The sequence below is a fragment of the Aerococcus viridans genome, assembly GCF_002871935.1.
Lineage (GTDB): Bacteria > Bacillota > Bacilli > Lactobacillales > Aerococcaceae > Aerococcus > Aerococcus viridans_B.
Genome location: NZ_PNHQ01000013.1, coordinates 1 through 57671, shown reverse-complemented (window position 1 = coordinate 57671; position 57671 = coordinate 1). Strand labels below are relative to the sequence as shown.

50 protein-coding genes and 1 pseudogene (1 of these 51 running past the window's edge) are annotated in these 57671 nt (G+C 36.7%); 8 read left to right on the top strand and 43 right to left on the bottom strand.

What is annotated here, in order from left to right:
* On the bottom strand, positions 1 to 585 hold the beginning of the coding sequence (gene parE / locus CJ191_RS06285) for a DNA topoisomerase IV subunit B (RefSeq protein WP_102199305.1). 1533 nt of this gene lie to the left of the window's left edge; the window shows 585 of its 2118 coding nt (coding positions 1-585); its start codon is at positions 583 to 585; the stop codon falls past the left edge of the window.
* Between the two features lie 96 nt (positions 586 to 681).
* Here parE and plsY point away from each other — a divergent pair, with 96 nt between their 5' ends.
* Positions 682 to 1284 (top strand): glycerol-3-phosphate 1-O-acyltransferase PlsY, encoded by a 603-nt coding sequence (gene plsY, locus CJ191_RS06280; protein WP_070467714.1) that lies wholly within the window; start codon positions 682 to 684, stop codon positions 1282 to 1284.
* Positions 1285 to 1367: 83 nt separating this feature from the next.
* On the opposite strand, the gene xerC is transcribed toward plsY, so the two are convergent.
* From xerC to CJ191_RS06220, 12 genes are all read right to left on the bottom strand, one after another.
* The gene (gene xerC / locus CJ191_RS06275; protein ID WP_070467715.1) at positions 1368 to 2303 is read right to left on the bottom strand and encodes a tyrosine recombinase XerC; all 936 of its coding nucleotides are present in this window, start codon (positions 2301 to 2303) and stop codon (positions 1368 to 1370) included.
* A 93-nt stretch (positions 2304 to 2396) separates the two neighbouring features.
* Entirely contained in the window at positions 2397 to 4475 is a 2079-nt protein-coding gene (gene topA / locus CJ191_RS06270) for a type I DNA topoisomerase (RefSeq protein ID WP_070467716.1), read from the bottom strand.
* A gap of 183 nt (positions 4476 to 4658) precedes the next feature.
* On the bottom strand, positions 4659 to 5579 hold the full coding sequence (dprA, locus tag CJ191_RS06265; protein ID WP_102199304.1) for a DNA-processing protein DprA: 921 nt from the start codon (positions 5577 to 5579) through the stop codon (positions 4659 to 4661).
* A gap of 55 nt (positions 5580 to 5634) precedes the next feature.
* Positions 5635 to 6444 carry a ribonuclease HII gene (locus CJ191_RS06260; RefSeq protein WP_102199303.1) on the bottom strand — a complete coding sequence of 270 codons (810 nt, stop codon included), beginning with the start codon at positions 6442 to 6444 and terminating at the stop codon, positions 5635 to 5637.
* Entirely contained in the window at positions 6445 to 7320 is an 876-nt protein-coding gene (ylqF, locus tag CJ191_RS06255; protein WP_102199302.1) for a ribosome biogenesis GTPase YlqF, read from the bottom strand. It lies immediately after the preceding gene.
* A 62-nt stretch (positions 7321 to 7382) separates the two neighbouring features.
* Positions 7383 to 7943: a signal peptidase I gene (gene lepB / locus CJ191_RS06250; RefSeq protein ID WP_102199301.1), complete on the bottom strand. Its 561-nt coding sequence runs from the start codon at positions 7941 to 7943 to the stop codon at positions 7383 to 7385.
* Positions 7944 to 8035: 92 nt separating this feature from the next.
* Entirely contained in the window at positions 8036 to 9607 is a 1572-nt protein-coding gene (locus tag CJ191_RS06245; RefSeq protein ID WP_083272739.1) for a S41 family peptidase, read from the bottom strand.
* Between the two features lie 58 nt (positions 9608 to 9665).
* Positions 9666 to 9899 carry a YozE family protein gene (locus tag CJ191_RS06240; protein WP_083272740.1) on the bottom strand — a complete coding sequence of 78 codons (234 nt, stop codon included), beginning with the start codon at positions 9897 to 9899 and terminating at the stop codon, positions 9666 to 9668.
* A 26-nt stretch (positions 9900 to 9925) separates the two neighbouring features.
* Positions 9926 to 10576, bottom strand: a complete 651-nt coding sequence (locus tag CJ191_RS06235) for a DUF2140 family protein (protein ID WP_102199309.1) — start codon at positions 10574 to 10576, stop codon at positions 9926 to 9928.
* An 8-nt stretch (positions 10577 to 10584) separates the two neighbouring features.
* Positions 10585 to 11088, bottom strand: coding sequence for a dihydrofolate reductase (locus CJ191_RS06230; RefSeq protein ID WP_070467720.1), 504 nt, complete (start codon positions 11086 to 11088; stop codon positions 10585 to 10587).
* Positions 11089 to 11143: 55 nt separating this feature from the next.
* Positions 11144 to 12094, bottom strand: a complete 951-nt coding sequence (locus CJ191_RS06225; protein ID WP_083272741.1) for a thymidylate synthase — start codon at positions 12092 to 12094, stop codon at positions 11144 to 11146.
* 31 nt (positions 12095 to 12125) lie between these two features.
* Positions 12126 to 14033, bottom strand: coding sequence for an ABC-F family ATP-binding cassette domain-containing protein (locus CJ191_RS06220; protein WP_070467722.1), 1908 nt, complete (start codon positions 14031 to 14033; stop codon positions 12126 to 12128).
* Positions 14034 to 14204: 171 nt separating this feature from the next.
* Here CJ191_RS06220 and CJ191_RS06215 point away from each other — a divergent pair, with 171 nt between their 5' ends.
* Positions 14205 to 14564, top strand: coding sequence for a hypothetical protein (locus CJ191_RS06215; protein ID WP_070467723.1), 360 nt, complete (start codon positions 14205 to 14207; stop codon positions 14562 to 14564).
* Between the two features lie 48 nt (positions 14565 to 14612).
* Here CJ191_RS06215 and ftsH read toward each other — a convergent pair whose 3' ends face one another.
* The 6 genes and pseudogenes from ftsH to lepA form a co-directional block, all read right to left on the bottom strand.
* The gene (gene ftsH, locus CJ191_RS06210) at positions 14613 to 16499 is read right to left on the bottom strand and encodes an ATP-dependent zinc metalloprotease FtsH (protein ID WP_083272742.1); all 1887 of its coding nucleotides are present in this window, start codon (positions 16497 to 16499) and stop codon (positions 14613 to 14615) included.
* A gap of 194 nt (positions 16500 to 16693) precedes the next feature.
* Positions 16694 to 17215, bottom strand: coding sequence for a dCTP deaminase (dcd, locus tag CJ191_RS06205; RefSeq protein WP_070467724.1), 522 nt, complete (start codon positions 17213 to 17215; stop codon positions 16694 to 16696).
* Between the two features lie 209 nt (positions 17216 to 17424).
* On the bottom strand, positions 17425 to 18564 hold the full coding sequence (locus tag CJ191_RS06200) for an ArgE/DapE family deacylase (RefSeq protein ID WP_102199300.1): 1140 nt from the start codon (positions 18562 to 18564) through the stop codon (positions 17425 to 17427).
* Positions 18565 to 18686: 122 nt separating this feature from the next.
* Positions 18687 to 19721 carry an alcohol dehydrogenase catalytic domain-containing protein gene (locus tag CJ191_RS06195; RefSeq protein ID WP_102199299.1) on the bottom strand — a complete coding sequence of 345 codons (1035 nt, stop codon included), beginning with the start codon at positions 19719 to 19721 and terminating at the stop codon, positions 18687 to 18689.
* A gap of 27 nt (positions 19722 to 19748) precedes the next feature.
* Positions 19749 to 20558 (bottom strand): annotated as a pseudogene (locus CJ191_RS06190) (SDR family oxidoreductase).
* A gap of 327 nt (positions 20559 to 20885) precedes the next feature.
* A complete protein-coding gene (gene lepA / locus CJ191_RS06185; RefSeq protein WP_070468774.1) occupies positions 20886 to 22709 on the bottom strand; it encodes a translation elongation factor 4 in 1824 nt (607 codons plus the stop codon).
* A gap of 200 nt (positions 22710 to 22909) precedes the next feature.
* On the opposite strand from lepA, the gene CJ191_RS06180 reads away from it, so the two are divergent.
* Entirely contained in the window at positions 22910 to 23965 is a 1056-nt protein-coding gene (locus CJ191_RS06180) for a DUF6933 domain-containing protein (RefSeq protein ID WP_070468772.1), read from the top strand.
* Between the two features lie 72 nt (positions 23966 to 24037).
* On the opposite strand, the gene dnaJ is transcribed toward CJ191_RS06180, so the two are convergent.
* The 15 genes from dnaJ to CJ191_RS06105 all read right to left on the bottom strand — a co-directional run bounded on the left by dnaJ (position 24038) and on the right by CJ191_RS06105 (position 39876).
* Complete coding sequence (dnaJ, locus tag CJ191_RS06175) at positions 24038 to 25195, bottom strand: molecular chaperone DnaJ (protein WP_102199298.1); 1158 nt, start codon at positions 25193 to 25195, stop codon at positions 24038 to 24040.
* 90 nt (positions 25196 to 25285) lie between these two features.
* Positions 25286 to 27112, bottom strand: coding sequence for a molecular chaperone DnaK (dnaK, locus tag CJ191_RS06170; protein WP_070468768.1), 1827 nt, complete (start codon positions 27110 to 27112; stop codon positions 25286 to 25288).
* A gap of 76 nt (positions 27113 to 27188) precedes the next feature.
* Positions 27189 to 27740 carry a nucleotide exchange factor GrpE gene (grpE, locus tag CJ191_RS06165; protein WP_070468782.1) on the bottom strand — a complete coding sequence of 184 codons (552 nt, stop codon included), beginning with the start codon at positions 27738 to 27740 and terminating at the stop codon, positions 27189 to 27191.
* Positions 27741 to 27761: 21 nt separating this feature from the next.
* Positions 27762 to 28814 carry a heat-inducible transcriptional repressor HrcA gene (hrcA, locus tag CJ191_RS06160; RefSeq protein WP_070468766.1) on the bottom strand — a complete coding sequence of 351 codons (1053 nt, stop codon included), beginning with the start codon at positions 28812 to 28814 and terminating at the stop codon, positions 27762 to 27764.
* A 272-nt stretch (positions 28815 to 29086) separates the two neighbouring features.
* The gene (locus CJ191_RS06155; RefSeq protein ID WP_102199297.1) at positions 29087 to 30274 is read right to left on the bottom strand and encodes a M20 metallopeptidase family protein; all 1188 of its coding nucleotides are present in this window, start codon (positions 30272 to 30274) and stop codon (positions 29087 to 29089) included.
* Positions 30275 to 30468: 194 nt separating this feature from the next.
* Positions 30469 to 31437: a riboflavin biosynthesis protein RibF gene (gene ribF / locus CJ191_RS06150; protein WP_102199296.1), complete on the bottom strand. Its 969-nt coding sequence runs from the start codon at positions 31435 to 31437 to the stop codon at positions 30469 to 30471.
* 20 nt (positions 31438 to 31457) lie between these two features.
* Positions 31458 to 32369, bottom strand: a complete 912-nt coding sequence (gene truB, locus CJ191_RS06145) for a tRNA pseudouridine(55) synthase TruB (protein ID WP_070468759.1) — start codon at positions 32367 to 32369, stop codon at positions 31458 to 31460.
* 144 nt (positions 32370 to 32513) lie between these two features.
* Positions 32514 to 32705: a DNA-directed RNA polymerase subunit beta gene (locus CJ191_RS06140; RefSeq protein WP_070468758.1), complete on the bottom strand. Its 192-nt coding sequence runs from the start codon at positions 32703 to 32705 to the stop codon at positions 32514 to 32516.
* A 15-nt stretch (positions 32706 to 32720) separates the two neighbouring features.
* Positions 32721 to 34025: a UDP-N-acetylglucosamine 1-carboxyvinyltransferase gene (gene murA, locus CJ191_RS06135; protein ID WP_070468756.1), complete on the bottom strand. Its 1305-nt coding sequence runs from the start codon at positions 34023 to 34025 to the stop codon at positions 32721 to 32723.
* Between the two features lie 94 nt (positions 34026 to 34119).
* On the bottom strand, positions 34120 to 34755 hold the full coding sequence (gene upp, locus CJ191_RS06130) for a uracil phosphoribosyltransferase (RefSeq protein ID WP_070468754.1): 636 nt from the start codon (positions 34753 to 34755) through the stop codon (positions 34120 to 34122).
* A 122-nt stretch (positions 34756 to 34877) separates the two neighbouring features.
* Positions 34878 to 36098, bottom strand: a complete 1221-nt coding sequence (gene glyA / locus CJ191_RS06125; RefSeq protein WP_102199295.1) for a serine hydroxymethyltransferase — start codon at positions 36096 to 36098, stop codon at positions 34878 to 34880.
* Positions 36099 to 36170: 72 nt separating this feature from the next.
* Positions 36171 to 37196 (bottom strand): L-threonylcarbamoyladenylate synthase, encoded by a 1026-nt coding sequence (locus CJ191_RS06120; RefSeq protein ID WP_102199294.1) that lies wholly within the window; start codon positions 37194 to 37196, stop codon positions 36171 to 36173.
* A gap of 56 nt (positions 37197 to 37252) precedes the next feature.
* On the bottom strand, positions 37253 to 38116 hold the full coding sequence (gene prmC, locus CJ191_RS06115) for a peptide chain release factor N(5)-glutamine methyltransferase (protein WP_070468749.1): 864 nt from the start codon (positions 38114 to 38116) through the stop codon (positions 37253 to 37255).
* Positions 38109 to 39182, bottom strand: coding sequence for a peptide chain release factor 1 (gene prfA / locus CJ191_RS06110; RefSeq protein WP_070468747.1), 1074 nt, complete (start codon positions 39180 to 39182; stop codon positions 38109 to 38111). Before prfA ends, prmC begins: the two co-directional genes overlap by 8 nt.
* Before the next feature lie 73 nt (positions 39183 to 39255).
* On the bottom strand, positions 39256 to 39876 hold the full coding sequence (locus CJ191_RS06105; RefSeq protein ID WP_070468746.1) for a thymidine kinase: 621 nt from the start codon (positions 39874 to 39876) through the stop codon (positions 39256 to 39258).
* Between the two features lie 225 nt (positions 39877 to 40101).
* Here CJ191_RS06105 and CJ191_RS06100 point away from each other — a divergent pair, with 225 nt between their 5' ends.
* Together CJ191_RS06100 and CJ191_RS06095 are read left to right on the top strand one after the other, a co-directional pair.
* On the top strand, positions 40102 to 41454 hold the full coding sequence (locus CJ191_RS06100) for a Mur ligase family protein (RefSeq protein ID WP_102199293.1): 1353 nt from the start codon (positions 40102 to 40104) through the stop codon (positions 41452 to 41454).
* The gene (locus CJ191_RS06095) at positions 41454 to 42128 is read left to right on the top strand and encodes a type 1 glutamine amidotransferase (protein WP_102199292.1); all 675 of its coding nucleotides are present in this window, start codon (positions 41454 to 41456) and stop codon (positions 42126 to 42128) included. The genes CJ191_RS06100 and CJ191_RS06095 overlap by 1 nt, the downstream gene beginning before the upstream one ends.
* 256 nt (positions 42129 to 42384) lie before the next feature.
* Here the strand turns inward: CJ191_RS06095 and CJ191_RS06090 are convergent, their stop codons facing one another.
* From CJ191_RS06090 to CJ191_RS06080, 3 genes are all read right to left on the bottom strand, one after another.
* Positions 42385 to 44226: an ABC transporter ATP-binding protein gene (locus CJ191_RS06090; RefSeq protein ID WP_070468740.1), complete on the bottom strand. Its 1842-nt coding sequence runs from the start codon at positions 44224 to 44226 to the stop codon at positions 42385 to 42387.
* Positions 44226 to 45941: an ABC transporter ATP-binding protein gene (locus CJ191_RS06085; RefSeq protein ID WP_070468738.1), complete on the bottom strand. Its 1716-nt coding sequence runs from the start codon at positions 45939 to 45941 to the stop codon at positions 44226 to 44228. Before CJ191_RS06085 ends, CJ191_RS06090 begins: the two co-directional genes overlap by 1 nt.
* A gap of 95 nt (positions 45942 to 46036) precedes the next feature.
* Positions 46037 to 47272 carry an AI-2E family transporter gene (locus CJ191_RS06080; protein ID WP_102199291.1) on the bottom strand — a complete coding sequence of 412 codons (1236 nt, stop codon included), beginning with the start codon at positions 47270 to 47272 and terminating at the stop codon, positions 46037 to 46039.
* Positions 47273 to 47420: 148 nt separating this feature from the next.
* On the opposite strand from CJ191_RS06080, the gene CJ191_RS06075 reads away from it, so the two are divergent.
* Together CJ191_RS06075 and CJ191_RS06070 are read left to right on the top strand one after the other, a co-directional pair.
* Positions 47421 to 48443, top strand: coding sequence for a lactonase family protein (locus CJ191_RS06075; protein WP_083272810.1), 1023 nt, complete (start codon positions 47421 to 47423; stop codon positions 48441 to 48443).
* A gap of 16 nt (positions 48444 to 48459) precedes the next feature.
* Complete coding sequence (locus CJ191_RS06070; protein WP_102199290.1) at positions 48460 to 49083, top strand: flavin reductase family protein; 624 nt, start codon at positions 48460 to 48462, stop codon at positions 49081 to 49083.
* 70 nt (positions 49084 to 49153) lie between these two features.
* Here CJ191_RS06070 and CJ191_RS06065 read toward each other — a convergent pair whose 3' ends face one another.
* The 5 genes from CJ191_RS06065 to CJ191_RS06045 all read right to left on the bottom strand — a co-directional run bounded on the left by CJ191_RS06065 (position 49154) and on the right by CJ191_RS06045 (position 54866).
* Positions 49154 to 50110 (bottom strand): ABC transporter permease, encoded by a 957-nt coding sequence (locus CJ191_RS06065; protein WP_070468734.1) that lies wholly within the window; start codon positions 50108 to 50110, stop codon positions 49154 to 49156.
* Complete coding sequence (locus tag CJ191_RS06060) at positions 50110 to 51189, bottom strand: ABC transporter permease (RefSeq protein WP_102199289.1); 1080 nt, start codon at positions 51187 to 51189, stop codon at positions 50110 to 50112. The genes CJ191_RS06065 and CJ191_RS06060 overlap by 1 nt, the downstream gene beginning before the upstream one ends.
* Positions 51176 to 52747, bottom strand: a complete 1572-nt coding sequence (locus tag CJ191_RS06055) for an ABC transporter ATP-binding protein (RefSeq protein ID WP_070468779.1) — start codon at positions 52745 to 52747, stop codon at positions 51176 to 51178. Before CJ191_RS06055 ends, CJ191_RS06060 begins: the two co-directional genes overlap by 14 nt.
* Before the next feature lie 113 nt (positions 52748 to 52860).
* Positions 52861 to 53931, bottom strand: a complete 1071-nt coding sequence (locus CJ191_RS06050; protein WP_070468730.1) for a BMP family lipoprotein — start codon at positions 53929 to 53931, stop codon at positions 52861 to 52863.
* 410 nt (positions 53932 to 54341) lie between these two features.
* Positions 54342 to 54866, bottom strand: a complete 525-nt coding sequence (locus tag CJ191_RS06045; protein WP_102199288.1) for a PTS sugar transporter subunit IIA — start codon at positions 54864 to 54866, stop codon at positions 54342 to 54344.
* Between the two features lie 205 nt (positions 54867 to 55071).
* On the opposite strand from CJ191_RS06045, the gene CJ191_RS06040 reads away from it, so the two are divergent.
* Positions 55072 to 55902: an undecaprenyl-diphosphate phosphatase gene (locus CJ191_RS06040; RefSeq protein ID WP_102199287.1), complete on the top strand. Its 831-nt coding sequence runs from the start codon at positions 55072 to 55074 to the stop codon at positions 55900 to 55902.
* A gap of 209 nt (positions 55903 to 56111) precedes the next feature.
* Here the strand turns inward: CJ191_RS06040 and CJ191_RS06035 are convergent, their stop codons facing one another.
* Positions 56112 to 57467 carry an aspartate kinase gene (locus tag CJ191_RS06035; RefSeq protein WP_070468724.1) on the bottom strand — a complete coding sequence of 452 codons (1356 nt, stop codon included), beginning with the start codon at positions 57465 to 57467 and terminating at the stop codon, positions 56112 to 56114.
* Between the last annotated feature and the right edge of the window lie 204 nt (positions 57468 to 57671).

Here is a 57671-nt window from a genome sequence, read left to right as displayed (position 1 = left end):
ACCGAAGATTTCTGCATCCGGATAAAATTGAATTTTAGTCCCCGTATTTTTTGTCTTAAAAGCTTTTGTTTTAGGTTTGCTAGGTTTACCGCCATTTGTAAATTCTTGATAGTATTCCTTTCCATCACGATGGACGGTAGCAATAAATTTGCTTGATAAGGCATTTACTACAGAAGATCCTACACCATGAAGGCCCCCTGATGTTTTATAACCTGAACCACCAAATTTACCACCAGCATGTAAAACAGTTAAGATAACTTCTACTGTTGGTTTACCACTGGTATGCTTACCAATCGGCATTCCCCGACCATTATCGGCAATTATTGCCGATCCATCCTTGGCAAGTGTCACTGTGATGTGGTCAGCATAACCACTCAGGGCTTCATCAATCGAGTTATCGACAATCTCATACACTAAATGGTGTAAACCGCGTGCATCAGTTGATCCGATATACATACCAGGACGTTTTCTAACAGCTTCCAAGCCCTCTAATACCTGGATCGAACTTTCATCATAAGTTGATTTATTATTTTGCTTTGTTGGTTTGGCCAAATTATTTACCCCACTTTCAATCTTTTTCATCATATATTAAAACTGCGGATTTGCCAAATGGTATCTTTATTCGTTCGAATTAATGATATAATATAAGAACCCTACAGATAAATTGAAAGGAATTAAAATATGTTAACGATTCTATTACTTGTTGTCGCTTATCTATTAGGATCAATTCCCTTTGGATTAGTTGTCGGCAAACTCCTTTATAAAAAAGATATTCGCCAATTTGGCTCCGGAAATATTGGAACAACAAACGCCTTCCGTGCTTTTGGTACCACTGGGGGAATATTAGTCTTTATCTGCGATATGATAAAAGGTGCAATCCCTGTATTATTAGCTAATTGGCTACAACCCGGTTTACATCCGCTATTATTTGGTGGCATGGCTATTATTGGTCACTCTTTTCCGCTATTCTTAAAATTTAAGGGAGGAAAAGCTGTCGCAACTTCCTTTGGTGTTGTATTAGCATACCATCCATTATTTGCATTGATTTCTATCGCATCATTCTTCGTATCTTTATTTGTCACAAGTATGGTAAGTTTCTCCAGTATTTTTGCAATTGCATTCGCAACCATTTTAAGTTTGCTTTATCAAGATTGGGTCTTAACCTTAGTGACTGCTTTAGTCCTAGCACTTGTTGTTATACGTCATAAAGATAATATTAAACGTATTCGTCAAGGAACAGAATCTAAAGTACCTTTTGGTTTAAACAAACATAAGAAAAAATAAGCATAACTAAAGTTATTTAAAACTACTTTTGCTTAATTTAACTTCATTTTTTAATGCTAAAGAGCGTTTCCAGATTAATCAGTCTAATCCTGGAGACGCTCTTTTGTCAACTTAGCGTGCGGATGAAATTGTAAGTAACTATCTCTTAGTTTCTCTTTTGATAAGTGCGTATAAATCTGTGTAGTTGATAGGCTTGCATGACCTAGTAGCTCTTGCACTGTTCGAATATCCGCCCCGTTATTGAGTAAGTGTGTAGCAAAAGAATGACGTAGTTTGTGAGGATGAATAGACAAAGTAGTGGCAGATTTTTTAACAATTTGATCTAAAATATAAGCAATTCCTTGACTGGTTAATTGTTCCCCTCTGTAATTAACAAATACGAACGCATGTTCTTCTTCGTTCAAATTGCCTTTAGTCATCAGCTGTTTTCTACCATTTTCTAAATATTCGACTAGGGCATCGTGACAAAAAGAACCGATGGGGACATATCTATCTTTCTGCCCTTTACCGTGTAACAACACGATATCTGCGTTTAGGTCTATTTGTCCTATGGTAAGATCTCTTACTTCACTCACACGAGCACCAGTCCCATATAGAAATTCTAGTAATGCTTTATTTCTAAGTGAAATGGGATCAGAACCTTGTACGGAGTTGAACAGCGTTTGAATTTCTGATTCATAGAAAAAATCAGGTAATTTAAGACCATGTTTAGCAGTTTTTACGTAATTAAAAGGATTTTCACTGATGTAACCGCGATCGAGTAGCAAATTATATGCTGATCGCAAACTTGATAAATGACGAGAAATAGATTTTCTGGATAAATTTGCACGTTGTAAGTTGCCTAAATAAATCCGAATATCACGGTAGGTAACTTGATCATACTCAGGGATTCCAGCCTCTTTTATAAAAGTCTCAAAGTTTTCTAAATCAGCTAAATATGCTTTTATCGTATCGACGGAATATTGTCTTTCATGCGTCAAATAGTCCCTAAATAAATCCTTAACATTTGTTGCCGGCATTAAAAAACACCCTCTCTATTAATGGTTTTAATGTACCATAATAAAAAGGATGTTTTCAAATTTTGCTTAATTTTTTTCAAGTATTCAGGTAAATTAGTCTTCTGCTGCTTCACCTTTTTGAACGTTTTCTTCATAATCGCCGTTTGGACAAACAATTTGTTTACCACCACGAATTTTCTTCTCAACCAAGTAATGATCACATTTTGGACAATTACGGGCTACAGGTTTATTCCAGTCTGTAAAATCACAGTCTGGGTAACGAGAACAGCCATAGAAGATACGGTTTTTCTTCGATTTACGTTCAACAACTTGACCTTCATGACATTTAGGACAAGTTACGCCTATTTCTTTTACGATGGCTTCTGTATGACGACATTCTGGGAAGTTTGCACAAGCATAGAATTTCCCATAACGCCCCATTTTAATCACCATTTCACCACCATCAACTGGGCATTTAAAACCAGCTGGCTCATCTTTAATTTCAATTTTTTCCATCTCAGCTTCAGCTTTTTCAAGATCTTTGTGAAATGGTTTAAAGAAGGCGTCAATCACTTCAACCCATTCTTTTTGATCTGTTTCGATGTCATCTAATTCTTTTTCTAAGTCGGCGGTAAAAGATGTATCTACGATTTTAGGGAAGAATTCAGCGATCATTTTATCGACAATTTCACCAAGCTCAGTTGGTTCAAAGCGTTTAGCTTCTAATTTAACATAATAGCGTTTGATTAATGTTTCAATTGTTGGTGAATAGGTAGATGGACGGCCAACACCGTCTTCTTCAAGTTTTTTAATTAAAGAAGCCTCTGTATAGCGAGCAGGTGGTTGTGTGAAATGTTGATTTGGTTCTAAATCTTTAGATTTCACAGTCTCACCGTTTACTAATTCAGGTAAGATATTATCTTTATTGTTCGCTTCTGTATAGACTTTTTGATAACCTTCAAACTTAATTTTTGACCCATTCGCTCTAAAAGTCGCTTGATTTTGTACTAGATCTGCAGATACTGTGTCATAGACTGCTGGTGCCATTTGGCTAGCCATGAACCGTGACCAAATGAGTGAATATAAGCGGAATTGATCACGAGACAAGTAATCTTTAATTGAATCAGGTGTACGGTCTGCTGCTGACGGACGAATGGCCTCATGGGCATCTTGAGCACCTTGAGTTTGCTTGTTTGTTGATTGATATCCTAAATATTCTTTTCCAAAAGTATCCGTAATATAAGATTTGGCACTGGCTTTAGCAGAATCAGAGATACGAGTAGAGTCTGTTCGCATATACGTAATCAATCCTACTGGGGCACCGCTACCCAACTTAATCCCTTCATACAGTTGCTGAGCAACCATCATCGTTTTACGAGTACGGAAGTTCAATTTCTTTGCAGCTTCTTGTTGCATGGATGATGTGGTAAAAGGCTTTTGTGGATTACGTTTACGTTCTTTTTCCGTCACATTCTCCACTGTAAAGTCTTGGCTCTTGATTTCGGCCATAAATGCTTTAACATCATCTTCATTTTTTAAATCTAGCTTTTTACCTTTAAATTTAGATGCATTGGCTTTAAAGGTTTTCCGATTTTTAATAAAAGAACCTTCAATTGTCCAATATTCTTCAGGCTTAAAAGCACGAATTTCATTCTCTCGGTTAATAATCATATGTAAAGCGACAGATTGTACCCGACCAGCGGATAAACCTTTCTTCACTTTCTTCCATAGCATAGGTGACAAATTATACCCTACTAATCGATCTAAGATTCTACGCGCTTGCTGTGCGTCAACTAAATCCATATTAATTGGACGCGGATTTGCAATCGCTTCTTTAACAGCTTCTTTGGTTACCTCATTGTAGGTCACACGAATTGGATCTTTAGCATTTAAACCTAAGATGTGGGCTAAATGGAAGGCAATTGCTTCCCCTTCGCGGTCCGGGTCACTTGCAAGGAAAACTTTTTCTGCTTTCTTTGCATCTTTACGTAATTCTTTAATTAAGTCGCCTTTACCACGGATGTTTATATAGTCAGGCTCATAGTTATTTTCAACATCAATACCCATACGCGATTTAGGTAAATCACGTAAGTGCCCTTTGCTGGCTACTACTTTATAATTTCTGCCTAAGTACTTATCTATAGTTTTGGCTTTCGTCGGAGATTCTACGATTACTAAATATTTATATGCCAACGACAAGCTCCTTTCTGATATCCATTTCTAAATCGATTTACATATTATGCTACTCTAATAGCATTTGTCAAATATGAAAATAAATTGCTACAAATGAATATATAACCTAAAGATAAAATAAGCAAGCGATAAATATTAGTTTTATAATAGAAGAAAATGAATTTGATTCAGAAATTTTATTTTTTATATACTATTAGATAAGTCATGAAGAATTTCTGAAGCCTGTAATGCTGGGGTTGCACCGTCATAAATTAATTGGTTACACCCTGACGATAAGGAATGATTGATAGCACCTGGAACAGCAAAAACTTGGCGATTTTCTTGTAAAGCATAATTTGCAGTGATGAGAGAGCCTGATTTTTCCGCTGCTTCAACAACAATAGTAGCCTGACTTAGACCTGCAATCACTAAATTACGATAAGGAAAATGCCAACGTTGAATTTTAGCATGATTGGGTAAAGGAGAAACTAATAAATGATGCCGTCCTATGTACTGTTGGATGTTATGGTGTTCACTAGGATAAACGGTTAGTAATCCAGTACCGATTACTGCGATTGTTTCTCCATTTTTCATAGCGACTTGGTGGCTATAGACATCTACACCTTTAGCTAGCCCAGATACAATTACTCTTGTTTCGCTTAATTCTGGTATTAGTTGTTCAATTGCTATTTTTCCATAAGTAGACATATTTCTTGATCCAACAACTGAAATGCTAGATTTTTGAAAAATGGGCAAGTTTCCTTGACAAAATAAAACCAAATTCGGTTGATAAGTTTGAAGTAATGGTTTTGGATATGAGTGTGGGTTAAGTATGGTGACCGGATGAATATTATAGCGACGATATAAGTCCCTAAAATAAGCAAGTGAATACTTTTGCTTAAACCGTTGCCAAGCTTGTATCTTTTTTTGATCTACATACTCATAAATATGTCTTTCTAACTGCTCAATTGTTGTTACTTGTGCATGGATAATAGTAGCCAATTCTTTATAAGAAAATATACCAGATTCAAAGGCATAGACTAACATTGATTCAATCATTGCTAAAATATCTTCTTCATTCTTAAGCATCAGATCAATATAAGGATTTTCAATTTCAAATAACAAAAAACCACCCCTTTATATGTATATACGTAGAGGTGGCGAAATTAATCCAAGTAAATTATAGGTAATTTTTAACAGGGGCAAATGTTTTTCGGTGAATGGGGCTTGGTCCATATTTCTCTAAACCCTCAAGATGTTGTTTTGTGCCGTATCCAGCATTGGCTTCAAACCCATAACCCGGATAGAGATCTGCATATTTTGCCATCAGCTTATCACGGTATTCTTTAGCATAAATGGATGCGGCAGCAATAGTGTATACTGTTGCATCGCCTTTTACAATCGCTTCTTGTGGCGCCTGATGGTAATCATTTAAGTATACCGCATCAATTAAAACATAGTCTGGAGATGGTGATAACTGATCTAGTGCAGATAACATCGCTTGCTTTGTTGCCATTAAAATATTAGTTTGATCAATTTCCTCAGCTGATTGAATGCCAATTGTTTTTGCTATAGCATATTTTTCAATATCCGCTATTAAGGATTGACGTTTTGCGTGCGACAATTGTTTAGAGTCATTGAAATAAACTGCCGGCATGTCAGCAGGCAAAATAACAGCACTTGCGACAACAGGACCAGCTAAAGGTCCCCTTCCTACTTCATCCACCCCAGCGATGAATTGGTAGCCTTGTTGACGGAGTTCATTTTCTCTAACTTTAAGTTTTTCAATTTGATCGAGAATTGCTTCCTGTTTTTGAAGGGCTTTATCATACCTTAATAAGGCATTTTGCACGCCTTTACGACTATCATTTCTTAGTGCTTTAACATAGTTAGGGTCAACATCACTAGAGGTTAAATAAGCTTGAATTTCACTAATTTTTAAATTGGCTAAATCAGCTAGTTCAAATAGCATCTTTTCATCATTCTTCATTTAATCCCTAACCTCTTCGTTTCTTAGGATGTTGCCTTCTTCAATTCGATCTAAAGTCATGCGCCCTAATTTACCTTCTCTAAAGTCGCGAATAATTTTGTCAGCTGCTCTATCATAATCTTCTAACATGCCCATACTTTTAGTTAGATCCATCAAAAGTTCAGGATACGGTGGGTGCACATCTTCATATTTAATTGGATAATGGCTACTGATGGCATCCGGATAATAGTGTAAGAAGAATTCTAAGGCAAATAGTGCCACATCATCTTTGTAAAAGTGGGTATCCTTGATCCCACCAGTGAGTGCTAGTTTGTTTGCGACTTCTTGATCCTCAAATTTTGGCCATAGAATACCAGGTGTATCTAATAGCTCAAAATCTTTATCTATTTTTATCCATTGTTGTCCCTTGGTTACTCCAGGTTTATTCCCTACTTGAGCCTTTTTTTGCTTCGTAAACTGGTTGATAAAGGTTGATTTACCAACATTTGGAATCCCAACCACCATTACGCGGATAGACTTATGTAAAATACCTTTATTACGCCATTTTTGTTGAATATCTTGGGTGAACTCTTTTAAAGATTGACGGAATAATTTCATATCACTCATTTTTTTTGCATCAATCGCAATAGCCATTTTATTTTCGCCACTTAAAGCTTTAACCCAATCTTTCGTTTGCAATGGGTCTGCCAAATCTTTTTTGTTTAAAACAATCATATGCCGTTTACTTTTAATAATTTCGTCTAGCATTGGGTTCATACTAGCAGTCGGTATACGTGCATCCCTAATTTCCAATACAATATCAACTGCACTTAGTTGACTCTGAACCTCTTTTTTTGCCTTAGCCATATGGCCAGGATACCATTGAATATGTGCCATAGTTAAGCTCCTTTCATGTAAAAAAGTTGGCAAATAACGCCAACTTTTTATTATTTTATCTCTTATTGAACACTACCAAAGTCAGCTAATGGCCAATATCTAAAATGCGTGGTTCCCTCTACGCTATCAGCATCAATGAAACCAAAGTAACGTGAGTCATGAGATACTTCTCGGTTGTCACCTAAAACGAAGTATTTACCCTCTGGAACAGTTGTTTCGCCAGTTATTTCTTCAAGGGTGAAGTCATTAGTGAAAGTTGTATCTTCAGGGAATCGTTCAAAATAATCTTCTTTAATAGCGTCTAAATAAGGTTCATCAATTGCTTCATCATTAATGTATAACACATCATCTTTATAGGTTACTGTGTCACCAGGAACCCCAATAATCCGTTTAACATATTCATCTCCAGAGCCATCTGGTGCCGGAAAGACAACGATATCAGATTGGTCAATCTCATCGGTTAAACTAAGAACAAACCGGTCCCCATCGATCATTGTATTTGCCATAGAATCACCATCAACTCTAAATGGATAAAATAAATATGTTCTGACTACCCAGAAAATAACCAGTGCAATAACGACAGAAATTACAATCGAAAATACTTCATCAAAAAACTTTTTCATAAGGTCAATCCTTTACTCTAGGCCTATTTGCCTGTTCTTTTACCACATATACTACCATTTTGTAGTACCTTATTATTTTAGCGCTTCTAGACCTATTTTTCCAGAACTTCTACTGCTTTGCCTAATTGGGTATCATTACTTTGAATTAATGCTTGGATTGCTGAAATCATTGCGCTTGCGGTTTCTTTATCAATCACACCAGTTTCTGATAAGCCTTGATCAGCTTGGAAGGCAACAACAGCATTGCTTGTATCTTCAGAAAAAACACCATCTGCTTCATGCTCTTGATAGCCCAAGGCAACTAAAATAGCTTCAATATTTTTGATAGCTTCCGATGAATCGCCTTCTTGATAGGTTTGACTGGTATCAATTAGTGTTAATGACGCATAGTCAGGTAAGCTAGCTTCGATATCGGGTGTAATACCTGTTTCATTGATCCAATTCCCCTTAGGCGTTAGCCATTTAGCAATTGTGATTTTTAATTCTGAATCTGACTCCAGAGAAAAGACATTTTGCACAGTTCCTTTTCCGAAAGTTTGGCTACCAATAACAGGTATCCCTGCTGATTCTTGTAAAGCTGCAGCCAGTATTTCTGAAGCAGAAGCTGAACCTTCGTTCGCTAATACAACAACATCTTCATCCACTTGAAAATCACCATAATCAGCATCCGAGGCCTTGTATACATAAGGATCAGCATCTTTTTCTTGCACTTGCATGATGATATCCCCGTCATCTAGGAACATATTCGCAATCTGTAAAGCTGAAGTCAATAACCCGCCCGGATTACCGCGCACATCTAAAACAAATTGCTCTGCACCCTGATCACGTAAGTCCTCAATTGCCGCTACCAATTCATCATAAGTTGGTGTTGAAAAGCTAGTAATTTGAATATATCCAGTATGTTCGTGTCCTTCTACCATTTCATAATAAACCGTTTGAATTGGGACAGTATCTCTAGTTACTGTGACGTCAAAAGTATCTTCCCCGCGTTGGATAGTCAAGACTACGTCAGAGCCTGACTCACCACGGATTAAGGCAACAGCTTCAGTTGCTGTATAACCTTGAATAGATTCCCCGTCTACAGCAGTAATGATGTCATTAGCCATCAAACCAGCTTCTTCCGCAGGTGATCCTTTAATAGGGCTAACGATTTGAATATAGCCATCTTTTTCCATAATTTCAGCCCCGATACCTTCAAAGGCCCCTTCAATCGTTTCATCTAATTGTTGGGCTGATTGATCGGTTAAATATTGTGAGTAAGGGTCTTGTAAAACATCAGTCATCCCTGATATGGCGCCATCAACTACAGCATCACGGTCAACATCTTCTACATAATCACCTACGATAGTTGAAAATGCAGATTGAATCTTCTGAATCTCACTAGTAGTTAAATTTGCAGCAGTAGACCCCGTAATATAGCTTTGACCAGGTATATAACCAGTCAATACATACGAAGTTGTTAAATAAGTACCGACGCCCACAAGAAAAATACTAAGCATATAAACAAACCAGGACACACCACGTCGTTTTATAGACTTATCCTTTTTTAATTGTTGTTGAGAGTGAGTATCTTTGTTCTGATCTGTCATTTGTTGATCTGATTCTGTTTCATTCATTTCATTTTTATTGCTTTCTTTTTCAGTTAAATCTTCATTTTCTGACATATAGTTCACTACTTTCTGATAAACATGTTGGTTTTAAATATTTATCCAATATTTCATCCTACATAAAATACTTGTCTGCATAGGACTGCCAAACTTCATCAAATGTCGATACGTAATCAGAATAGCGTTGATTTAATTCAATATAATTGCTAATCGTTTCAAAATCACTAGCTGATTTTGGGAAGTCGCCATCTAAAAAGACCAGCTCAGCAAACTGTGCCTGCTGGTCTCTATCTAATAAATCGGCATTTCTAAATATTTGAACATAATGATAAAAGGACTGCGTAATCATCACTCTTTCTAAATGGTTGTTGAAAACTATTGATCGCTATTTGCTTCTGCCTCGATTTGAGACGTTATATATGATAAAGGTACATCTAAGAAGATATTGATTCGACCGTTTGCCAAGTCAATATCACTGGCACGAATAGTAAAATCCATCTCATTAGATACTTGATCTAAGCGTATAATGATCTGTGATTCTCTGGCTAAAACTTGTAATGGTAAGTCAGTCGGTAACGTTAATTGAAAAAGAGCTAATGCCGTTGAAGTCGGCAACTGTAAACCAGCTAAAACAATATTTGTTACATCGATTGCGATATTACCGTCTTCCATCACTGATGGTTGCCCTTCCATAGTATAGACAACTTCAGTGCCTAATGCATCTAACGTCCCAGAAAAAGAAACCTGATCGCCTACAGTGAGTTGGTAAGGTACATTATCCCCACCAATTACAGCGGTTACTAGTTGATTAAATGACATGGTTGAAAGATCCGCTTCAGCCGTGATTACATCATCAGCTACATTAGTCGTTGTATTTGAAGATGGTGTAGCTGTTTCTTCTCGAGTACTCGTTTGAATAAACAAATAAAAGCCTATGATTACACTAGTAATTGCTAAAAGTAAAAGCCAAAAGGCCCATTTCCAAGGATTTAATCGTTTATTGTTTGACGTTTTGGATTGATTCACCAAATAACCTACTCTCCTATTCGTTTACGATAAAAAACAAATTTGTGAGGGTACGCATTTTTTTCATTTACCACACCTTCAATCACTTCATAAGCTTCAAAGTCATCTAGATTTGGATTAAAATGTACATCGCCCTCAAATTCATGGTTGATCGTTGTAACACGCAATTCAGAGATATATGGCCAGAATAATTTGTAAATTGATTGGCCACCCATAATAATCACATCTTCTTTTTCAGCTAACAACAAAATTTTTTCAATGGAATCTGTTAACTCAACATCTGACTGATTATAATTAGAATCGAATGGTGTCTTTTGACGGGTAATTATCATGTTATGACGATTTGGTAATGGCTTATAATCCATTCCTGCGTATGTTTTACGGCCCATTACAACAGTTTTCCCAACTGTTTGCTCTTTAAAAAATTTCAAATCATTTGGTAGGTGCCAAGGTAACTTACCATTTTTTCCAATTACATGATTGATATCTTGTGCCCAGATGGCAATTAACATCGTCATTCCTCCTTATCTATTCGTACCAGAAATAACTTTTAGTTGTTATCTATTATTATACCGCTACTGGCGCTTTAATTGCATTATGAGGATTATAGCCTTTTACCTCAATATCATCTTTTTCTAATTCGAAAATTGATTTCCCTTCCCCGTTAATTTCTAATGTTGGCAGCATGCGTGGTTCTCGACTTAATTGTTCATGCACTTGATCAAAATGATTATTGTAAATATGCGCATCACCAAATGTATGTACATAGTCACCAACCTCTAAGCCAGTTTCTCGAGCTAGTAAATGCGTTAATAAAGCATACGAAGCGATATTAAATGGTACGCCCAGGAATGCATCCCCAGATCGCTGGTAAAGTTGACAAGACAATTTCCCATCTTGAACATAAAACTGACTCATTGTATGGCAAGGTGGCAATGCCATATTAGGCACGTCTTCAGGATTCCAAGCAGATAACATAATCCGTCGAGAATTGGGGTTATTTTTCAATTGATCAATAATATTCGCAATTTGATCAATTGAGCCGCCTTCACGTGTCTCCCAGTTGCGCCATTGTTTACCGTATACATTTCCTAATTCACCGAACGCTTTAGCAAAATCATCATCTGATAAAATACGATCACAAAATTCGTTTTTTACTGCTTGATAAACTTGTCGAAATTCAGGATCTGATTCTGCTCGTAAACCAAAATCTGTCATATCTGGACCTTGATAAGCATCTGATTCAACCCAACGTTTAAAAGCCCATTCATCCCAAATGTGGTTGTTATTTTCCAATAAATAACGGATATTCGTATCTCCTTTTAAAAACCACAGCAACTCGCTCTTAATTAAGCCAAAAGGTACTTTTTTGGTCGTTAATAGAGGAAAACCTTCACTTAAATCAAATCGCATTTGATAACCAAATACTGATCTAGTACCCACGCCAGTACGGTCACTTTTATCTTGACCGTTATCTAAAATATGTTGTAGAAAATCTAAGTATTGCTTTGCCAAAATTTCTTCCTCCTATTTGTCGATTTTCATTTAATTAACTTTCTAAACCTGATAGATACTCCCAGTAAGTCATTTTTTCAAGCAAATCATTCTCTTTGCTCTCTTTATCTAATTGCAATTCGCTCAATTTGCTGTAGTCATTACCGTTTTCATTCATAGCTATGTCTATTGCTTCAATTTCATCTTCTAATTGCTCTATTTCACTTTCTATTACTGCCCAATCTTTCTTTTCTTGATAAGACATTCGCTTAGGCTTAGCTGTAGCTTCTGATTTCGATTCAGCTGATTGACTATTTGATTGAATAGATGAACTACTGTTTATTACTTGGTTAGCTTGTGCTGCCTTCATTGCATCTTTATAATCATGGTAGTTACCATAGAATAATTGTACTGTATTGTCTACACTATCGACAATAATTAGCTTTTCAACCACCTTATCTAAGAAATAGCGGTCATGGGAAACTGTAATAACTGTTCCTTGGAAAGTTTCTAGATAGTTTTCTAATACAGATAAAGTATCAATGTCTAGGTCGTTGGTTGGCTCATCTAGTAGTAATACGTTCGGTCTCGTCATTAAAATTCTTAACAGATAAAGTCGTTTCCTTTCACCACCTGATAAAGTCCCAATTAACATACCATGCGATTCGCGTGGGAATAAAAATTGTTCTAACATTTGAGCAGCAGAGGCTTGTGTTCCATCATCATATACGTATTCAGAAGCGATTTCTTGTACATAATTGATCACTCTTTTATCTTCAGGTAAATCCGTAGGTATTTGTTGGAAATAGGCAATACGAACTGTTTCGCCAGTTTTTACTTCACCTGATAATGGTGGTTGAATACCGGCAATCGTATTCAAGAAAGTTGTTTTTCCTGCACCATTATCCCCAATAATACCAATTCGTTCTTTATTCTGTAATAATAAATTGATGTTCTCAATTAATGGCTTATTTGGATATCCCACCGTCAAATGATCAAATTCCAATACTTTATTCCCCAAGCGCTGTGTATCTAAATCTACTGTTAATTCACTATCATCTGTTCTTTGACTGACTTTTTCTTTTAAGTTCTCAAAACGATGAATACGTGCTTGTTGTTTAGTCGTTCTTGCTTTGGCCCCTTTACGCATCCATGCTAATTCACTCTTATATAATTTCTTTTGTTTGGCCATAGTAGCCACTTCAATTTCATGTTCAGACTGTAATTTTTCCAAGTAAGTCTGATAATTCCCTTCATATTGCTTCAAGTCTCCGCGGTCTAAAGCAAAAATATGAGTGGTAATTTGATCTAGGAAATATCTATCGTGTGTTACAACCAAAACAGATTTCTTATAATTAGCAATATAGTTTTCTAGCCATTCAACCATTTCGAAATCTAAATGGTTAGTAGGTTCATCCATTAGTAGTAAATCTGGTTCTTCAATTAAAACTTTTGCCAATCCAACACGTTTACGTTGTCCCCCAGATAATACTTTCACTTTTTGTGTTAAATCATGAATCCCCAACTTAGATAGAATCGTTTGGATAGTTGTATCTAAAGTCCAAGCGTTTTGTGCGTTCATTTCTTGTTCAATTGCTTGAAATTTCTTTTGAAGCTGGCTATTCTCTGGGTTCAATTGTAAATCTAAGGTAATCTCTTCGTATTGACCTACTAATTGGACAATTGGGCTTTCTGAATGGTATACCGCCTCAAAAATTGTCTGGTTTTCGTCTAGCTCTGGATCTTGGGTCACAATCCCTACAGTAAAATCTTTTGGATGCTCAATCTCACCTTTATCTAAACTAGATTTTCCTGCAATGATATTTAATAAAGTTGTCTTGCCCGATCCATTGGCACCTACTAAACCAACGTGTTGCCCCTCTCGAATTAAGAAAGAAACATCATTTAATAATTGTTTCATACCATATGTTTTCGACCAATTTAATGCTTTGTAATCTTTCATTTATAACCCTGTCCTCTCCGTTCATTCTGTACTATTCTACCATATACCAGGTGTAATCAGTATGCTTTAACGATTCTTATCTAAATGACTAAACAATCAATAGAATCATTTTCAATAAATGTGATCATTCGCTATAATAAAATAAAAAGTGTCCATTGGAGGTGACCATTCATGAATAATAAACGACGGGTCTATGTATATAATGGTTCTTCAGGCCTAGGCTGTTTTGCTTTATTCGCAGTTATAATGTTATTAATCATGCTTTTCATATTCTTTACGCAATTATTTATTCAAATATTCCCTACCCTATTACTCATTTTCTCAATCCTACTGCTCATACGCAGTACCTATCACTTATGGCAATGGAGAGAAAAGGATAAGCATGCTCAAGCTGGCGGATTTATCGAGATTGACGGTGTTATTGAACCCATTGAAGCACCAAATAATCAAACAAGGGACTATCATAAACAAAGGATTTTTACCTCAATTATTGGTATCATTCTAGCCCTATTACTAATGCAGTATTTATAAAAAATTGCAATCAAAAACGTTCGTGAAAATTCACGAACGTTTTTGATTCTATTTATTTAAAATTTGCATAAATTGTTGCCCGGTAATTGTTTCTTCCTGAATAAGGTATTCAGCTAATTCATCTAATTTTTCTCGGTTATTCATCAAGATTTCGCCAGCTTCTTGATGAGCACGTTTAATGAGTTCAATCACCTCTTGGTCCGCTTTTTCAGCAGTACCTCCTGATACTTGACTCTGTGTATTATCAGATAAGTATCGATTTGTACGACTTTCTAATTGCATCATACCAAAAGTATCGGACATACCATATTGCGTTACCATAGATCGTGCAATATTAGTCATTTTTTCAATATCATTAGAGGCCCCAGTAGTCACTTCTCCAAAGACCACTTCTTCGGCTGCACGTCCACCAGCAAGAGTCATTAATTGATTATATAGTTCTTGCTTAGTATAAAGTGATTTCTCGCCTTGTTCTACTTGCATTGTATATCCAAGAGCCCCAGATGTACGAGGAATAATCGTAATCTTCTCTACTGGTGCTGAACCTGATTGTTGAGCTGCAACAAGCGCATGCCCAATTTCGTGATAAGATACTACACGACGTTCTTCTGGAGAAAGGATATCATTCTTCTTAATTTGCCCTGCTAATACAACATCAACAGATTCGTCTAAGTCGATTTGACTAATTTCATTATGATTATTTCTAACAGCACGTAAACCAGCTTCATTGATAATATTGGCCAAGTCTGCACCGGATGCGCCAGCAGTTGCGCGGGCAATGTAACGATAATCGATATTTGAACCCATCTTATATTCTTTAGCATGAACACGAAGAATTTCTTCTCGTCCTTTTAAATCAGGCAATTCCATAGAAACTTGACGGTCAAAACGGCCAGGTCTTAAGAGCGCTTTATCCAGCGACTCAGGACGGTTGGTGGCTGCCAGGATGATCACACCCTGATCACCTTCAAACCCATCCATTTCAGTTAGTAATTGGTTTAAAGTTTGTTCACGTTCGTCGTTAGTTGAATATGAATTATCACGAGATTTACCAATCGTATCAATTTCATCAATAAAGACGATACATGGCGCTTTCTCATTAGCTTGTTTAAAGAGATCACGCACTTTTGCGGCCCCTCGACCTACAAACATTTCAACGAATTCAGATCCTGCGATAGAGAAGAATGGCACACCAGCCTCACCTGCTACAGCCTGAGCCATCAAAGTTTTACCTGTACCGGGAGGACCTACTAATAGAACTCCACGTGGCGCTTGGGCACCAATTGCTTGGTATTTTTTTGGTTCTTTTAGATAGTCAACAACCTCAACTAAGGATTCTTTAGCCTCATCTTGGCCAGCTACATCTTTAAAATTTCGTGAGTTATCAGATTTAACATAAATCTTTGCATTTGATTTACCAAAATTCATACCTCCAAAACCGCCTCCACCTGAAAGGTCAATCTTGGAATCACTAGCTCCAGTCATTTTCTGTATTACTTTACGCATTAACCAGTAGATAATTGCAAAAGGTAAAATAAATGTAAGTAAGAAAGAGAAAATAGGAGAAGTTGGTTGGTAAATTTCCGTTTGGTATGTAACATTATTAGCTTCTAATCGGCTGACTAATTCTGGATCGTCTACTTTACCAGTCGTGTATACTTGACTGCCACCATCAGTTTCAGCTGTCCAGGTTAAATCGTATTGATTGATTTCTACACTTTGAACTTGACCCGCATCTACTTGGCTAACAAATGAAGAGTATGGCACCTCTTCTACCCGCATAGCGGTAATAGCCGGGAAAAGAAGATTTAAACCAAGGATGATTAAAACAATCCACCAAAAGCCATTCATGAAATTGAAATTGCTACCACTAGGTGAATTTCCAAAATTCAATCCTTTCTTCCGATTCTTTTTCTGTTTTTTGTTTCTGCTCATATATGCACTCCTACTTATTATTGTTCTAAATATATTAATTATTAGCTAGATTACATTCATCACTAACTAAACTTTTTAACTACAAATATATTATAACTTATTCAAAGTCAAATTTGGTCAAAGTGAACTCACTTTCACAAAAAAGCCATATTACTGGCTTTTCTTCACAAAATATTCATATTTTAAAACAGATTCTAGTAAATGAAATCTTGATACAAACGTGACCCTTGAATTCCTTGGTTATTGGCATACTTCCCAGATGAATATAGATCGTATTCACCGTTAATTGTATGGTAGTAAATCTGGCAGATTTCAACATTCGGATAGATGCGAATTGGTTGTAAACAATGCATTTCTAAAGTCCAATAACCTGAAAAGCCAATATCACCGAATCCCGCAGTTACATGGATATATAAACCTAAACGTCCAATAGATGATCGACCTTCAAGCATCGGTACATATTTGTCTGTTTCCGTATATTCGACCGTACGTCCTAAATATAGCTTACCTGGCTCCAATAGGTAGCCTTCTTCAGGAATTTGAATAGACTTAAGGGTTGGCTTTTTTTTCATATCCAATACACCCTCTTCATAATAAGCCAGTTCGTTAGATAGTCTCAAATTATAGGAATTTGGATTAACCTGACTTTCATTAAATGGGCTGATCTTAATACCATTCCCCTGCTCTTCAGCAATTTTTTTGCCTGATAAAATCATACACTCACCCTTTGTTCACTATTTTATCTTATTATACCGTTTATTCTTTAAAAAGAAAGATACTGTATGATAAAGCTTTTTAAAATGCTTAGTGAAGGATTATTATTTGTTCAAATACCTTATGTTAAGATAAAATGGATTTGGGCACTGAAACAAGGTTATATGAAAATAAAAGCTAGAACAAGAGATGCTCTAGCTTTTAATTTAGCCTATTTTAAGTATTCTTTAATCGCTTCTTTGAATATATCGATTTTACTTAAATAATCTTCAATAGAAACATACTCATTAAGTTGATGTGGTAGATTTTCTTCACCTGGACCATAAATCACTAAGTCAAAATCTTTATCCATACTTGCAAAGGCTTCAGCATCAGTTACAGGCGAAATACCCCCAGGTTTCACATCGTCAGCTGTTAATTTATCAAAAATTTGTACCAGACTTGAATCTTTTGCCTTTTCCACGGCATTATCATCTACATCATAAGTAATTGATAGATTGTAATCCTCTTTTTGATTTAATTCATCTAGAATATTATCAATCACTTTCTTCACTTCAGCGTTTGGAAATTCTGGTATAGTTCGAATATTACCTTCAATCGTAGCACGTGCAGGTATTGAATTGACTTGGTCTCCACCGTTAATAACCGTAACCGATGCAGCAACGCGACCTAATTCACTATTTTCATATTCATTTACTACTTTATCCATAGCCCCATTAAAATGCAAAACAAAGTCAGCAATATGGTTGATTGCGTTAATTCCCTCAGTAGGCATTGAAGAGTGTGCAGATTTACCCTTAGCAGTTACTGTAAAGTTCATAGACCCTTTATGGGTGTAAGCAATAATAGAACTTGAAGGTTCAGCAATGATTAAACCATCAATATCATCAGCATAGCCTTCTTTAACCAATTGTTTTGATCCTATACGGCCAATTTCCTCACCCACCGTAGCTAGAAAACGGATACGACCGTTTAAATCTATGCCTTCTTCTTTTAACTCACACATAGCAATTGCTAAAGCAGCTAGACCTGATTTCATGTCGGTAGTACCACGACCGTATAATTTATCTCCATCAATTTCTCCTGAAAATGGTGGAAAATCCCATTCAGATTCGTCACCAGCTTCAACAACATCCATATGACCGGAAACAGCAAGTAATTTTCCGCCTTGATTAGTGCCAAATTCAGCAACTAAATTATTACGGCCCTTTGCATATTCAACTTGTTTGCTTTCTATATCATATTTTGTAAATAGATCTGCAAGGTAATCTGCAACGTCTTTTTCATGTGCATTTACCGATTTAATTTTGACGATATCTTGTAAGATTTTAATTCTTTGTGCTTTTTCCAAAATAAAACCTCCTATTGTTTAACCACATTTCCAATAACATATATAGTATAATCCTAAATATTGGTAAAGACAATTTAGAGCCTTTGTAATTAATTATCCAATAGGCGTGATGCTAGCAGAAATTATTCTGAGATAACTAATAGCGATTTAATGGCCTTACGTTCGTCCATTGCTGCATAAGCGGCCTGTACGTCATCTAACTCAAATGCCATATTGAATACCTTACCTGGATTAATTCGTCCTTCTAAAACAGCATCGAGGAGGACAGAACGATCATGAGTGCTTACTGCAGCACGACCACCTCGAAGACCGATATTTTTCCAAAATAATTTATTGGTATCTAACTCATCGATATGGGGAACGCGTACTCGACCAACGACCGCACCTGGACGAGCTAATTGTACAGCAGTTTCTACAGCTAGTTGCGAACCAATACATTCTAAAACAGCGTCAGCGCCTTCGCCAGTTAATGCCATAACACGTTGAATACCCGCATCACCACGCTCAGCGACAATATCTGTTGCGCCGAATTCTATCGCTAATTCCTGACGATCTTTATGACGACTCATCATAATAATACGTTCTGCTCCTAATAACTTAGCACCGATAACACCACATAATCCAACTGCACCGTCACCAACAACTACTACTGTATCTCCTGGTTTTACTTCAGCTGTAAATGCTGCATGGTAACCTGTAGCCATTACATCCGCAAGAGTTGTGAACGATTTCAGCATATCAGCAGAATAATCTCCAGGTTGCCCAGGTATTTTAACTAAGCCCCAATCAGCCGATACGTAGCGCAGGTATTCAGCTTGAAAACCTAATGCGCCACCTGTGAAAGTAGCACAGTCACCGTCAAATCCAGCTTTACAAGCTGCACAGTGTCCGCAACCATTTGTAAAAGGTACAATAACAAAATCACCTTTTTGGACATTTTTTACTGCCGATCCAACTTCTTCTACAATACCGATGGCTTCATGTCCAGTTTGGCTTCCTTTAGTTTTATCTGAAATACCACGATACCACCATAAATCTGACCCACAAACACAAGCTCTGACTACTCGAATAATCGCATCGTGTGGCGCTTGAATTTTAGGTTTTGCCATATCTGTAACACTCATATTTCCCGGCTCATTAAAAATTGCTGCTTTCATTTATTTACGTCCTTTCTTTTCTTGAAATTATTCTCCGTAATAAAAGGTTGCCGTTGTACCACCGTCAATTAAGAAATCTGACCCTGTGATAAAAGCACCCTCGCTTCCCATCAAAATTGCTGCTAGATTTGCAACTTCGTCTGCCGTACCTGGACGGCCAACAGGACTTTTAGCAAACATGTCTTTATAAAAATCTCCACGAGGCCCATTAAATTCATCAAGTGCCAAGGGGGTGACGATGATCCCCGGTGAGATAGCATTTATACGAGCACCCTTTTTCCCCTACTTAACGGCTTCAGCCATCACGCGTTTACCATTCCCACGTTTAGCCAATTGATAGGCATGTAGCGAATCATCAATATTTGTAGGATTTAAAATATCTAAATCAAGTAACTGGTCTACCGGTGTCATCGCTAGCAGACGATCTTCTTCTGTAGTTAATGCTGGCATCCGATAACCAGATTGGCTAGAAATTGTTACCCCAGCACCTCCTACTTTGATCACTTTCCCTATCTCCTCTAGCAAAACAGCAGTCCCATATAAATCAACCTTGAGTACAGTTTCGATAGATGCTTGTCTAGGAGAGACACCTGTGGCATTTATGAATAAGCTGATTTCGCCATAACTTTGCCCTTTTTTAATAAAACTAAGGATAGAAGTTTTATCTGCAATATCAATTTCAGTGGCAACTACATCAAAGCCGGCCCCTTCTAATGTATCAGCGATTGCAATCGCTTGATCAAAGTTTTTATCTCCACTTAGAATTTTATGGTTAAATCCGATCCGTCGAGTAATTGCCATACCTAATTGTCCAGCACCAACTAATAAGTAATACATCCTTCATTAAAAGCCTCCATTGATCAAGTGTTTTTTTGTGCCATGAGATGTGATAAGTTGGTATGACACATCTCATTTCAGATATTAATATACACCTTAGAGTGCACTTTAAGGCAATTATAAAAGTATGTATTAAAAAAAGAAGGTGAGACAAAAGTCGTTTAGAATTGACGTACTGGACCAAAAGACGAACAATAATGAAATATTATTGGAGACTTTTGGGAAGTATCGGATAATTCTGACTTTTGGAACCCGATTATAAACGTTCTTATATAGCAAAGAGAGGCTGAGACATTTTTGTCCCAGCCTCTTGGTTTAGTTTATCTTTTATTCTTCGCCCATATCTAAGATGGCTAAGAAAGCTTCTTGTGGTACTTCAACAGAACCAATAGCTTTCATACGTTTCTTACCTTCTTTTTGTTTCTTCAATAATTTTTGACGACGTGTGACGTCCCCACCGTATAACTTGGCAGTAACATCTTTTCGAAGGGCTTTAATATTCGTACGTGCAATAATTTTATGGCCAATTGCTGCTTGGATTGGCACCTCAAATTGTTGCCTAGGAATAACTTCCTTCAATTTGTTTACTAAAACGCGACCACGACTTTCAGCGAAGTCTCTATGAACGATGACAGATAATGCGTCTACAACATCACCATTCAATAAGACGTCTAATTTCACTAAGTTCGCTTTTTGGTAACCACCAATTTCATAATCTAACGAAGCATAACCTTTTGTATTAGATTTCAGTTGGTCAAAGAAGTCGAAAACAATCTCTGATAATGGTAACTCATACTTCACATCAACACGAATATCATCTAAGTAATCCATCGTGATGAAGTTTCCACGTTTCCGTTGTGCTAGTTCCATCACTGCCCCCACATACTCTTGTGGTACCATGATATTCGCCTTAACAATTGGTTCATCAATAGACTCAATATATGTTGGATCCGGCATTTCAGATGGGTTAGCAACTTCTACCGTAGTACCATCCGTTTGATGTACATGGTAAATTACAGAAGGTGTCGTTGCAATCAAGTCAATGTTAAACTCTCGCTCAATACGCTCTTGAATAACATCCATATGTAACATACCAAGGAAACCACAACGGTAACCAAAGCCTAATGCTTGAGAAGATTCTGGTTCAAATTCAAGAGATGCATCGTTTAATTGTAGTTTTTCTAAAGCTTCACGTAAATCAACATAATCAGCCGAATCTACTGGATATAAACCACAATACACCATCGGGTTTAATTGTTTATACTCTGCCAAAGGTTCAGTTGCAGGATTATTAGCCAAAGTAACAGTATCTCCCACACGTGTATCTTGAATTGACTTAATACTTGCAGTGATATAACCAACATCACCAGCCATCAAGTAATCGCGAGGAATGGGTTTGGGTGACATAATCCCTACTTCTGTGACATCAAAAGTCTTGCCATTTGACATAATTTGAATTCGGTCACCGTTACGAATGACACCATTTTCAACTCGGACACTTAATACAACGCCTCGATAAGGATCGTAAACCGAATCAAAAATTAATGCTTGGACAGGCGCTTCTATTTCTCCACTCGGTGCAGGTACTTTTTCAACGATTTGCTCTAATAGTTCCTCAATACCAATATTAGCTTTAGCAGATGCTAACACAGCTTCAGAAGCATCTAAACCTATTACATCTTCAATTTCTTGTTTTACATTTTCTGGATCAGCAGCGGGCAAATCAATTTTATTGATGACTGGTACAATTTCCAAATCGTTTTCAACAGCTAAATACACATTAGCCAGCGTTTGTGCTTCTATACCTTGCGCCGCATCCACCACTAATACAGCTCCCTCACAGGCTGCCAAAGAACGTGAGACCTCATATGAAAAGTCTACGTGCCCAGGTGTATCAATTAAATGGAAAATATAGGTTTCCCCATCGTTCGCTTTATATTCTAATTCGATTGCATTCAACTTAATCGTGATACCACGTTCTTGTTCAAGATCCATAGAATCTAATAATTGGTCATGCATCTCACGTTCCGAAACCGTTCCTGTATTTTGTAGGATGCGGTCTGCTAGCGTAGATTTACCATGATCAATGTGCGCGATGATGGAAAAGTTTCTGATTTTTTCTTGTCTTGCTTTCATTTCTTGGATATCCATTTTCCATCCCCCTCTTATTTTCAGCAATTACCATTATAGCAAAATTACCCCATTACCACAACATTTTGCCTACTTTATCATTTCCAAGACTATCTGTGGTTACCTAGCTGATGACCCTATATTAATCAATAGATGAATGATAAAATTATGTTGCATAAACTTATGTTACTATTCAGTCTTTGACAACGGAGGTTAAATATATGCTCATTCAAATTACCAAAAAAACTGAACCACTTTTTAACGCTATAGATGAACAAATGACAAAAGAAAACAGTCAAGCTTATGCTACAGAAAACCCATTATTTACTTGGACAGGTAAATATTTCACCCAAAATAGAAAGAAAATTCTATGTCTCATTAATAATCAAACGCTTGCAGTTGTTATCATCAATGATGTCAACGCAACAAAGAAGAAAAAGATTGAAGAACTTGTCAGAGTTGGTATATCGGCATCATTAGAATTATGTGCCATATCACAAGAACAAATTCATGACTATTTAAACACTGATCCGACTTTGGCAATTGGCCCCACGACAGATCGTAGAATCATAGGCATTTTAAATGAAACAGTACTCGCCCTATCTACTTATGGTGTCGATCTTAGCCAAGAATATCCACTACGCATGATGCTTATGCTGAACAATACTATATTAACACTTAGTCAGCCTGCAGCTACAGATGAAACTAGTAAGGCATTTGACCAGCCACTTCAATTTACACCAATAACTGATATAGAGAAAAAATTGAAAAATTCTGATAGTGAAAATGGCAACCAATCCATTGTTCAAAAGAACTGGCAATCCTATCATGAGATTGAACAGATCAAAAATGAAGACGAGGATGCTTTCCAAGATCAGTTAATCAGCAATAATGAAATCATACTCGATGCTTTTTCTACGTATTTAGAAAAAGTACGAGGTCTAAGCCCAAAAAGCGTACGCAAACATCAGTCTAGGGCTAGAACATATATCCAAGATTATCTAAATTATTATTACCCTACTACACCAATTGATGATACCGATGACTTCGATACAATTGTACACTTTTTAAGTGCTTTTATTTTAGATAAGCATATAGCAACTTCAAAGGCAGACTTCAATTCATATAAAACGGCCTTAAAACATTTCTATACTTTCTTAAATGTTGTCGGTGAAATTTCAGATAAGGATTTGAAAATGGCCAAAGAAGCTATCGCCTTAGGTGGTGATGATAGTTTTTATGAGCTTGCTAACATGAGTGGTGATTTTTGGTTCTAGTTCATATCACATAAAACAGAGCTAAAAAATGGTAGTAAAAGTCAATTTGACTTCTGCTACCATTTTTACTGCTTATGAAAATGCATCTTTTAACTTATCAAAGAAGCCTCTATCCTCTTCACTAACTTCATCATTTGATGCTTTTGCGAAGGCTCTCAATGAAGCTTTTTGTTCTTCATTCAGATTCTTAGGCGTCACAACTTTGACAGTAACTGTTTGATCACCGTTTGAATTACCATTCAATTTAGGTGCTCCCTTACCACGTAAACGGAATTTAGTTCCTGTTTGCGTACCAGCTGGCACCTTCATAGAAACTTTACCATGAACGGTAGGAACTTCAATTTCATCACCTAAAGCTGCTTGTGCAAAGTTAATTGGTAATACATAGCGTATCTCAGATCCTTCACGTTCGAATGTATCAGATCGTTTTACATGGAAAACAACATATAAGCTTCCAGCTGGTCCATTATTTTTACCAGCATTACCTTGTTCGTTTAGACGCATGCTTTGACCATCTTCTACTCCTGCAGGTACATTTACTTTAACTTTATGCGTTTCAGTTTCACGACCTGCACCATGACAGTGATGACAAGCTTGGTCATAGATTTTCCCTTTACCAGAACATTCATGACATACAGATTGAGAAACAACACGGCCTAATGGAGTTTGTTGGTAAACTTTTTCAACACCGGAACCTGAACAAGTAGGACATGTATGTACAGCAGTACCTGGCTCCGCACCAGAACCTTCACATACTTTACAGTCTACTTCTCGACGATAAGAAACAGTTTCTTCAGTTCCAAAGATTGCTTCTTCAAATTCTAGGTCCATATTGTATTGTAAGTCATCACCTTGTTGCGGTGCATTTGGATTAGCAGTACGGCCGCCTCCGAAGCCACCACCGAAACCGCTAAAGCCGCCGCCTCCGCCACCAAAGAATTGTTCAAAGATGTCTTCAAAGCCAGAGCCACCGTAAGATTGGTAATTACCGCCACCAAAGCCACCGTCTGTAGCTGCATGGCCATATTGGTCATAGGCTGCACGCTTTTGTTCATCGCTTAAGACTTCATATGCATCAGATATTTCTTTAAACTTCTCTTCAGCATCTGCTTCTTTATTAATATCTGGATGATATTTTTTTGATAATTTTCGATAAGCTTTTTTTATTTCATCCTTACTAGCGGTCTTAGACACACCAAGGACTTCATAATAGTCTCTTTTTTCAGCCACGCTGTACTCCCCCTTGAATCATGCGTTATGTAGTTTATCATAACATAAGAAACCCCGCCCTCAAAGAAGACAGGGTTTCTAATTTATGCATTATTTGTCGTCGTTAACTTCTTCGAAGTCAGCGTCTACATCGCCATCATTGTCTGAAGCATCACCTGCGTCAGCTTGACCTTCAGCTTCTTGTGCTGCTTGTTCATACAATTTAACTGTTAAAGCTTGGATTTTTTCACTTAATTCATCTTTTTTAGTTTTCATTGTTTCAACATCTTCAGTTTCTTGCGCTGCTTTCAATTCATCTTTTAGCGCGTTTGCTTCGTCAATTTCAGATTGGTCAACTTTACCTTCTAATTCACCAGTTGTTTTTTCGACTTGGAAAATTAATTGGTCTACCTCATTTTTAAGATCTGCCTCTTCTTTACGTTTTTTATCTTCTTCGGCATTTGCTTCAGCATCTTTCATCATACGGTCGATTTCTTCGTCTGACAAGCCTGAGTTTGATTGGATAGTAATTTGTTGTTCTTTACCAGTACCTTTATCAGTTGCTTTTACATTAACGATACCGTTTTTATCAATATCGAATGTAACTTCGATTTGAGGGACACCACGAGGTGCAGCAGGAATATCTGTTAATTGGAAACGACCTAATGTTTTATTGTCTGCAGCCATTGGACGTTCACCTTGCAATACATGTACATCTACTGCTGGTTGGTTATCTGCCGCAGTTGAGAATACTTGTGATTTAGAAGTTGGGATTGTAGTGTTACGGTCAATTAATTTTGTGAACACACCACCCATTGTTTCAATACCTAATGATAATGGTGTTACATCTAGTAATACAACGTCAGTAACGTCACCAGAGATTACCCCACCTTGGATTGCAGCACCCATAGCTACTACTTCATCAGGGTTAACTGAACGGTTAGGATCTTTACCAGTTTCTTGTTTAACCATGTCAATAACAGCTGGGATACGAGTAGAACCACCAACTAAGATTACTTGATCAATGTCAGATTTAGATAATCCAGCATCTGATAAAGCATTTTTAACTGGTTTTTTAGTACGTTGAACTAAATCGTAAGTTAATTCATCAAATTTCGCACGTGTTAAAGTCACTTCTAAGTGAAGTGGACCTTCTGCCCCTGCCGTAATAAATGGTAATGAAATTTGTGTAGAAGTTACACCAGATAAGTCTTTTTTAGCTTTTTCAGCAGCATCTTTTAGACGTTGCATAGCCATTTTATCAGAAGATAGGTCAATACCATTTTCTGATTTGAATTCAGCGATTAAGTGTTTAACAATTGCGTTATCGAAGTCGTCCCCACCTAAGTTGTTGTCACCTGAAGTAGATAATACTTCAAATACACCATCACCTAACTCAAGGATAGATACGTCAAAAGTACCACCACCAAGGTCAAATACCAACACTTTTTCATCTGCATCTACTTTATCTAAACCATACGCTAATGCAGCTGCTGTTGGTTCGTTCACAATACGGTCAACTTCTAGACCAGCGATTTTACCAGCATCTTTAGTTGCTTGACGTTGTGCATCGTTGAAGTACGCAGGTACAGTAATAACTGCATTTGTAACTTTTTCACCTAAGTAGTCTTCGGCATAACCTTTTAAGTATTGTAAGATCATCGCTGAAACTTCTTGTGGTGTATATTTTTTATCTTCAATTTCTACAGTAAAGTTGTCTTCACCGATGTGACGCTTGATTGAAGCGATTGCGTTCGGGTTAGTTACCATTGAACGTTTCGCTACTTCCCCAACTTGACGCTCACCATTTTTGAATGATACAACTGAAGGTGTTGTACGATTACCTTCTGGGTTAGCTATAATTTTAGGTTCTCCACCTTCTAATACAGAAACTGCAGAGTTAGTAGTACCTAAGTCAATTCCGATAATTTTTGCCATAATAAACATGTCTCCTTTTTTAATAGTCTATCAATTTAAATGAGTATATTTGTTAACTAGTAGCTATGTACCTAATCTATTGCGCGATAGTCACCATCGCAGGTCGTAGAACACGATCTTTTAATACATACCCTTTTTGGAACACATCAACCACTTCCTCAGCTTGCTGACCTTCTTCGGCTGGCACAGCACTTACAGATTGATGGAAGTTTGGATCAAAAGTTTCTCCTTTAGGATCAATTACTTCAATACCTTCATCAGCTAAGGCTTGTAGTAAGCTCGCATGTACCATTTCAATACCCTTCACTAATTGCTGAGATGACTCATCGTCCTGTGCCAATTCTAGCGCACGTTCCAAGTTATCGATTGCAGGCAGAATACCTTTTGCTAAGCTTTGTGATCGATATTTAGAAGCTGATTCTCGTTCGGTTTGATTACGTCGGTGCATATTTTGAATTTCAGCAGATAGACGCATAATTTGGTCTTCTTTGGCTGATAAATCAGCTTGAAGAGAAGCTAATTCGCTATCCTCCACCACCGTTTCTGTTTCTACTTCTGCTTGCTCATCTTGAACGTCAGTTTCGCTGATTTCTTCATCAACATTTAAATCTTGTTGATTGTCGTCCATTTTTGTCAATTGATAGACCTCCTAAGATTTATAATAATTGTCCAGGTATCTTGCCATTTCTTTTGAAATACTTTGGAAAAGTTGTGCCATACGTATATACGACATACTTTCAGGACCAAGTACAGCAAAAGTAATTAGCTTACCTGATTTAACAGTACCCATGCTTGTAGACATTAAACTCATATTTTCCAAGGTTGGATCTTTGAGTTCCTTACCTACCCTCACTTGGATACCTTGGTCTGTGGTATTAATCAATGAAGCTATCACTGACTGGTCTTCTAGTAATTGACTCAATTGAGGAATACTAGTACCATTAGCCGATTCAGCTAATGAAGAAAATAAATAATTTTGACCATTTACCCTTATACCCTCACTATTAAATTGATTCATGAACCTGTAGATTAACTGATCACTAGCTTCACTAGAATGGTTCATTTGTTCAATATCTTTTAAATAGTGTGTTTGCAGTCGCTTAATCACAGTTGCAAGTTCAAGTCCGACAAGTTCTTGGTTCATTATTTCTGCTATTCTCTCAATTAATTGTGGCGTAACCACTTCATTGAAAGTCACAATTTGATTACGAATAACGCCTTTATCTGTCACTAGTATGACCATTGCCTGGTCTGCCGTAAGTGACAGCACCTGAAAGTTAGCTAAACGTTGCGTTGCAATATCTGGACCTAATGAAATTACGACGCTTTCTGAAAGCGAGGCCAGGGTCGCAGCCGTTTTTTTAATCACTTGACTCAAGTCGTTATAAGGATCATGGAATATCTCTCTAAGTAAAGCATCTTCCTCTTCCTCAAGCTCTAAATCAATCAACCCACCATAATATGGCATGATATGATTAATATAGTAACGATAGCCCGCTTCAGCTGGTACACGACCAGAAGATGAATGGGTTTTTGAAATCAACGAAAAATCTTCAAGTTTGGCTAATTCATTTCGTATCGTAGCTGAACTTGCATTTATTTCTTGATGTTGAGATAAAGTTTTCGAACCGACTGGTAATTGATATTTTGAGTAATGGTCAATTACCGCCTGTAAAATCAAACTTTGTCGTTTTGTTAACATCTAATCACCTCATTAGCACTTAACAACTCCGACTGCTAACATGTTTATAATATAACACCCTTCATTCCTTTTGTCAATAATAGTCAAACTTTATTTTGACTATTTTTAGCATTTAAAAGTTACTTATTACAAAACCTCGCTATAAATTGTGCGTTAAAAAATATTCATTAAAAAAAAGACATCAATCATATTATATGTTTGACGTCTCTTCCGAAAAATAAAAGTACTAATATGAAGGTGTTTTCCCTTACCTATAAACTTGTATCGATATTTTATTTGTTATCTCGTAACCAGTTAGTAGCAGATGTTGCTAATGTAGCAGAACCAACAATTAGAGCTTCTTCATTGAATTGTACTAATGGATGGTGAACTGGATAAACTTCACCATTATCATCTGGTAATGGACAACCGACGAAGAAATATGTAGATTCAGGCAATTTACTAGCAATATGCGCATAGTCTTCTGATGCTAAATATGGCGGAACATTCATTACGTCATATTTACCAGCCAAGGCTTCTTTAGCAGATACCATAACTTGGTCAGCCATAGCTTCAGAGTTGATTAAGGAAGGGCAATCCGCCATTACTTCATATTCCGTTTCTGCACGAAAAGCTTTACCAATATGTTCAACTATTTCTGGTAAACGTTTTGAAACATGTGCTGCTGATTCTGGGAATAATGAACGTGAAGTACCTTCTAAAACTACTGTATCAGGTATAACGTTAATAGCGCCACCTGGTGCACTAATATACCCCATAGATAGTGAAGCACCTTTATTAGATGGTAATTCACGCGCTAAAATACCATTAGCACCATTGTTGATTTGACTTGCTACGAAAACTGGATCAACACCATTATTGGGCATGGCACCATGAGCACCTACACCTTTAATAGTAATTCGGAAGTTCAAAGCAGATGCCAGCGCTTCTTTTTTGTGAATTTCAACATCTACTTTATCACCATTTGGCCACATATGTAATGCCATACCGGCATCAGGTGTAGGATTTTCTAAGATACCCTCTTCAACCATTACACGTCCACCATTTAAAGTTTCCTCGGCTGGCTGGAATAAGAACTTAATTTGTCCTTCAAGCTGGTCTTCATTTTCTTTTAACATTTTTAAAACCATTAATAAAATAGTGGTATGCATATCATGTCCACATAAGTGTCCATTTTCATTTTTAGATGTACATACTGATTGAGATTTTTCTGTAATTGCCAGTGCATCCATGTCGGCACGTAATAATAAAGTTTTACCTTTAGCACTGTCACCTAATGTACCGGTGATTCCGTAAGTATTACCTACGTTTTCATATGTAATGCCAAACTCATCTAGTTTTGATTTTACTAGTTTAGTAGTTTCTGGTAATTCAAAACCAACTTCTGGATTTTCGTGTAATTGACGACGAACTTTTACTGCATCATCAAAAATTTCTTTAGCACGGTCTAAATATGCCATTTGACATTCCTCCAATATTTTCTATATTTCTACTATATTGTACTCCTAATTTAAAATTTGTCTAATAATATCTATACAAACCTAAGATTGAAATCCTATAATATCAACATTTCACTCTTTTTTGTTGATTTTTGCATACTTAATAAAAAAGTAAACGCTATAGGTAAGTCCATAGCGTTTAATAATTGATATATTTATTTAATTTTATCATTTGTCAAATTTTGCAATTTTTCTAAATATTTTCTCGCTTGAATCGCATCTTGGTCCATTTGATCAATTAAGCCATCAATACCATCAAACTTTAGCTCAGGTCGTAAATATTGATGCCAATATACCGTCACGTATTCCCCATATATCTCACCTTTAAAATCTAGAAGATGAATTTCTACGGTCCGTTTACGTCCTTCTCCAAAAGTTATATTATTCCCAATAGAAGCAACACCAGGAAACACTTGGTCGTTCAGCAACATTTCAACGATATAAACGCCTTCAGCTGGGATCAATGACTCTGTAGCGATCATCAAATTTGCAGTAGGATAACCTAATTCTCGCCCTCTTTTCTCACCGTGAACTACAATACCATCGTTAGAATAGATGTAACCCAACTGTTGATTTGCTTTATCAATTTTACCAGTATTTAGATCTTGTCTAATTTCAGTAGATCCTACTTTATTCGTATCTTCTGATAATTTATTTACTTCTATAATATTAAAGCGACCAGCTGCGTGTTCTTTAAGTGTATGCATATTAGCTAGGTCTTTTTTACCATAAGTATAATCAAATCCGGCAACAACTGACTTGGCATGAAGCCCTACCATATACTGATCAACAAATTCCTGTGGTTTCAATGCAGAAAAAGCTGACGTCAGCTGAGCAACATATAAATAATCCACTCCTAGATGCGTCATTAAGCGTTCTTTCTCTTTTAAAGTTGTTAAGTAAGTGACCTCTTCAGGTCTAATTTGTTGATACATAATTCTTGGCGCCATATTAAAAGTCATTACAGCTAGTGGTAATTGCAAGCGGTCTGCCTCATCTCGTGCTGCTTTAATCACCGCTTGATGACCTCTGTGGACGCCATCAAAAAAGCCTAAAGCTAACACAATGTCTCCGGTATAAACTGTTGCTTGTTCAAAAGGATGGTGTAAATTTATTGTTTTCATTCAGTATCGTCGTCCAATCTTTAAAACATTTTACTTGGTTTAATCTTACCGTCTTTACTCGGGTGAACATCATAAAGAGCTTTTAACTTGCCGTCTATGTATGCTGTCACAGGTAGCTGGCTTCTTAGTGATGGTGGTAAAGTGTTGATTTCTAGTACTGATCCATTTTCTACTAACTTCACTAAATTTTTATCTTCAATTGGCAAATGCCACTCTGGATATGCAGACATTGCTGATTCAATTGGTACTAACCAAGAATAATCTTCAACTTCTACCGCTTTTGCCAAGTCTGATAAGGTTAGACAATCCCCTCTTGAAAAAGGGGTTGAAGCTTTCCGAGTAAGGCTAGTCATCGTAGCTGGTACGCCTAATTTCTTACCTAAATCACTTGCTAAAGTACGGACATAAGTCCCTTTACCGCAAGTTATCTCAAAGGCAAATACTTGCTTACCTTCAACAAAACGAGACGTCCCCATTAATTTAAAGCTATGCACAAAAACAGGGTGTTCAGGTCGTTCAACCTCAATGCCCTCACGCGCATATTCATAAAGTCGTTTACCCTTAACTTTTATTGCCGAAAACATAGGTGGAATTTGGACAATATGTCCAGTCAACTCATCCATCATTTTTTGGATTTCTGTATCAGTAAAAGCAGATGGTAATACTTTTTCTGCTATCACCTCACCATCTAAATCTTCGGTGGTAGTTGCAAAACCTAAGGTAATTTCTCCAGTATAAACTTTGGTTTTATCCATTAATAACTCAACCAGCTTAGTAGCTTTACCCAAACATATCGGTAGGACACCATCTACATTGGGGTCTAATGTCCCTGTGTGCCCGACTTTCTTCATTTTCAATATTTTTCTTACTTTAAATACACTATCATGGCTTGTCATGCCACGTTCTTTCCATAAAGGCAAAATGCCGTCCATAAACTCACCTCATATCTAGCATATTGTAACATATGGTAGCGAAAAAACGGCTTTGAATACGATCAAAAAATATATTTTCATGATTAAAAAAGCTAAGAACTAGCACGCATCTAGTTCTTAGCTCTTCAAGTATAAAGTGATATCTTAACGAATAAATGAAAATACATGGTTCCAGCTATCTGGATTTAAAAAATTAAAAGCCGATTGATTTGATGAAATGCTATAGCCAATCAAACCACCAACGACAAATAGTAAAAAAACTACAAGTAATAAAAGTAATCCCCAAAACAATAATTTTTTCCATGGTTCATTTATATATTGATGATATTGTTTCATTTGTTCACTACCTAACTAATCTAACAAGCTAGCAATTTCAGCGTCCGATTTCTCATCGACGTCTACGCGTAAAATATTAGCACCTAGGGCGCGCAATTTCTGATCGAATTGATGGTAGCCACGGTCTAAGTATTTTAACTCAGATACTTTTGTCATACCTTCAGCCCTTAAACCAGCTAAGATTAAAGCCGCTGCCGAACGTAAATCAGAAGCTGCAACTGCTGCACCCTGTAATTCTGAAGGACCGTTCATAATGGCTGTATTTCCATTAATATTAAAATCAGCATTCATTCGACGCAATTCTTCTAAATGCATGAAACGATTTTCAAAAACTGTTTCTTCCATTTCTGAACTACCTTCAGCTAGTATTTGTGCTACTGTAAATGGTGATTGAATATCTGTTGGAAAACCAGGATAAGGTAATGTTCTTGCCTTTGTCGGATGTAAAACAGGAGAGCCTTGAACACGTACACCAGATACATCTTCAGTAATGGTTGCCCCCAATTCTTTTAATTTTGAAATCAAAGGTTGATTATGCTCTGAAATTGCATCTTCAATGTAAACATCACCTTCTGTGATTGCAGCAGCCACCATAAAAGTACCTGCTTCAATGCGGTCAGGAATGACTGAATGTTCAGTCCCTTCTAGATTTTTAACACCAATAATTTTAATGGTATCTGTACCAGCTCCTTGGACACGCCCACCCATTTTATTGATAAAATTAGCTAAGTCGACAATCTCAGGTTCACGGGCAACATTTTCTATAACCGTAGTACCCTCAGCTAGCGCAGCAGCCATCATAATATTCTGTGTTGCACCTACACTCGGAAAATCTAAATAGATATTTGCACCAACTAATTTATCGGCACGTGCTTCCACATATCCTGCAGTAGTCGTAACTTTTGCACCCAAGGCCTCAAAACCTTTTACATGTAGGTCAATGGGACGAGAACCGATTGCACAACCACCAGGCATTGCAAATTTCGCATGACCATATCTAGATAATAAAGGTCCCATTACAACAATACTAGCTCGCATTTTACTTACTAATTCAAATGGCGCTTCCGTTGTTAAATCACCGGAAGCATCTACAAGGATTTCGTTATTCTCTTCATCAAAATCTACCTTGGCATTCAAATTACGTAACACATCATTCATTACATATACATCTGAAAGTAATGAGGCGTTTGTTATACGACTTTTCCCTTTATTTGCTAATAACGTGGCAGCCAGTAGTGGTAAAACAGCGTTCTTAGCACCATCAACCCTTACATGTCCTTTTAATTTTCTGCCACCCTTAACAATCATATTTTCCGTCATTTCATTATCACCTATCTAAATTAATTTATCTGTTTCAAATATTGATGTTTATTTTTGTACACCAAGAGTAGCATATATTTCTAATAGATGACAATTATAAGGTTCCAAATAGGCGGTCACCTGCATCACCAAGACCTGGTAAAATGTAGCCGTCCTCATTTAATTTTTCGTCAAGTGCACCAGTAAAAATATCTACTTCTGGATAAGCATCTTGCAGCGCTTTTACACCTTCTGGTGCGGCAACTAAACAAACGAATTTGATGTTTTCTGGTTTTACATTACGTTTTACCAATGAGTCAATCGCCATGATTACTGAACCACCCGTAGCTAACATAGGGTCAACTACAATCACTTCACGTTCTTCAATATCTTGGGGCATTTTGAAGAAGTATTCTTGTGGTTGTAAAGTTTCTTCGTCACGGAACATACCAATATGTCCTACTTTAGCAGCAGGCATCAATAATAGCATACCATCTACCATACCTAGCCCAGCACGAAGAATTGGTGCAATCGCTAATTTTTTCCCAGCAATCACATTTTGTTTTGATTTTACTAAAGGTGTTTCAATTTCAACTTCTTTCATTGGCAAATCACGGGTGACTTCATAACCTAAGAACATGGTGATTTCATTTACCAATTCACGAAAATCTTTAGTACCCAATTCTTTATCACGTAACATAGCCATTTTGTGTTGGACTAGAGGGTGATCAATTACAACTAATTTACTCATGAATATATACCTCGCTTTAAGATTTTATGTTTCCTTGATTAATTTTGCTTAAACCCTAAATATTATATAGGACTTGACAGCCTAGTGCAAGTTACCTAGGCCGTCAAGTCCTTAAATATTGTTTAGTTTAATGGAAATGCTTTCGTTAAAGTTTCAACTTTTGCCATAACATCATCACGAACCGCTTCATCATGCGGATTTTTAATAATATTAGCAATCATACGTGCAACTTGTTCCGATTCTGCTTCTTTAAAGCCACGAGTAGTAATTGCTGGTGTACCAATTCGGATACCACTTGTTTTGAAAGGACTTAAACTTTCGTTTGGAATGGTATTTTTGTTTACGGTAATCCCTACCTCATCCAAGGCTGTTTCAATTTCAGCACCTGTAACACCAAATCCGATGACTTTAAGCAATAATAGATGGTTATCAGTTCCACCAGATACTAATGGAATACCTTCTTCATGGAAAACTTTTTCAAAAGCTTTTGCATTTTTAATAATTTGTTTTTGGTAGTCTTTAAAATCATCCTGTAAAGCTTCACCAAAAGCAACAGCCTTTGCTGCAATGACGTGCTCCAATGGTCCACCTTGAATGCCTGGGAAAATCGCGGAATTGATCTTTTTACCATAGTCTGCATTAGCGGATAAGATTAAACCACCGCGTGGGCCACGAAGCGTTTTGTGTGTTGTCGATGTTACTACATCCGCATATGGAATTGGATTAGGATGTAGACCAGCTGCAACTAAACCGGCAATATGTGCCATATCTACCATAAAGTAGGCACCAATAGCTTTAGCAGTGGCTGCAATCTTTTCGAAATCAATTGTACGTGCGTATGCTGATGCACCCGCTACAATTAATTTAGGTTGATATTCTTTAGCCAGACGGTCAATTTCATCGTAATCAATGAATTCTTCATCATTCGTTACGTTGTACGCAATAAAGTTATATTTCTTACCTGAAAAATTTACATGAGAGCCATGAGTTAAATGCCCACCATCAGTTAAGTTCATACCTAGGACTAAATCCCCTGGTTCTAAGAAAGCGTCATATACGGCCATATTAGCTTGTGATCCTGAATGTGGTTGAACATTAGCATAAGTAGCACCAAATAGCTTTTTAGCACGGTCAATCGCTAACGTTTCAATTTTATCAATTACTTCACAACCTCCGTAATAACGTTTACCTGGGTATCCTTCAGCATATTTATTAGTTGCAATCGAACCTTGCGCTTGGCGTACAGCCTTCGAAACCCAGTTTTCACTTGCAATTAATTCAATACCATGTTGTTGACGGTCCATTTCCTCGTTTAACAAATCAAAAATAATGTCGTTACTCATGCATCTGCCTCCAGCTTTATTATTTGATAAATATTCCTTGGAATCTACCTAATCCAATTCTATTATCTAACTTTATTCTACCACGGTTGAGCTCGCTTTTATCAAACGATTACGATAAGCCCCATTTTTTTCGGTATCGGGATACAATTCTACAACAATTTGTTGGATATTTTTATGTTCATCAAACGTTCTTAAGACAGCAAATAGCTGTTGTGTAGCGGTTTCTATCGTTGGTCCAAGAGATACTACTGACTCCACTAGTGTTTTGTATTTTTCAACATTCTGTACACTAGTTGCTAGTCCTACCTTAATCGACTGATCGGCTAATTCTGATAGCACTTGCGCTAGCTTTTCAGAGGAAACAGCTAAAACTGGTTGATCGGGACTGTAATGAATATATTTCATTCCTGGTGCTTTTGGTGCTTCCTCTGCATTGTTTGCAATGGTACCTCCCAGATAAATAGGCATATTCTTTACCACTGCTCCCAACATAGATTTCGTAATATAACCAGGTCTTAAAATAACCAAGCCTCTTGGATCCGTTAAATCTAACACCGTAGATTCAACGCCAATTCGTGTGGGTTCAGCATTTACAACACCGCCAATTCTGCCATCGAAATCATGCATAACGTGTGCGACTTGTGTTGGACTAGGTTTACCAGAAATATTTGCTGAAGGGCCAACGATTGGAAAGCCAGTTGCCCGAATAAGACTTCTTGTAGTGGCGTGATCTGGTAAGCGTATACCGACTGTATCCATACCGCCGGTTACTACACTAGGAAATGTATTTGGCTTCACTGGTACAACTAAGGTCAAGGGCCCCGGCCAGAATGCTTTAGTAAGATCATCGATTAAATGATGTCGGACACTATCATCATCAATCATATAATCGAAGATATCTTCAGGGTCTGCAATATGTACGATTAATGGATTATCACTAGGTCGCCCCTTTACTGAATACACAGATTTAACTGCGTCAGCATTATTCGCAATTGCGCCTAAACCAAAAACAGTTTCAGTAGGAAATGCCACCAGTTGACCATCTTGTAACATTTTAGCGCCTATTTCAATTTCTTCAGATTGAATAATTTTTGTCATATAGCCATAACGCCTTTCATATTAAATACTTTTGACTTTTATCATACTATTTCTAATCACGAATGATGGATAACAAGAATTCTATCATTACCTGTATAATCCTGCTCAATAGATACTGTAGCATCCGGCAGTTTGAGACGGCTGATAGCACCTTCAACTAACAGATTCCCCTGTCGGTAACCAAACTCACCGATAAAATAACCTGGCTTAGCTATGTAATGATGTAATTGCTCGAAGATACGCCAATAAATTTGATAGCCATTTTCTTCAGCAAATAGCGCCAGTTCTGGTTCAAATAATAGAGTAGATTTAGACATCATATTCGTTTCATCCAATCCTATATACGGTGGGTTTGAAATAATGAGATCAAATTGCTGACCTATAACTGGGTTAAAAAGATCACCTAAACGAAAATCGATAGTAATTTGCTTTTCCTCTGCATTTTGTTGGGCAATTGATAAGGCTTCTTCAGAGATATCTGTAGCTGTTACCTGCAAATTTGGAAAGCGTTGTTTTAATGTGATAGCAATAATACCAGTTCCAGTACCGATATCTAATACGCGTGCATTGTTAGCAATCTGCCCCTTATTGATTAAATCGATAATATATGACACTAAATCTTCAGTTTCTTGTCTTGGAATAAGGGTTGCTGGTGAAACTTTAAATGGTTCACCGTAAAACCATGCTTTACCAACTAAATATTGCCAAGGATAATCTTCGTTAACCACACGTTTTATAGCTGATTGATAAGCAGCTTTTAAATGGCTAGGCATAGTATGATTTTGCTTAAGTACCCAATCTGACACAGAAAAACCTGCTAAATCTAACAATAGATGGTAAGCAATTTCTGGTTCCTGGTGATTTTCTTCTAAAAAAGAAGAGGCCCATATTTGGACCTCTAAATACGTTTGATTAATCATTTAACTCCTCTAACTTATTGGCTTGATCGGCTAATAGTAAAGCATCAACGATTTCGTCCAATTCACCTGTCATAATCCGATCTAATTTTTGAATAGTTAAACCGATTCGGTGATCAGTCACACGATTTTGGGGATAATTATAGGTACGAATACGTTCTGAACGATCTCCTGTACCAACAAGATTTTTACGTTGAGAATCGTACTCATTTTGTTGTTCTGAAGCAATCTTTTCATATACGCGTGAACGTAAAATCATCATTGCCTTCTCTCTATTTTGTTGTTGCGAACGTTGGTCTTGCATAGATACAACAATGCCTGTTGGTTCATGTGTTAAACGAACTGCTGAAGAAGTTTTGTTAACGTGCTGACCACCTGCACCCGAAGCGCGGAAAATATCAACTCGGATGTCGCTATCATCCAAATCAAAATCAATATCTTCTAGTTCCGGCATAACACCAACTGTTGCAGTTGAAGTATGTACACGCCCTTGAGATTCTGTATCTGGTACACGTTGTACACGATGAGCACCTGATTCAAATTTTAATTTTGAATATACATTGTCACCTTGAATCTGTAAAGTAATTTCTTTAAAACCACCAATATCGTTACTAGATGACTCCACCACTTCAACGCGCCAACCTTGGTTTGTGGCATAACGACTGTACATTTCGTACAGGTCACCGGCAAATAATTGCGCCTCATCTCCACCAGCTGCCCCACGAATTTCCATGATGATGTTTTTATCATCATTTGGATCAGAAGGAATCATTAAACGTTTAATTTCTTCTTCAAGGCTTTCACGTTCTTCTTTTAACTCTTTTAATTCTTCTTTCGCTAATTCTGTCATTTCATCATCTGAGGACTCAGCTAACAATTCCTCAGTATCTTCTATTTCTTGTATTACATTTTTATAGTGACTGAATGTTTCAACTTTTGGTCTTAAATCAGCTTCTTCTTTTGAAATCGCACGGAAACGTTGATTATCATTAATGACATCCGGGTCACTCATTAATTCAGTTACTTCCGCATAGCGTGCAATAAATGAATCTAATTGATCTGTAAACATTTTTTCAACTCTTTTCTACTACTTTAATTCAAACTTACTTTATCTCCTATTTTTCTGAAAAATGATAGGGATCTTATTCGCTTATGTTACGCTCAATATAAATTTTACCATCTTTTAACGGCGGCCGGTGATAATGTTTACGACAAACAGGATAATAAGCTTCATTTCCACCAATTTGTACTTGTTCACCCTCATACACTGGTTTACCATCTGCCACACGCATATTCATAATTGCTTTCTTTGCACAGAACCAGCATATCGTTTTAACTTCTTCAATCTTATCAGCCAACAGCAATAAGTATTTAGAACCTTCAAACAAGTTGTTTAAAAAATCATTTTTCAAACCAAAAGCCATTACTGGTATATCTAGTTCGTCGACTATTCGGGCTAATTGATAAATGTGTTCTTTTGATAAAAACTGGGCTTCATCAATTAAAACACAATAAATCTTTTGATTATTCTCTCGCATATATGTCGTTAAATCTTCATACACATCTGTCTCCGTCATTATAGCTCGTGCTTTTCTCTCTTCCCCCACACGACTAGATACATTACCTACTCCTGCACGGTTATCAACACCACTTGTATACACCAAGACATGTTTATTTTGTTCTTCATAGTTATGTGCTACCTTAATGATTTCAAAGGATTTACCACTGTTCATCGCACCGTAACGGAAAAATAACTGAGCCATCCAAACACTCCCATAATTTTAATATCAATATACTAGCTATTTATTTTACTTTTATTCCCCCTACTAGTCAATTTTATTTCCTAGAATATATGAGGATTTGCGATAAAAGTTTAAAGAATTTTTAAATGACATGTTTTTTTTTTGAAAACTACGCACTTATGGTAAAATTATCTCACTGAGCGTTCGTTTAAATAGCGCAAAACAAATGATTTGAGGAGTGCCAAAATGAAATTTAAGAGTCATCTAGCAACAGTTGCTGGGCGTACAAGCCAACAATTATTAAAGAAATTTACAAGTGGTGGTACTTCTTTACCTGGTAAAATTGCACAACAGATTGATCCTAATATTTTAAAAACCTTAGGTGAAAACTATCGTGTCGTAATCATTACTGGAACAAACGGTAAAACAGTTACCACTGCCTTAACAGTAAATATTTTAAAACAAAAATTTGAACATGTCATGACCAACAATTCTGGTTCAAACATGCTGCAAGGTATCGTGTCTTCATTTATCGAAGATTCAGCTAATAAATCTAAAGATAAGGTAGCAGTACTTGAGGTGGACGAAGCATCTTTACGTCATATTACAGAACATATTAAACCAGAAGTTATTTTAACTACCAACATTTTCCGTGATCAAATGGACCGATACGGTGAAATTTATACAACATATGATTTCATTTTACAAGGTGCAGCTAAAGCGAAAAGTGCAATTTTAATGCAAAATGGTGATGCACCGATTTTCTCTTCACGAAAAGTTGACAACAAACAAGTATTCTTTGGTTTCAATGCTGAAGATCAGTCACAAGATTTCCTAGCAGATAATAACACTGATGGTGTTATCTGCCCAAATTGTGAACATGTCCTACACTACCACAGTATTACTTATAGCAATTTGGGGGATTACTTCTGTCCAAACTGCGGTGTTCATCGTCCAGAACTGACATATCAAGTCGAAGAAATCAATGAATTAACACCTGAATCAGCTAAATTTACGATTGATGGATACCAATATAGTATCCCAGTTGCCGGCCTTTATAATGTATATAATGCCTTATCCGCTTATTCACTTGGTCGTTACTTTGAGGTAAGCCAAGAAGCAATTGCTAAAGGTTTACAGGGAGCTAAACGTATTTTTGGTCGACAAGAAGCAATCGATGTAGAAAGTCACGACCTACGCATCAACTTAATCAAAAATCCTGTAGGTTTAAATCAAATTATCGAGTTATGTCTCTTAGAAAAAGCACCTTATACTTTAATCACAGTGCTAAACGACCGCCCTGCTGATGGTCAAGATGTTTCATGGATTTGGGATGGGAACTTTGAGAAATTAGCAGAAATGGATAATATTGAAGCAAGTTATGTATCAGGCATTCGAGTAGCCGATTTAACAAAACGTATGGTAGTTGCTGGCTTTAACCAAGACCAATTAATTCAATTGGATAATCCAAATGCAGTTATTGAAACCGTTAAGAAAGCCCCTACCAAAAAAGTTTATATCCTAGCAACTTATACAGCTATGCTAGCAATTAGAAAAGAACTAGCCGAGTCAGGATACGTGAAGGAGCGCATGAGTTAATGGATAAAACTTTAAAAATCGCCCATCTTTATGGGAACTTAATGAATACATACGGTGATAATGGCAACTTATTGATGCTTCAACATGCAGCCAAGCAACAAAATGTACTCGTAGAAACAGAATTGGTATCCATTGGCGACAAGTTTGACCCTAAAAAATTTGACCTTGTCTTCTTTGGTGGAGGCCAGGACTACGAACAAAAAATTGTTGCTCGAGATATCCAATTAAAAAAAGAAGCCCTGACTGAATATATTGAAAATGAGGGTGTGACAATTGGTATTTGTGGTGGTTTCCAATTATTAGGAAAGTACTACATTAATGCTGCAGGTGAGCGATTGGAAGGTATTGGTGCTTTAGACCATTACACATTAAATCAAGATAATAACCGCTTTATCGGTGATATTGTGATTGAAAATGAAAGATTTGGTCAAACTTACTATGGTTATGAAAACCATAATGGTCGTACTTTTCTTGGAGAAAATACACAGCCCTTAGGCAAAGTTATTACTGGATTTGGTAACAATGGCGAAGACCAAACAGAAGGTGTAATGTACAAAAATACCTTTGGGTCATACTTCCACGGCCCACTATTAGTCCGTAACGAACAATTAACCAATGAAATTGTCAATTTAGCCATCAAGAATATGGCGTCAAGATTCTCACAAGAAAACTAATCTGGTAAAGTCTATCAGCTATTATTAAGAATTGTTAAACGTGTGATTAGTTGTTCAAATTTAGGCTTCCAACAATATAGTAACGCTCACAGCTAACCCTGATGGAAAAAATCGTTTTTGGCATAACAAGATATCATTTTACTGGTTTTCCAACTAACCAATTGTTGGTACCGACTAGAATAATAGGCTATTTATTCCTTTACAAAAAATGCGACCCGTAGTTTTACGGATCGCATTTTTTGCTAACTATATTATTTTATTCAACTTCCCCTTTTACAAATTGTGAATTGTATAAGTTGTAGTAGAATCCTTTCTGTGCTAATAATTCTTCGTGATTACCCGTCTCGATGACATCTCCGTGGTCCAAGACAATAATATTATCTGCGTCTTGAATAGTTGATAATCGATGAGCAACAACAAAAGATGTTCTACCTTCAAGTAATTGATTCATCGCTTTTTGGATTAATTTCTCTGTACGGGTATCAATAGATGATGTTGCTTCATCCAAAATCAATATTTCTGGATCAGACATAAATGCACGGGCAATCGTTATTAATTGACGTTGACCTTGTGAAATATTCGATCCATCTTGGTTTATAACCGTATCATATCCATCAGGTAATGTTCGAACGAAATCATCTACGTGAGCTGCTTTAGCTGCACGCACTACCTCCTCACGACTTACATTCGCTTTATTTGATCCATATGCAATATTATCGGCAATCGAAGCATTAAATAACCAAGTATCTTGTAATACCATACCCATTCTTGATCGTAACACTTCTTGATCAATATCTCTAGTATCAACACCATCGTACTTGATTGACCCTCCAGAAATATTATAGAAGCGTTCAATCAGGTTAATAATCGTAGATTTACCAGCTCCAGTTGGACCTACAATTGCTACCATTTGGCCTGGTTCAACTGTTAAGTTGAAATCGGTCATTAATAGGTTTTCATCTCCCGGCTCGTAGCCAAATTGTACGTGATCAAAAATCATTTTGTAATTCGTTTCAATTGCAGGTTGTCCTGAGGAAACTTGCGCCATCTCTTCAACATCAAGAAACTCGAAAATACGTTCGATAGCCGCCACCATGCGTTGTAATTGGTTAATCATATTAGCTGTTTGTTTTAAAGGTTCTGATAAGATACCCGCATATTGTAGCATCGCTTGAACATCCCCAATGACCATAGCACCATTAGCTACTGAAAAACCACCGACAATCGCTACTGCGACATAACCAAAGTTTTTAGCTAAGTTCATTAACGGCATTAAGATTCCTGAAATAAATTGGGCTTTCCAAGATACTGCATAGTATTCTGCTGATTTCTCTTCGAATTCGGCAATTTTTCGTTCATTTTGATTAAAAGCATTATTCTCAATTTGACCCGAATAATTTTCTTCAATATATGCGTTCATATTCCCTTGTACTCTTTGTTGTGCAGCGAATAATCTTTGTGACACTGGTGTAATAGATAACATCACAATCGTTGAAAGCAAAATCGTACCAGCCGCAATTAATGTCATTTTTGGACTGATTAAAGTCATCATAGTTAAAGTTGAAACAAACTGGGTACTTGACATTAAAACTTGTTGTAAAGTTTGTTGTAAGGACATAGCAATCGCTTCAACATCGTTGATAGCACGTGACATGATTTCACCATTTGGTGTAGCGTCTAAGAATGAAATTGGTAAACGATTTAATTTTTTACGCATATCATTTCTTAAATCTTCAATAACACGTTGGGCTGTACGACTTAGTAAAGCCCCTTGTAAAAAATTAAATAAAGCACTTAACATATAGAAAGCAATCACTTTTGTTAAGATTTTTGCTAATTCTGTGTAGTCAATTACATACATTTCTTGACCATTCACATTTTGTAAACCATTACTTACACCATCGGTAATTAAGGTAGTCGCTTGACCTAAAATACGTGGTGATACAATTTGAAATGCCGTGGCTAAAATAATAAGGACGATAATTAGTAGGAAAGTCCACTTTCTGCTCGCCATATATTTTATGAAGCGACCTAAGGTTGACCAAAAGTTTTTTGGTTTATAACGGCGTCCTGCTAGTTCATTTTTATTATTCGCCATTAGTCCGCCCCCTTAATTTGTGATTCAACAATTTCTCTGTAAATATCGTTTGACATCAGTTCATCATGCGTACCAATACCAGAAATTTCACCCTTATCAAGAACAACGATTGTATCCGCATCGCGAATAGTTGACACTCGTTGTGCAATAATAATCGTAGCAGCATTCTCAGTAACTTCTTTTAAGGCGCCTCTTAGATTACGGTCAGTTGTGTAGTCTAGAGCTGAGAATGAATCATCAAAAAGATAGATATTGGCTTGTTTTACAATCGCACGAGCAATACATAACCTTTGCTTTTGACCACCAGAGAAGTTATTGCCGCCTTGAGCAACATGAGCATCTAATCCTTCAGGTAGTTCCCGAACGAACGATTCTGATTGTGCAATACGCAAGGCATGCCATAGTTCCTCATCTGTTGCTTCTCTATTTCCATATTTTAAGTTTTCTCGAATTGTTCCAGAGAATAGATTCGCTTTTTGCGGTACGTATCCGACAAGGTCTCGTAGATTACTCAATGATAAATCACGTACATCATGATGGTTTATTTTAACTGCACCCTTACTTACATCAGAAAAACGTAATAATAAATTAGCGATTGTCGTCTTCCCAGAACCGGTCCCCCCAATAATGGCTAAGGTTTCACCTGGTTTAATTTGGAAGTTGATATCCTCAACCACATTATGCTCTGCATTACCGAATCTGAAGGCAACATCTTCAAAGGCTACTTCTCCTGGAGTTTGGCGATCAATAGTGATGGGATTTTTGGGTGAATGGATGGTGATTTCTGTATCTAAAATCTCATTAATACGTTGGGCTGATACTTGCGCACGTGGCAAAATTACAAAAATCATACCTAACATCATAAAGGAGAACATGATAATAAATGAGTAGTTCACGAACGAAAGGATAACACCAACACTTAATTTTTGTGCTGCTACTAGTTGGGCACCACGCCAAGATAAGGTGATGTTAGTCAGTGACAAAATCGTTGTCATGATAGGCATTAAAAAAGACATCCGGAACATCGCTTTAATCGCTGTATCCGCATAATCTTTATTGGCTTTTGCAAAACGATTAACTTCAAAATCAGACTTGTTAAAGGCTCTTACTACCCGTACACCAGTTAACCCTTCTCGGAAAATCAGGTTTAAATTATCGACTTTTCGTTGCATAGATTTAAAGTAAGGTGACACAATGCGTAAAATGATAAAAATTAAAAAGGCCAATACTGGACCAGAAACTGCATAAACTAAACTTAATTCAGGACTGGCTAACACCGCCATTACAACTGCAGCCAATAACATCGCTGGAGATAGTAAAACCATCCGCATGATCATCATCACAGTGACTTCAACTTGCTGGATGTCGTTTGAAGAACGAGTAATCAATGATGCCTCGCCATAATCTCCCATATTTTCTTTTGAAAAATGTAAAACTTTAGCATATATTTCATTTCGTAATTTTCTACCCAAGTCCTGGCTCGTACGTGCTGAAATGTATACAGATATACCTGCAGAAATAATCACTAACATCGTAATTAAGATCATCTGCCCACCAATACGATAGATAGCTTGCATATCTCCTGCTGCAACACCGTCATCGATAATGCGAGCAGTCTGCGTCGGTAATAATAACTCTCCTATGGCTTGTGTTAAGGCAAAAACAACTGCCCCAAACATCGCCCACGGTGGAATTCGTTTAATCAAACGCCACATATAATTCCTCCTTTATATAACTAATATTGCAAACAATTTGAATATTGCCTCAACTTAAAATTATACGCCCTTTTGATTAAATAAACAAATAATTGTTACTTTCCGGGTGTCTCCTCAAAATTAAAGTCATCCAAGATACTTTCATCTTCAGCATATAAACCTGAAACGCGTTTATACCACGAGAAGAAGTGTTTAAGAATGACTTTGATTACCGCATAAATTGGAATAACAAATACAACACCTACCACGCCAAAAATACTTCCTGCTGAAATCAATAGCAGCATAATAGTTACTGGGTGAATAGCCATATTTGACCCGAGTACTTGTGGCGAAATGACTCGACTCTCAATTGTTTGCTCAATTGCAAATATAACCAACACTTTCACAATCATCATAGGACCAATCACAATAGCCACAATAATGGCAGGAATCATAGCTAGAAAAGATCCTATATAAGGAATAACATTTAAAAATCCAGCGGCAATACCAATAATAACCCCATATGGTAAACCAACAATTGAATAACCAAGAACAAACATAATAGCTACAGCAATAGCCACAATAATTTGTCCCCGTATATATTGGCTAATTTGGAGATTCATATCGCTAATTAGGTTTAGGGTTGATTTACGGATTTTTATCGGTAAAAATTGTGCTAAATATGCTGGCATTTTATGACCATCACGTAACATATAGTACAGAATAATTGGTGCTGTGAATAAAGCAACAGTTACACGAGTGACTGTACCCACTATAGACGACACACTAGCAATTGCTGAATTTGCAATACTTTCCCAGTTGAAGGATGATAAGTCTTGTATATTGGCCATAATAGATTGCAAGACTAGATCCACTTGATCATACCAATCACCATGAATGAATGATTGCAAGCGATTTTGATAATTCGCCCAGATAGTATCCCAGTTATCAATTAAGTTACGCCCTTCATCTACTACCGTTGGAATTAAAGCTAATAGCCCTGTTACAACAACCGCAATTAATAAAAGTACAATTGCTGAACCCCAAGTTCGATTTAGTCCTTTTTTCTCAATTTGATTAACTAAGGGAACTGTCAAATAATAAAAGATAGCCGCAACAACTATCGGTAAAGAAACATATTGAATAAAAGAAATTACTGGGTCTAAAAGATACGATACTCGCGTAAACAAGCTCACAAATATGACAATTAAAATCCCAATCATTAAGCTGCCAGTATATTTGTTATTCAAAATATATTTAAAGAACCAGGAATTGGCAAAAGTACGTTTATTTTCAGCTAATTGCTGTTTATTCATATCCTGTATTTCTTCTGAATGAAATTTATCTTTCATAACGACCCCTCCTATATTACATATGTCCATTATAACAAATATTTTTATTCATATATGCCAATACAATCAGAGTAAAACTAGTTTTACTTTTAAAAAGAGCGTTTTCTTGTATAATAAAGTTATCTTAAGAAAGAGGGGAATTTTAATTATGGAAACGATTTATGTATCTGGCTATACGCGAGAAGACAATAAAGGCATTCATACCTTAACGCTTAATGCTGATAAGCAAGCTTTCGAGGCAAGTGAATTAATTATTGAAGAAAGTAACCCTACTTACATGAGTTTATCAAATGATGGACAACATCTATTTACCTTAAGCGATGGTGACGAACCTGGAGTTGCCCATTATGAAATTATTGATGGACGATTCTCTTTAAAAGATCGTATTAAGGTTTTCAACGAAAATGGATGCTATGTAACGTATGATGAAGAAACGAGTGTACTTTATGTTGCAAACTATAAAAAAGGCGAATTAGCTGTAATCAAAGTGAATGAAGATGGTACATTAACACTTACTGATTTGATCCAGCATACATCACCTGTTGGTCCTCATGAAAACCAAGATTTTGCACACGCACATTTTATTCATCCAACAAACGACCATCAGTTCATCCTTTCTTGTGATTTGGGAACGGATGAAGTGCATACTTACCAGCTAACTGATGATTATAAATTATCAGAAGTGAGTGTATATAAAGCTGCGCCAGGTACTGGTCCACGTCATCTAGCTTTCCACCACTCTAAACCAATTGTGTACTTACTTGGTGAATTAGATTACACAGTGGAAGTGTTAACTATTCAATCAGATGGTAGTTTAATTGCAGGTAATCGTTATCACACAATTCCTAGCGATTGGACTGAATTCAATTCATCAGCAGCTATCCGTCTTTCTCATGACAATAAATTTTTATATGTTTCAAACCGTGGGCACAACTCTATCACTGTCTTTGAAGTATCTGAAGATGGTCAAAGCTTGACTGAAATCCAAAACATATCAACTGAAGGAGATTTCCCACGCGATTTCAACTTCAATGCGGACGAATCCTTTGTAATTGTTGGTCATCAATTCCAACCACAAATTTCATTATTCACTCGTAATCAAACAAGTGGTTTACTATCTTACGTTGACAATACAAGTATTAACGAAATCGTTTGTGTAACACCGGTTTAAAGGAGCTCATTTATTAATGTATCATTTAGCAGCTAATCAAATTGATGAAAAATTACAGTATAAATTGCTATCTGGTGCCATTGTTCCGCGACCAATCGGTTGGATTACTAGTTTGAATAAGGAAACGGGTGTCATCAATTTGGCACCTTTTTCTTTTACTAGCGGAGCTGGGCAAAAAATGCCCCTTATCTCAGTGGCTATACTTAGAAAAGAAGATTTCTCCATTAAGGATACAGCGCGCAATTTGCTGAATCATCCTGAAGGCGTAATAAATATTGTTAGCAAAACATTCATTGATAAAATGAATGCAACAGCTGCTAAAGTACCTGCTGATGTCAGTGAACTCACTTTAGCAGATATCAAAATCCTTGATTCAAATAGTGTGACTGTTCCAGGTGTTCATGATGCTTTAATACGTTTAGAAGTCAAGGTATACCAATACATCCCTATTCGAGACCGAGATGAACATATCATCACCGATATGTTTATTCTTGAAGTGACTGACTACCACCTAGACGAATCTGTATACGATATAGAAAATGGTTACATACTTTATGATGGTTTGGCGCCTGTAGCAAGACTAGCAGGTAACCTATATACTGATATTACCGAACCTTATATTTTAGAGAGACCTGAATAAAGATACATAGCAATTAGAAAAAGGATTTGGTACATGCCAAATCCTTTTTCTAAAGTATAAAATAAATGGTTTATTTTGATTGGACAAAGGTTTTCCCTAAAGCTTTAGGTGCCTGCGCTCTACCTATAAACACTACCAATACAATAATTGTTAAGATATAAGGTGCTATATCTAAATACACTGACGGGATATCTTGAATAATAGGAATGTAGTTAGCTGTAACAGATAAGCTTTGTGCGAATCCAAAGAAGATTGCAGCTAACAAAGCACCTACTGGATGCCATTTTCCAAAAACCATAGCTGCCATAGCCATGAATCCTTGACCAGCAACAGTGATCACAGAAAATTCGTTCTGCACTGCTTGGGACTGAACGGCCCCTCCAATACCACCGAGTAAGCCTGAAATAAGCACCCCAGCATACTTCATTGCGTTAACATTAATACCTAGCGTTTCTGCAGCTTCTGGATGTTCACCTACTGACCGTATGCGTAAACCAAAACGACTCTTAAAGAGTAAAAACCAAGCCAATATTGCCAGTAAAATGCCTAAATAAGCTGGTCCAGAGGTATTTTGAAAGAAAATAGGTCCGATCACTGGAATGTTATTCAACCCTAAGATGTTATATGTCACAAAAGGTTTAGCCAATGGACCTGTTTGGGCTGCCCCGTATATGGCTCTAACTAGGAATACAGATAATCCTGGTGCTGCTAAGTTCAAAACTGTACCTGAAATTGTTTGATTAGCGCGGAAATGGATCGAAGAAACAGCATGAATAGCTGAATAAATTAAACCTACAAATCCCCCTACTAATAACCCAATCCAAGGTGTCATAGAACCCAAGGAGGCAGACATAGCAATATTGAATACGGCAGAGGCAAAAGCTCCCATGACCATAATCCCTTCTAAACCAATGTTTACCACACCTGATCGCTCAGAAAAAGTGCCACCGATAGCTGTGAAAATAAGGGGTGCGGCATACATCAAGGTTGATGACACAATTAGTTGTAAGATCGTACTTAATTCCATTATTGGTCCCCCTTTATCGTTTGCTTTTTACTTTTTCCAAATTTTTCTAAACTATAACTAATGATGTAAGACGAACCAATGAAGAAAATAATTGCTGCAGTGATCACACTCGCTAATTCATCAGGAACCCCTGCTCGATTTGGCATAAATGAAGCGCCAATGTTTAAAATACCAAACAAAATAGAAGCTAAGAAAGTGCCTAAAGGTGTTCCCATACCTAGTAACCCGACAGCGATACCATTAAAACCTTCAGAAGGTAGTGAAGTTAAGGTATATAAATTACCAAACGTACCGATTCCATGAATGACACCTGCTAAACCTGCTAATCCACCAGATAGAAAAATAGCTAAAACAATATTTTTCTCTACGTGAATGCCGGCATACTCTGCTGCTTCTTTGTTCAATCCGACAGCTTTTAATTCGAATCCCATCGTTGTATGTTTCATCACAAATCCATATAAAATCACCATAACTATTGCAATGAGTATCCCCATATTTAGACGAGAACCACCTGTTATCGTTGTAATGAAGCCAAGTGCTAAAGAAGCATTTTCTCCAACTTTTTCAGTCATATTCCCCGTACCAATCACTTCACGAATCAAATAATTCGTTGAATATAAAATGATATAGTTCAACATAATCGTCACTACGACTTCATTTGTTCCTAAATAAGCACGCAATACCCCTGCGATTGATGCGAATAAAGCACCTGATAATGTGCCAATAATTAACACACTAGGTACCATGATCACTTTCGGTACATCCGGAAATGCTAAAGCAAATGAAACCGATGATAGCCATCCTGCTAGTAATTGTCCAGACAAACCAATATTGAAGAAACCTGATTGATAAGCAACATTGAAGGCCAGACCGGTGAGCGTTAACACTGTCGCTTGTCTTAATACTTCACCAATAAAGTATGGACTTGATAATACTGTCATTATCATGGCATCGTACGCAGCTATTGGATTATATCCAAAAAACAACATAATTAAGGCGCCTAGAATAAAACCACTTACTATAGAAATAAAAGGAATTGTCAATTTCTCTATAAGGGTACGCGATTTAAATGCTTTCAACTGTTTCAACTCCTTCATCTATAGCGTCTTGTCCTACAGGATTTAAGTGACTTTGTACTCGTGCCTCTTTTAAGGATACACCAGCCATTAGTAAACCTAATTCTGTTTCATTTGTATCTTCAGCAGCGACGATTGCATTTATTTTCCCATCATGCATGACAGCAATCCGGTCAGCTACGCCCATAATCTCATCTAACTCAAAACTCATTAATAATACACTCTTCCCAGCATCCCGATGTTGTACTAATCGATCATGGACAAATTCAATTGCACCAACATCCAATCCTCTAGTCGGTTGCGCAGCAATTAATAAGTCTGGATTACGGTCTAATTCGCGCGCGATGATAACTTTCTGTTGGTTACCACCAGATAAAGCACCCGCTAAAGTTGCTTCACTTTCCGTTCTCACATCAAATTCACCAATCAAAATTTTTGCATGATCATTGATAAATTGATGGTTTAACAGACCGTTCTTTGAAAACGGCTTTTGATAGTAAGATTGCATCGCCATATTTTCTGCAATCGACCATTCTAAGAATAGCCCATGCTTTTGACGATCTTCTGGAATATGTCCTAATCCGGCTTCAGTAATCTTTCGAGGACGTTTATTCGTCACATCTTTCCCTGATAACGATACTTTTCCTGAAACTACCTTTCTCAAACCGGCAATTGCTTGAATTAATTCTGTTTGCCCATTTCCATCAATCCCAGCAATCCCCAAGATTTCTCCTGCTCGTACATCAAAATCAACAGATTTTACGGCCTGTAATCCGCGAGACTCATTCACAACTAGGTCCTTGACCTGTAAAATAACATCTCCCGTTTTAGCTGGTTGTTTTTCTACTTTGAAGTTAACATGGCGACCAACCATCATGTCTGCTAATTCTTGCTTATTTGTTTTTGCAACTTCTACAGTATCAATACTCTGACCACGCCGAATAACTGTGCAACGGTCAGCAACAGTGGTAATCTCATCTAATTTATGCGTAATTAGGATAATTGATTTGCCCTCAAGTGTCATAGCTTTCATGATATGCATTAATTCTTCAATTTCTTGGGGTGTTAATACGGCTGTTGGCTCATCAAAGATTAAAATATCTGCTCCTCTGTAGAGAGCTTTAATAATTTCTACTCGTTGTTGTTGACCAACAGAAATATCTTCAACGTATGCATCCGGATCTACGGCTAGCTGGTATTGATTGGATAATTCTTTAATTTTGTCATAAGCGGCTTTTTCATCTAGGTAACCAAATTTTGTGGATTCTTTTCCTAATACAATATTTTCTGCAACCGTAAATTTATCAATCAGCATAAAATGCTGATGAACCATCCCAATGCCTAACTTATTTGCATTATCTGGAGAACTAATATTTGCAACTTGACCGTTTACTAAGATTTCACCGGATGTTGGTGATAATAAACCAGATAAAATATTCATTAGTGTTGATTTTCCAGCACCATTTTCCCCTAATAAGGCATGAACTTCACCTTTTTTTAAATTGAAGTTGATCTTGTCGTTCGCTTTGTAATTACCAAAGATTTTGGTGATGTCACGCATTTCAATGACATTTTCATTTTGCACGTTTATTTTCCTCTTTTCTAACCTACTGTCCCAATCATAGGAAAAGCGTCAGTCAATTTGACTGACGCAATTTTCTTTTGCTATATTCCTCACTCTGCTGAATAAGAAAATTCTGGAACGTCAATTTCACCATCAATGATTTGTTGTTTCGCATCTTCAATTGTTGCCCAAGTTTCATCATCCAGGTTACCTTTAGTGACATCAACTGTCTTATCTGCTAAACCATATTCAACCAATTCCCCACCTGGAAACTCGTTTTCCATAGTTTGCTCTGTAATGGCAACGATTGCTGAACCTGTATCTTTAATTGTAGAAGTTAAAGTGAAGTTGCCTCCTGACCATTCACCTTCTTCAGTTTGATCACGGTCAACACCAATCACCCAGATGTTTGCTTCGCTATCAGCTTCTAAACGGTTACGAGCTTCTGTAAATACACCGTTACCTGAACCACCAGCTGCAGTATAGATGACATCCACACCACTTGTATACATAGCATTCGCAATTTGTTGACCAGTTGCTGCATCACCAAATGATTCAACATATTGTGCATCTACTTCAATTGAATCATCTACATAGGCAACGCCGGCTTTAAAACCAGTTTCAAAACGATCAATCCCAGGTGTTTTCATACCGCCCACAAAACCGACTTTGCCAGTTTCAGATGTTGATGCCGCAGCTATACCTGCTAAGAAAGCAGATTCTTGATCTTTAAAGGTCATAGAAACAACATTTGGTTGATCCACTTGTCCATCAATAAAGGCAAATTGTTGGTCTGGATTAGCAGGTGCTACTTCATTAAAAGTATCTTCTAACATGAAGCCCATACCGAAGATAATGTCATAACCATCTGCAATCGCAGTATTGAAGTTTGGTACGAAATCAGATGAATCTGTTGATTCGTAATATTGTACCTTATTGCCAGTTTCTTCTGACCAAGCTTGCATACCTTCCCAAGCTGATTGGTTAAACGAACGATCATCAACTCCACCTTCATCAGTAATCATACCAATGGCATAATCACCAGTAGCTTCAGTAGAAGACGAAGCCCCTGCTTGAGCATCAGAACTGCTAGATTCAGTACCAGCGTTTTGTCCTTGACATGCTGCTAAAGCAAATACAGAACCAGCTAATAAAACGATGTTTTTAAATTTTGTAGACATGTTTCTCCTCCAAATAACGAATGTTATGATTTTAAATTTTTATAATGTTCGCTTATTACAGGATTTATATTACGGCATAATTTAGACAAAGTAAAGTGTTTTTGTAAAAATAGTTCGTATTTTTTATTAATTTATCATTTTCTATTTAAAATTAAGTATTTTAACCATTTGTAATACGAACGATTATACAAATTTTTAGGTTAAATAAAAAAAGAGGCTGAAACAAAAATGTCTCAGCCTCTTTTTGCTATATGAGAATGTTTATAATTAAATTCCAAAAATCATCATTGTCCGATACTGCCCAAATGTCTCCAATAATATTTTATTATTGTTCGTTTTTTGGTCCAGTACGTTAATTCAAAACGACTTTTGTCTCACCTTCTTTGGTATATTAATCATGTATATTTGGATTAATGATCCGCTGTTACAGTACCTACTTCTGCACTATGCGTTACATGTCCTGATGCAGTTAATTGTAAGTTAGAAAAGTCTTCTAAATTTGTGAATACTACAACGATAAATTTTCCTTTGCCAGCAGAAGCTAACTGGTTTAAATCTACATTCGCGATTTTACTACCAACACTTACTTGATCACCTTCAGCTACAGTAACCTCAAATGGTGCACCATCTAATTCAACAGTATCAATCCCCATATGAACTAAGACTTCTACATCATCATCAGTTTTAATGTAGATTGCATGTTTAGTTGGGAAAATACTCATAACAGTACCAGCAACCGGTGCATACACATCTCCAGTTTCAGGTTCCACAGCATAACCGTCTCCCATCATTTTTTGTGAAAACACAGGATCATCCACTTGATCAATAGCTTTAAATTCGCCCGTTGCAGGAGCAAATAAAGTTTCTGCTAATTGAGAACTACTCGATTGTTTTGTAGTTTCTTTCTTCTTATTTTTCTTAAAAAAATTAAACATATGGCTCGCTCCTTAAGTATTCATTTTGTTAACTAGATTAATCATATCACAACCATAAAAATAATGACAATACTTCTATGAAGGGATTTCACCTTTCTAAACTTTAAAGAGTTCTTAAATTTATAATGTTTTTTTGTTTTATCCGATATTTTCATTTATACTAATTTGAGAAATAAATTAAACAAGAATGAAGGGAAATTGATAAATGTTAGATACATTAAAGGTGATTTTATTAGGTATCGTAGAGGGGATTACTGAATGGTTACCTATTTCATCAACTGGACATATGATTCTTTTGGAAGAATTTATTACTTTAAATGTCCGCCGAGAATTTTGGGATATCTTCCTCGTTGTCATTCAAGTTGGAGCTATTCTAGCTGTAGTATGGCTAAACTTTAACCAATTAAACCCATTTGCCCCAAGTAAGTCTAAAGCTGAAAAAGAAGAAACTTGGATGACTTGGTTTAAGGTATTTGTTGGTTGTTTACCTGCTGTGATTGCTGGGTTACTATTAGACTCTTGGATGGAAGCCCACTTGATGACTTGGTCGGTAGTAGCGATTACTTTGATTGTTTATGGTATTTGGTTTATCTGGATTGAGAATCGCAACCAAAATAAACAAGTAAAAATAGATACTATGACCGATTTGTCTTATATGGATGCGTTTAAAATTGGCCTATTCCAAGTACTTTCACTAGTCCCAGGAACATCACGTTCAGGTTCAACAATTCTAGGTGCAACTATTGTCGGTACGTCAAGACCATTGGCTGCGAACTTCTCATTCTTTATGAGTATCCCCATTATGTTTGGTGCTTCTGCATTAAAATTAATTAAAGCTTTCTTAAATGGCTTTGTTTTTACTGGAACAGAAATATGGTTACTCTTGGTTGGGATGGTTGTGGCTTTTATTATTTCCGTTTTAACGATTAAGCTATTCTTGAAATATATTAAAAGAAATGACTTCAAAGTATTTGGTTGGTACCGTATCGCTCTCGGTATTATAGTGTTCTTATATTTCTTACTATTTAATGCATAGGTTGTCTGTAAAATTTTAATCTAAAGAGGCTGGGACAAAATACCTCAGCCTCTTTTGATATATAAAAATGTTAATCATCGGGTTTCAAAAGTCAATATTGTCCGATACTTCCCAAAATGTGCCAATAATATTTCGTTATTGTTCGGCTTTTGGTCAAGTACGTCAATTCTAACGACTTTTGTTTCACCTTCTTTTTCTAAACTACAAATTTAGTTAAAAAACTCCTTATATATAGCTCGGACAGCGTCATCTTCTCGTTCTTCAATAATACCAAACATGACAGAAATTTCAGATGATCCTTGATTAATCATTTCCAAGTTGATATCAGCATTTGACAAGGCTTTGGTTGCTCTTGCAGTATTCCCGATATTCTCAATCATACCTTCACCCACAAGCATCAAAAGACTTAAATTGTCTCTTTTTTCGACAGCATCTGCAACAGTTTCAGCTTTGATTTCAGCTATCATTTCCTCTAATTCTTTCTTTGATAAAGCATCCTCTTTGAATATGACATCAATATCATCAATACCAGAAACAATATGTTCAAAAGAAACACCATATCTCTCTAATACAGATAATACACGACGTACAAATCCAACTTCTCTATTCATCATATATTTCTTGATATAAACAGAAGCAAATCCACTAGTTGATGCAATACCTGAAATAGCTAAATTATTTTTGGGACGAGTTCGTGTAATCAAAGTGCCAGGTGCATGTGGTTCGTTTGTATTTTTTACAGCTACAGGAATATCAGCAATAAAGGCGGGCTGTAACGCTTCGTCATGGAAAACAGAGAATCCTGCATAAGATAACTCACGCATTTCTGAATAAGTGAGTTGTTCAATCGCTACTGGATTATGGACGACACTTGGATTTGCCACATAAATTGAAGAAACATCCGTAAAGTTTTCATACATTGAAGCCTTTACACCGTTGGCTACGATTGCACCGGTAATATCAGAACCTCCACGAGAAAAGGTCACCAATTTTCCATCTTTGGTATAGCCGAAGAAACCAGGTATCACGATGATACCATCCTGTTTACGTAATTTATATAAATTTTGATAAGATTCAGGTAATACACGTGCTTGCCCTGGATTATCAGACAAAAATAAACCCGCATCTTGAGGATTTAGATAAGAAGCCTCATAACCTAGACCAGAAAAATACGCTGCAATTAACTGGGCATTAGCATCCTCACCAAAGGCCTTAATAGCATCCGTAAAATATGCAGGTTGTGCTGTAATACCTGAATTAATTAAATCATTCAATTGTTTTGAAATTTTATCTATGATAGCTAAATCCATTTCTAGCCCCTCAGCCGTATCTCTAAATCGATCAACAATTTGGTTAAAAGTAGCTGATGCATTTTCACTATCATGTAAAATCTCAGTAGCTAAGTCAATTAACAAGTCAGTTACCTTAATATCCGCTTTGTCACGCTTTCCTGGAGCAGAAACAATGACAAATTTACGGTCAGTATCACTGATTACGATATCTTTTACTTTCACCAGTTGTTCAGCTGATGCAACTGATGATCCTCCAAATTTTACTACTTTCATTTTTTCATTTCATCCCAATCCAATTTTAATGTATTATGAGCTATCTTATCATAAATATCAGATCTTATACAATAAGAAAAGCGGTTGATACCTGTAGCTATCAACCGCTCAATTTCAGGCTCTACAATATATAGGACTGATGACTAAAAAAGTCATTGGTCCAATTTTTTTCGCAAAAAAACGAGGATTCCATTATCATTAAGT

What these genes read in the sequence shown, in the direction of transcription:
- murA (WP_070468756.1), bottom strand. Translation starts at nt 34,025, where the DNA reads ATGACGGAAAATATGATTGTTAAGGGTGGCAGAAAATTAAAAGGACAT.
- prmC (WP_070468749.1), bottom strand. Translation starts at nt 38,116, where the DNA reads ATGATTAATCAAACGTATTTAGAGGTCCAAATATGGGCCTCTTCTTTT.
- grpE (WP_070468782.1), bottom strand. Translation starts at nt 27,740, where the DNA reads ATGGACGACAATCAACAAGATTTAAATGTTGATGAAGAAATCAGCGAA.
- CJ191_RS06180 (WP_070468772.1), top strand. Translation starts at nt 22,910, where the DNA reads ATGCTCATTCAAATTACCAAAAAAACTGAACCACTTTTTAACGCTATA.
- CJ191_RS06075 (WP_083272810.1), top strand. Translation starts at nt 47,421, where the DNA reads ATGGAAACGATTTATGTATCTGGCTATACGCGAGAAGACAATAAAGGC.
- CJ191_RS06240 (WP_083272740.1), bottom strand. Translation starts at nt 9,899, where the DNA reads ATGATTACGCAGTCCTTTTATCATTATGTTCAAATATTTAGAAATGCC.
- CJ191_RS06220 (WP_070467722.1), bottom strand. Translation starts at nt 14,033, where the DNA reads ATGAAAGATTACAAAGCATTAAATTGGTCGAAAACATATGGTATGAAA.
- CJ191_RS06140 (WP_070468758.1), bottom strand. Translation starts at nt 32,705, where the DNA reads ATGAAACAATATCATCAATATATAAATGAACCATGGAAAAAATTATTG.
- CJ191_RS06085 (WP_070468738.1), bottom strand. Translation starts at nt 45,941, where the DNA reads ATGTGGCGTTTGATTAAACGAATTCCACCGTGGGCGATGTTTGGGGCA.
- ribF (WP_102199296.1), bottom strand. Translation starts at nt 31,437, where the DNA reads ATGAAAACAATAAATTTACACCATCCTTTTGAACAAGCAACAGTTTAT.
- ftsH (WP_083272742.1), bottom strand. Translation starts at nt 16,499, where the DNA reads ATGAGCAGAAACAAAAAACAGAAAAAGAATCGGAAGAAAGGATTGAAT.
- CJ191_RS06050 (WP_070468730.1), bottom strand. Translation starts at nt 53,931, where the DNA reads ATGTCTACAAAATTTAAAAACATCGTTTTATTAGCTGGTTCTGTATTT.
- CJ191_RS06245 (WP_083272739.1), bottom strand. Translation starts at nt 9,607, where the DNA reads ATGTCAGAAAATGAAGATTTAACTGAAAAAGAAAGCAATAAAAATGAA.
- CJ191_RS06080 (WP_102199291.1), bottom strand. Translation starts at nt 47,272, where the DNA reads ATGAAAGATAAATTTCATTCAGAAGAAATACAGGATATGAATAAACAG.
- truB (WP_070468759.1), bottom strand. Translation starts at nt 32,369, where the DNA reads ATGGACGGCATTTTGCCTTTATGGAAAGAACGTGGCATGACAAGCCAT.
- CJ191_RS06230 (WP_070467720.1), bottom strand. Translation starts at nt 11,088, where the DNA reads ATGTTAATTGCCATCTGGGCACAAGATATCAATCATGTAATTGGAAAA.
- CJ191_RS06105 (WP_070468746.1), bottom strand. Translation starts at nt 39,876, where the DNA reads ATGGCTCAGTTATTTTTCCGTTACGGTGCGATGAACAGTGGTAAATCC.
- CJ191_RS06155 (WP_102199297.1), bottom strand. Translation starts at nt 30,274, where the DNA reads ATGGCATATTTAGACCGTGCTAAAGAAATTTTTGATGATGCAGTAAAA.
- plsY (WP_070467714.1), top strand. Translation starts at nt 682, where the DNA reads ATGTTAACGATTCTATTACTTGTTGTCGCTTATCTATTAGGATCAATT.
- CJ191_RS06065 (WP_070468734.1), bottom strand. Translation starts at nt 50,110, where the DNA reads ATGGAATTAAGTACGATCTTACAACTAATTGTGTCATCAACCTTGATG.
- CJ191_RS06120 (WP_102199294.1), bottom strand. Translation starts at nt 37,196, where the DNA reads ATGACAAAAATTATTCAATCTGAAGAAATTGAAATAGGCGCTAAAATG.
- CJ191_RS06040 (WP_102199287.1), top strand. Translation starts at nt 55,072, where the DNA reads ATGTTAGATACATTAAAGGTGATTTTATTAGGTATCGTAGAGGGGATT.
- CJ191_RS06055 (WP_070468779.1), bottom strand. Translation starts at nt 52,747, where the DNA reads ATGCGTGACATCACCAAAATCTTTGGTAATTACAAAGCGAACGACAAG.
- lepB (WP_102199301.1), bottom strand. Translation starts at nt 7,943, where the DNA reads ATGAAAAAGTTTTTTGATGAAGTATTTTCGATTGTAATTTCTGTCGTT.
- CJ191_RS06090 (WP_070468740.1), bottom strand. Translation starts at nt 44,226, where the DNA reads ATGGCGAATAATAAAAATGAACTAGCAGGACGCCGTTATAAACCAAAA.
- ylqF (WP_102199302.1), bottom strand. Translation starts at nt 7,320, where the DNA reads ATGGCACATATTCAATGGTATCCTGGCCATATGGCTAAGGCAAAAAAA.
- dnaK (WP_070468768.1), bottom strand. Translation starts at nt 27,112, where the DNA reads ATGGCAAAAATTATCGGAATTGACTTAGGTACTACTAACTCTGCAGTT.
- prfA (WP_070468747.1), bottom strand. Translation starts at nt 39,182, where the DNA reads ATGTTTACAGATCAATTAGATTCATTTATTGCACGCTATGCGGAAGTA.
- CJ191_RS06100 (WP_102199293.1), top strand. Translation starts at nt 40,102, where the DNA reads ATGAAATTTAAGAGTCATCTAGCAACAGTTGCTGGGCGTACAAGCCAA.
- CJ191_RS06095 (WP_102199292.1), top strand. Translation starts at nt 41,454, where the DNA reads ATGGATAAAACTTTAAAAATCGCCCATCTTTATGGGAACTTAATGAAT.
- hrcA (WP_070468766.1), bottom strand. Translation starts at nt 28,814, where the DNA reads ATGTTAACAAAACGACAAAGTTTGATTTTACAGGCGGTAATTGACCAT.
- CJ191_RS06070 (WP_102199290.1), top strand. Translation starts at nt 48,460, where the DNA reads ATGTATCATTTAGCAGCTAATCAAATTGATGAAAAATTACAGTATAAA.
- glyA (WP_102199295.1), bottom strand. Translation starts at nt 36,098, where the DNA reads ATGAGTAACGACATTATTTTTGATTTGTTAAACGAGGAAATGGACCGT.
- CJ191_RS06195 (WP_102199299.1), bottom strand. Translation starts at nt 19,721, where the DNA reads ATGAAAGCAGCAATTTTTAATGAGCCGGGAAATATGAGTGTTACAGAT.
- CJ191_RS06215 (WP_070467723.1), top strand. Translation starts at nt 14,205, where the DNA reads ATGAATAATAAACGACGGGTCTATGTATATAATGGTTCTTCAGGCCTA.
- upp (WP_070468754.1), bottom strand. Translation starts at nt 34,755, where the DNA reads ATGAGTAAATTAGTTGTAATTGATCACCCTCTAGTCCAACACAAAATG.
- CJ191_RS06260 (WP_102199303.1), bottom strand. Translation starts at nt 6,444, where the DNA reads ATGAAGAATGATGAAAAGATGCTATTTGAACTAGCTGATTTAGCCAAT.
- CJ191_RS06035 (WP_070468724.1), bottom strand. Translation starts at nt 57,467, where the DNA reads ATGAAAGTAGTAAAATTTGGAGGATCATCAGTTGCATCAGCTGAACAA.
- CJ191_RS06045 (WP_102199288.1), bottom strand. Translation starts at nt 54,866, where the DNA reads ATGTTTAATTTTTTTAAGAAAAATAAGAAGAAAGAAACTACAAAACAA.
- dcd (WP_070467724.1), bottom strand. Translation starts at nt 17,215, where the DNA reads ATGATTTTATCAGGCAAAAAAATTGCTGAAGAGCAGGGGAATGGTATT.
- lepA (WP_070468774.1), bottom strand. Translation starts at nt 22,709, where the DNA reads ATGGATATCCAAGAAATGAAAGCAAGACAAGAAAAAATCAGAAACTTT.
- xerC (WP_070467715.1), bottom strand. Translation starts at nt 2,303, where the DNA reads ATGCCGGCAACAAATGTTAAGGATTTATTTAGGGACTATTTGACGCAT.